Annotated in this window: 51 protein-coding genes and 1 tRNA gene (2 of these 52 running past the window's edge); 28 read left to right on the top strand and 24 right to left on the bottom strand. The window is 62.3% G+C overall.

Annotation, left to right across the window (positions count from 1 at the left end; translation table 11 throughout):
• Positions 1-1,489: the 3' portion of a zinc-dependent metalloprotease gene (locus LUA85_RS07730; RefSeq protein WP_231468461.1), read on the top strand. It extends 1,007 nt beyond the left edge of the window; 1,489 of the gene's 2,496 nt are visible here — the last part of the coding sequence; the start codon falls outside the window, past its left edge; the stop codon is at positions 1,487-1,489.
• 138 nt (positions 1,490-1,627) lie between these two features.
• Here the strand turns inward: LUA85_RS07730 and LUA85_RS07735 are convergent.
• Positions 1,628-1,704: transfer RNA gene (locus LUA85_RS07735), tRNA-Pro, on the bottom strand.
• A gap of 233 nt (positions 1,705-1,937) precedes the next feature.
• Between LUA85_RS07735 and yajC the strand changes: the two genes are divergently transcribed.
• From yajC to secF, 3 genes are read left to right on the top strand one after another with little or no spacing between them, the layout of a single operon-like run.
• The gene (gene yajC, locus LUA85_RS07740) at positions 1,938-2,267 is read left to right on the top strand and encodes a preprotein translocase subunit YajC (RefSeq protein ID WP_231468463.1); all 330 of its coding nucleotides are present in this window, start codon (positions 1,938-1,940) and stop codon (positions 2,265-2,267) included.
• A gap of 25 nt (positions 2,268-2,292) precedes the next feature.
• Positions 2,293-3,900: a protein translocase subunit SecD gene (gene secD / locus LUA85_RS07745; protein ID WP_231468465.1), complete on the top strand. Its 1,608-nt coding sequence runs from the start codon at positions 2,293-2,295 to the stop codon at positions 3,898-3,900.
• A 16-nt stretch (positions 3,901-3,916) separates the two neighbouring features.
• Entirely contained in the window at positions 3,917-4,894 is a 978-nt protein-coding gene (gene secF / locus LUA85_RS07750) for a protein translocase subunit SecF (protein ID WP_231468468.1), read from the top strand.
• A 39-nt stretch (positions 4,895-4,933) separates the two neighbouring features.
• Here the strand turns inward: secF and LUA85_RS07755 are convergent, their stop codons facing one another.
• Positions 4,934-6,121, bottom strand: a complete 1,188-nt coding sequence (locus LUA85_RS07755) for a glycosyltransferase (protein ID WP_231468470.1) — start codon at positions 6,119-6,121, stop codon at positions 4,934-4,936.
• Position 6,122: 1 nt separating this feature from the next.
• Complete coding sequence (locus LUA85_RS07760; RefSeq protein WP_231468472.1) at positions 6,123-6,695, bottom strand: helix-turn-helix domain-containing protein; 573 nt, start codon at positions 6,693-6,695, stop codon at positions 6,123-6,125.
• Between the two features lie 103 nt (positions 6,696-6,798).
• Here LUA85_RS07760 and LUA85_RS07765 point away from each other — a divergent pair, with 103 nt between their 5' ends.
• The gene (locus LUA85_RS07765; protein ID WP_231468474.1) at positions 6,799-7,272 is read left to right on the top strand and encodes a DUF6456 domain-containing protein; all 474 of its coding nucleotides are present in this window, start codon (positions 6,799-6,801) and stop codon (positions 7,270-7,272) included.
• A 48-nt stretch (positions 7,273-7,320) separates the two neighbouring features.
• On the opposite strand, the gene LUA85_RS07770 is transcribed toward LUA85_RS07765, so the two are convergent.
• Positions 7,321-9,108: an ABC-F family ATP-binding cassette domain-containing protein gene (locus LUA85_RS07770; RefSeq protein WP_231468476.1), complete on the bottom strand. Its 1,788-nt coding sequence runs from the start codon at positions 9,106-9,108 to the stop codon at positions 7,321-7,323.
• A 110-nt stretch (positions 9,109-9,218) separates the two neighbouring features.
• Here LUA85_RS07770 and LUA85_RS07775 point away from each other — a divergent pair, with 110 nt between their 5' ends.
• Together LUA85_RS07775 and LUA85_RS07780 are read left to right on the top strand one after the other, a co-directional pair.
• On the top strand, positions 9,219-9,518 hold the full coding sequence (locus tag LUA85_RS07775) for a PepSY domain-containing protein (RefSeq protein ID WP_231468478.1): 300 nt from the start codon (positions 9,219-9,221) through the stop codon (positions 9,516-9,518).
• 49 nt (positions 9,519-9,567) lie between these two features.
• The gene (locus tag LUA85_RS07780; protein ID WP_231468480.1) at positions 9,568-9,888 is read left to right on the top strand and encodes a hypothetical protein; all 321 of its coding nucleotides are present in this window, start codon (positions 9,568-9,570) and stop codon (positions 9,886-9,888) included.
• A gap of 15 nt (positions 9,889-9,903) precedes the next feature.
• Here the strand turns inward: LUA85_RS07780 and LUA85_RS07785 are convergent, their stop codons facing one another.
• Together LUA85_RS07785 and LUA85_RS07790 are read right to left on the bottom strand one after the other, a co-directional pair.
• On the bottom strand, positions 9,904-10,734 hold the full coding sequence (locus LUA85_RS07785; protein WP_231468482.1) for a 23S rRNA (adenine(2030)-N(6))-methyltransferase RlmJ: 831 nt from the start codon (positions 10,732-10,734) through the stop codon (positions 9,904-9,906).
• 154 nt (positions 10,735-10,888) lie between these two features.
• Positions 10,889-11,056, bottom strand: a complete 168-nt coding sequence (locus tag LUA85_RS07790; protein WP_231466483.1) for a hypothetical protein — start codon at positions 11,054-11,056, stop codon at positions 10,889-10,891.
• Between the two features lie 55 nt (positions 11,057-11,111).
• Here LUA85_RS07790 and LUA85_RS07795 point away from each other — a divergent pair.
• From LUA85_RS07795 to LUA85_RS07810, 4 genes are all read left to right on the top strand, one after another.
• A protein-coding gene (locus LUA85_RS07795; RefSeq protein ID WP_231466484.1) for an IS5 family transposase occupies positions 11,112-11,878 on the top strand; the annotation gives its coding sequence in 2 pieces (ribosomal slippage) (positions 11,112-11,424 and positions 11,424-11,878; 768 coding nt in all).
• 96 nt (positions 11,879-11,974) lie between these two features.
• On the top strand, positions 11,975-12,760 hold the full coding sequence (locus LUA85_RS07800) for a hypothetical protein (RefSeq protein WP_231468485.1): 786 nt from the start codon (positions 11,975-11,977) through the stop codon (positions 12,758-12,760).
• Positions 12,761-13,021: 261 nt separating this feature from the next.
• On the top strand, positions 13,022-13,699 hold the full coding sequence (locus tag LUA85_RS07805) for a response regulator transcription factor (protein ID WP_231468487.1): 678 nt from the start codon (positions 13,022-13,024) through the stop codon (positions 13,697-13,699).
• 102 nt (positions 13,700-13,801) lie between these two features.
• Entirely contained in the window at positions 13,802-15,130 is a 1,329-nt protein-coding gene (locus LUA85_RS07810) for a HAMP domain-containing sensor histidine kinase (RefSeq protein WP_231468489.1), read from the top strand.
• A 1-nt stretch (position 15,131) separates the two neighbouring features.
• Here the strand turns inward: LUA85_RS07810 and LUA85_RS07815 are convergent, their stop codons facing one another.
• The 4 genes from LUA85_RS07815 to rph all read right to left on the bottom strand — a co-directional run bounded on the left by LUA85_RS07815 (position 15,132) and on the right by rph (position 18,636).
• Complete coding sequence (locus LUA85_RS07815; protein WP_231468491.1) at positions 15,132-16,037, bottom strand: tyrosine recombinase XerC; 906 nt, start codon at positions 16,035-16,037, stop codon at positions 15,132-15,134.
• Entirely contained in the window at positions 16,034-17,188 is a 1,155-nt protein-coding gene (gene hemW, locus LUA85_RS07820) for a radical SAM family heme chaperone HemW (RefSeq protein ID WP_231468493.1), read from the bottom strand. Before hemW ends, LUA85_RS07815 begins: the two co-directional genes overlap by 4 nt.
• A gap of 108 nt (positions 17,189-17,296) precedes the next feature.
• Positions 17,297-17,923 carry an RdgB/HAM1 family non-canonical purine NTP pyrophosphatase gene (gene rdgB, locus LUA85_RS07825; RefSeq protein ID WP_231468495.1) on the bottom strand — a complete coding sequence of 209 codons (627 nt, stop codon included), beginning with the start codon at positions 17,921-17,923 and terminating at the stop codon, positions 17,297-17,299.
• A complete protein-coding gene (gene rph, locus LUA85_RS07830; protein WP_231468497.1) occupies positions 17,923-18,636 on the bottom strand; it encodes a ribonuclease PH in 714 nt (237 codons plus the stop codon). Before rph ends, rdgB begins: the two co-directional genes overlap by 1 nt.
• A 93-nt stretch (positions 18,637-18,729) precedes the next feature.
• Between rph and hrcA the strand changes: the two genes are divergently transcribed.
• The 3 genes from hrcA to LUA85_RS07845 all read left to right on the top strand — a co-directional run bounded on the left by hrcA (position 18,730) and on the right by LUA85_RS07845 (position 20,788).
• Entirely contained in the window at positions 18,730-19,794 is a 1,065-nt protein-coding gene (hrcA, locus tag LUA85_RS07835) for a heat-inducible transcriptional repressor HrcA (RefSeq protein ID WP_231468499.1), read from the top strand.
• Positions 19,791-20,351, top strand: a complete 561-nt coding sequence (locus tag LUA85_RS07840) for a nucleotide exchange factor GrpE (RefSeq protein ID WP_231468501.1) — start codon at positions 19,791-19,793, stop codon at positions 20,349-20,351. The genes hrcA and LUA85_RS07840 overlap by 4 nt, the downstream gene beginning before the upstream one ends.
• Before the next feature lie 176 nt (positions 20,352-20,527).
• On the top strand, positions 20,528-20,788 hold the full coding sequence (locus LUA85_RS07845) for a YMGG-like glycine zipper-containing protein (protein ID WP_231468503.1): 261 nt from the start codon (positions 20,528-20,530) through the stop codon (positions 20,786-20,788).
• 1 nt (position 20,789) lies between these two features.
• Here the strand turns inward: LUA85_RS07845 and LUA85_RS07850 are convergent, their stop codons facing one another.
• The 3 genes from LUA85_RS07850 to LUA85_RS07860 are packed head-to-tail and all read right to left on the bottom strand — an operon-like array spanning position 20,790 to position 22,278.
• The gene (locus LUA85_RS07850; RefSeq protein WP_231468506.1) at positions 20,790-21,215 is read right to left on the bottom strand and encodes a hypothetical protein; all 426 of its coding nucleotides are present in this window, start codon (positions 21,213-21,215) and stop codon (positions 20,790-20,792) included.
• Positions 21,216-21,238: 23 nt separating this feature from the next.
• Entirely contained in the window at positions 21,239-21,688 is a 450-nt protein-coding gene (locus tag LUA85_RS07855) for a vgr related protein (protein ID WP_231468509.1), read from the bottom strand.
• A 41-nt stretch (positions 21,689-21,729) separates the two neighbouring features.
• Entirely contained in the window at positions 21,730-22,278 is a 549-nt protein-coding gene (locus tag LUA85_RS07860; RefSeq protein WP_231468511.1) for a copper chaperone PCu(A)C, read from the bottom strand.
• A gap of 169 nt (positions 22,279-22,447) precedes the next feature.
• On the opposite strand from LUA85_RS07860, the gene dnaK reads away from it, so the two are divergent.
• Both dnaK and dnaJ read left to right on the top strand, forming a co-directional pair.
• On the top strand, positions 22,448-24,355 hold the full coding sequence (gene dnaK / locus LUA85_RS07865; protein ID WP_231468513.1) for a molecular chaperone DnaK: 1,908 nt from the start codon (positions 22,448-22,450) through the stop codon (positions 24,353-24,355).
• A 72-nt stretch (positions 24,356-24,427) separates the two neighbouring features.
• A complete protein-coding gene (gene dnaJ / locus LUA85_RS07870) occupies positions 24,428-25,564 on the top strand; it encodes a molecular chaperone DnaJ (RefSeq protein WP_231468515.1) in 1,137 nt (378 codons plus the stop codon).
• Positions 25,565-25,607: 43 nt separating this feature from the next.
• Here the strand turns inward: dnaJ and LUA85_RS07875 are convergent, their stop codons facing one another.
• Positions 25,608-27,920: a patatin-like protein gene (locus LUA85_RS07875; protein WP_231468517.1), complete on the bottom strand. Its 2,313-nt coding sequence runs from the start codon at positions 27,918-27,920 to the stop codon at positions 25,608-25,610.
• A gap of 237 nt (positions 27,921-28,157) precedes the next feature.
• Between LUA85_RS07875 and LUA85_RS07880 the strand changes: the two genes are divergently transcribed.
• From LUA85_RS07880 to LUA85_RS07895, 4 genes are read left to right on the top strand one after another with little or no spacing between them, the layout of a single operon-like run.
• Entirely contained in the window at positions 28,158-29,543 is a 1,386-nt protein-coding gene (locus tag LUA85_RS07880) for a TIGR03013 family XrtA/PEP-CTERM system glycosyltransferase (protein WP_231468519.1), read from the top strand.
• Between the two features lie 49 nt (positions 29,544-29,592).
• Positions 29,593-31,689 (top strand): XrtA/PEP-CTERM system histidine kinase PrsK, encoded by a 2,097-nt coding sequence (prsK, locus tag LUA85_RS07885; RefSeq protein ID WP_231468521.1) that lies wholly within the window; start codon positions 29,593-29,595, stop codon positions 31,687-31,689.
• Positions 31,689-33,077 carry a PEP-CTERM-box response regulator transcription factor gene (gene prsR / locus LUA85_RS07890; protein WP_231468523.1) on the top strand — a complete coding sequence of 463 codons (1,389 nt, stop codon included), beginning with the start codon at positions 31,689-31,691 and terminating at the stop codon, positions 33,075-33,077. Before prsK ends, prsR begins: the two co-directional genes overlap by 1 nt.
• Complete coding sequence (locus tag LUA85_RS07895) at positions 33,043-34,641, top strand: tetratricopeptide repeat protein (protein ID WP_231468525.1); 1,599 nt, start codon at positions 33,043-33,045, stop codon at positions 34,639-34,641. The genes prsR and LUA85_RS07895 overlap by 35 nt, the downstream gene beginning before the upstream one ends.
• Before the next feature lie 24 nt (positions 34,642-34,665).
• Here the strand turns inward: LUA85_RS07895 and LUA85_RS07900 are convergent, their stop codons facing one another.
• Positions 34,666-35,733, bottom strand: a complete 1,068-nt coding sequence (locus LUA85_RS07900) for a DUF475 domain-containing protein (RefSeq protein WP_231468527.1) — start codon at positions 35,731-35,733, stop codon at positions 34,666-34,668.
• Positions 35,734-35,766: 33 nt separating this feature from the next.
• Positions 35,767-36,636 (bottom strand): 3-methyl-2-oxobutanoate hydroxymethyltransferase, encoded by an 870-nt coding sequence (panB, locus tag LUA85_RS07905; protein WP_231468529.1) that lies wholly within the window; start codon positions 36,634-36,636, stop codon positions 35,767-35,769.
• 194 nt (positions 36,637-36,830) lie between these two features.
• Here panB and LUA85_RS07910 point away from each other — a divergent pair, with 194 nt between their 5' ends.
• Complete coding sequence (locus tag LUA85_RS07910) at positions 36,831-38,351, top strand: amino acid permease (RefSeq protein WP_231468531.1); 1,521 nt, start codon at positions 36,831-36,833, stop codon at positions 38,349-38,351.
• An 80-nt stretch (positions 38,352-38,431) separates the two neighbouring features.
• Here LUA85_RS07910 and LUA85_RS07915 read toward each other — a convergent pair whose 3' ends face one another.
• The gene (locus tag LUA85_RS07915; protein WP_231468532.1) at positions 38,432-38,914 is read right to left on the bottom strand and encodes a pyridoxamine 5'-phosphate oxidase family protein; all 483 of its coding nucleotides are present in this window, start codon (positions 38,912-38,914) and stop codon (positions 38,432-38,434) included.
• A gap of 88 nt (positions 38,915-39,002) precedes the next feature.
• Positions 39,003-39,899, bottom strand: coding sequence for an alpha/beta fold hydrolase (locus LUA85_RS07920; RefSeq protein ID WP_231468534.1), 897 nt, complete (start codon positions 39,897-39,899; stop codon positions 39,003-39,005).
• 120 nt (positions 39,900-40,019) lie between these two features.
• Here LUA85_RS07920 and LUA85_RS07925 point away from each other — a divergent pair, with 120 nt between their 5' ends.
• Both LUA85_RS07925 and LUA85_RS07930 read left to right on the top strand, forming a co-directional pair.
• Positions 40,020-41,285, top strand: coding sequence for a putative DNA modification/repair radical SAM protein (locus LUA85_RS07925; protein ID WP_231468536.1), 1,266 nt, complete (start codon positions 40,020-40,022; stop codon positions 41,283-41,285).
• Entirely contained in the window at positions 41,282-42,715 is a 1,434-nt protein-coding gene (locus LUA85_RS07930) for a UdgX family uracil-DNA binding protein (protein WP_231468538.1), read from the top strand. Before LUA85_RS07925 ends, LUA85_RS07930 begins: the two co-directional genes overlap by 4 nt.
• A gap of 12 nt (positions 42,716-42,727) precedes the next feature.
• On the opposite strand, the gene LUA85_RS07935 is transcribed toward LUA85_RS07930, so the two are convergent.
• Entirely contained in the window at positions 42,728-45,262 is a 2,535-nt protein-coding gene (locus tag LUA85_RS07935; RefSeq protein WP_231468540.1) for a hypothetical protein, read from the bottom strand.
• Between the two features lie 71 nt (positions 45,263-45,333).
• Here LUA85_RS07935 and LUA85_RS07940 point away from each other — a divergent pair, with 71 nt between their 5' ends.
• The 4 genes from LUA85_RS07940 to LUA85_RS07955 all read left to right on the top strand — a co-directional run bounded on the left by LUA85_RS07940 (position 45,334) and on the right by LUA85_RS07955 (position 49,349).
• Positions 45,334-45,639, top strand: a complete 306-nt coding sequence (locus LUA85_RS07940) for an Hpt domain-containing protein (protein ID WP_231468542.1) — start codon at positions 45,334-45,336, stop codon at positions 45,637-45,639.
• Positions 45,640-45,707: 68 nt separating this feature from the next.
• Positions 45,708-46,982, top strand: coding sequence for a hypothetical protein (locus LUA85_RS07945; RefSeq protein ID WP_231468544.1), 1,275 nt, complete (start codon positions 45,708-45,710; stop codon positions 46,980-46,982).
• 9 nt (positions 46,983-46,991) lie between these two features.
• Entirely contained in the window at positions 46,992-47,960 is a 969-nt protein-coding gene (locus LUA85_RS07950) for a hypothetical protein (RefSeq protein WP_231468546.1), read from the top strand.
• 18 nt (positions 47,961-47,978) lie between these two features.
• Entirely contained in the window at positions 47,979-49,349 is a 1,371-nt protein-coding gene (locus tag LUA85_RS07955) for a sensor histidine kinase KdpD (RefSeq protein ID WP_231468548.1), read from the top strand.
• Here LUA85_RS07955 and LUA85_RS07960 read toward each other — a convergent pair whose 3' ends face one another.
• Genes LUA85_RS07960 through gltX form a run of 3 tightly spaced genes read right to left on the bottom strand, consistent with a single transcriptional unit; the run spans position 49,350 to position 52,359 of the window.
• Entirely contained in the window at positions 49,350-49,541 is a 192-nt protein-coding gene (locus LUA85_RS07960; protein ID WP_231468550.1) for a hypothetical protein, read from the bottom strand. It abuts the gene before it with no gap.
• A gap of 21 nt (positions 49,542-49,562) precedes the next feature.
• Positions 49,563-50,849: a citrate synthase gene (locus LUA85_RS07965; RefSeq protein ID WP_231468552.1), complete on the bottom strand. Its 1,287-nt coding sequence runs from the start codon at positions 50,847-50,849 to the stop codon at positions 49,563-49,565.
• A 46-nt stretch (positions 50,850-50,895) separates the two neighbouring features.
• A complete protein-coding gene (gltX, locus tag LUA85_RS07970; protein WP_231468554.1) occupies positions 50,896-52,359 on the bottom strand; it encodes a glutamate--tRNA ligase in 1,464 nt (487 codons plus the stop codon).
• A gap of 29 nt (positions 52,360-52,388) precedes the next feature.
• Between gltX and LUA85_RS07975 the strand changes: the two genes are divergently transcribed.
• On the top strand, positions 52,389-54,737 hold the full coding sequence (locus LUA85_RS07975) for a ComEC/Rec2 family competence protein (protein WP_231468556.1): 2,349 nt from the start codon (positions 52,389-52,391) through the stop codon (positions 54,735-54,737).
• Positions 54,738-55,174: 437 nt separating this feature from the next.
• On the opposite strand, the gene lexA is transcribed toward LUA85_RS07975, so the two are convergent.
• Both lexA and LUA85_RS07985 read right to left on the bottom strand, forming a co-directional pair.
• A complete protein-coding gene (gene lexA, locus LUA85_RS07980) occupies positions 55,175-55,879 on the bottom strand; it encodes a transcriptional repressor LexA (protein ID WP_231468558.1) in 705 nt (234 codons plus the stop codon).
• Positions 55,880-55,936: 57 nt separating this feature from the next.
• On the bottom strand, positions 55,937-56,790 hold the 3' portion of the coding sequence (locus LUA85_RS07985) for a molybdopterin molybdotransferase MoeA (protein ID WP_231468560.1). It continues 352 nt past the right edge of the window; only the last 854 of its 1,206 coding nucleotides appear in the window; the start codon falls outside the window, past its right edge; the stop codon is at positions 55,937-55,939.

Raw genomic sequence — 56,790 nt, forward strand, 5'->3', positions numbered from 1 at the left:
CGCCGAAGATGCGCCTGCGGATATGGACCCGATGGACATCCGTTACGCCTACGTCCTGTGGATCAACCGTGACGAGCGCGGCTTTTCCAGCGGCGGGACATATCGCGATCCCCGCACCGGTGAGATCATCGGATCGAAGACGCGGATGGACACGCACCGCATCCGCACCATCGGCAATTACTGGGACGCCTACAGCGGCGGCTTGCCTGCGGATGGCAGCGGCGTGACCGTGGTCGATCCTGCCTTGCTGACGCCGGGCGCGTTTGCGGGAATGCCCGCCGGGCAGCGCGACATGGTGCTGCTGCGTCAGGCGTTGCTGACGGCGCACGAACTGGGCCATGCCATCGGTTTCCAGCACAACTTCTCGTCCAGTCTGGATGATCGGCAATCGGTGATGGAATATCCGACCCCCCGCGTGAAGGTGACCAACGGGCGCATCGACCTGTCGGAATCCTTCCAGAAGCAGATCGGCGCCTATGATGCCGCGATGGCGCGCTATGCCTATTCGGTGTTCGCGCCCGCGCAGGAAAAGGCCGGGCTGGAAGCGGTGATTGCCGACATGCGCGCCACGGGGCTGCATTACGTGCCCGAAACCGATCCGCGCTGGACCTGGTATGATGACCGGGCGACACCGGTTGAGTATCTGAAGGAGACGTATGCAGCACGCGCAATCCTGCTACAAACGTACGGGCAGGGCGCGTTGACACCGGGTGAGGCGGTAGGTTCGTTGCGCGATGCGCGGTTGTGGATGACGTATCTGCATCACCGCTATGCCATTGAAAGCGGGCTGAAATACGTCGGCGGGATGTACCAGAATTATGTGGTCAAGGGCGATAGCGTCCCCCCGACCGAATTTATCCCGGCAACATTGCAGCGCGAGGTGCTGGGACTGTTGCTGGATGCGGTGCAGCCTTCGGCACTGGCAATGCCCGAACCTTTGCTGGCACAACTGGTGCCATCGCCGGGCAACAATCTGGAGGATATGTCTGACGACGCCGTGTTCGATCAGTTGAAGGCGGCGCGTATCGCCGCCGCACTGGTGCTGGAACCGCTGATGGATGGTGCCCGCGCCAGCCGCATGGTGGCACTGGCCGCGCGCAAGGCCGATACACTGACGTTACCGCAAATGATCGACACCGTGGTCGCGCGGACATGGGAAGCACCGCGCGATGCCGATCCGGGCGCGCGGGCGCTGCGCCGCGTGGTGCAGGGCGTGACGCTGGATACGCTCAAGATGCTGGGCGCGGACGCCAGGACAGCGGCCGAAGCGCGAGCTTATGTGCTGGAGCGGCTGGCGCAATTGGCGGCGGGGTTGAAATCGCGCAGCGATGCCGACGCGCTGACGCAGGCGTTCCTGCGCCAAAGCGCCCGCGATATCGCGACGTATCTGGACGATCCCGAAGCCCATGCCCCCAAAGCCATCGCGCCAGAATGGGGCAAAGGCCCGCGTTCACGCTTCCCGATGCCACCCGGACCGCCACTGGGGTAAGGGCGCGTTGGCTTTGATCACGAATGACGAGGTTGCGGACGGCAGGCGTTGCCGCCGTGGATCGGGGATTGCTGTAAGCACCAGCGCTCAACGTCCGAAATTTCGAACGATGCCGACTGTCTTGCGATTTTCGAAAATTGGTCGGGACGAGAGGATTCGAACCTCCGACCCCCACACCCCCAGTGTGATGCGCTACCAGGCTGCGCTACGTCCCGACCGTGGAGCGGGCCTATAGGCACCGGCTCGGCGGTTGGCAAGCGCGGGATTTCGCAAAAGGTTCCGGTTGTGGCCAAAGCGCGCCGAGGGGAAAGCGCGCCGGGGCGTTCGATTGCTTTGCCGTTTCCAAGCTGCTAACCGCCCCGTCAAGACTTGCCGCTCGGCGTTTGCGCAGAAAAATGCGCGGGCGCCGCTGTTGCAATACCGGACACGCGATCCCAGAAACGGACACATGATGCTGACGATACTTGCCGTTGCCGCCGGAAATGCCGGTGAACCGCCCGCATGGATGAGCTTCCTGCCGCTTGTGGCGATGGGCTTCATCTTCTGGTTCCTGATCCTGCGCCCGCAAATGCGCCAGCAGAAGGAGCACAAGGCCAAGATCGCCGCGCTCAAGAAGAACGACATGGTCGTGACGGCTGGCGGGCTTATCGGCAAGGTCATCAAGATCGACGATCATTATGTCGAACTGGAGCTGGGGCCGAACGTGAAGGTCAAGGCCGTGCGCTCGACATTGGGTGACATCATTCCGCCCGCTGGCGCTGCACCCGCTAACGACTGATCTTCTTTCCGAAAGCTGACCGCCCATGCTCGAATTTCCGCGCTGGAAGGTGATCTGGCTCTGGCTGATAACGCTTGTTTGCGTGATCGCCGCGATCCCCTCGCTCACTTCCACCATGGGCCTGTCCTGGCCATCCGCTCTTCCCGAACCGAAGGTCAACCTTGGCCTCGATCTGGCAGGTGGCAGCCACATCCTGCTCGAAGCCGATCCCACGCAAGTGCGCCAGCAGCGCATCGAAGGCATGGAAGAATCGGTGCGAACCAAGCTGAAGCAGGACGGCAAGAACATCCGCATCAGCGACATTTCGAACCGTGACGGCGCGCTGACCTTCGTCGTCGCCGATCCGAGCCAGGTCGATGCCGTGCGTGAGGCGATCCTGCCGCTGACCAACGGTGCGGGGCTGACCGGGCAGCGCGATTGGGACATCAATGTCAGCGACGGCAATCGCTTTATCCTGAAGCCCACCGACGCGGGCATCGATCAGGCGGTGACGCAGGCGATGGACACGGCGGTCGAAGTGGTGCGCAAACGCATCGACGCACTGGGCACCAAGGAGCCGACGATCATTCGGTCCGGCCCGACGCGCATCGTTGTGCAGGTTCCCGGCTTGCAAGACCCTCAGGCGCTGAAGAACCTGCTGGGGCAGACGGCGAAGCTGGAGTTCAAGCTGGTCGATACCGCAGCGCTGCCGTCTGACGTGGCGCAGGGGATTGCACCTGCCGGTAGCGAGATCGTGCCCTTCGTCAGCGCCGAAGAAGGCGGCGGAGCGCCTGCCATCGCGGTCAAGCGGTTGGGCGGCATTCGCGGCGATCAGTTGACCAATGCCCAGCAGACCAACAACCAGCAGACCAACGAACCGGTCGTCAACATCACGTTCAACACGGAAGGCGGGGCGAAGTTCGCCAAGCTGACCACGCAGAACACCGGCAAACAGTTCGCCATCATCCTCGATGGCAAGGTATTGTCCGCGCCGACGATCAATGAGCCGATCCTTGGCGGCAGCGCTATCATTTCAGGACGGTTCACCGCAGAGAGCGCCAATGCATTGGCGATTTCACTGCGGTCGGGCGCGCTGCCGGTCGACCTGAAGGTTGTGGAAGAACGCACCGTCGGGCCTGATCTTGGTGCGGATTCGATCCGTCGCGGCATGATCGCGATGGGCGTTGGCACTCTGGCGCTGATGGTGTTCATCTTCATCACCTATGGCCGGTTCGGCATGTACGCCAATGTGGCGCTGGTGGTGAACGTGCTGATGATCCTGGGGATCATGGCGGTGATCAACACCACGCTGACGCTGCCGGGCATCGCGGGCTTCGTGCTGACGATCGGTGCGGCGGTTGATGCCAACGTGCTGATCAACGAGCGCATTCGCGAAGAACGTCATCGCGGGCGCAAGGTCGTGGCGGCGGTCGAGATGGGATACAAGGAAGCCAGCCGCGCGATCTTCGATGCCAATATCACCAACGTCATCGCGGCGGTACTGATGTTCGCGTTCGGATCGGGTCCGGTGAAGGGCTTTGCCATCGTTCTGATGATCGGCATCGTAACCTCGGTGTTTACCGCCGTGACGCTGACCCGCATGTGGGTGATGCAGTGGCTGCGCCGCGCGCGCCCTGCCGACCTGAACCTGTAAGGGGAGACAAGGACTCATGAAACTCCTCAAGCTCGTTCCCGACGATACCAACATCCACTTCCTCAAGTGGCGCGTGCCGTTCTACGTTATAAGCATGATCCTGATTGCAGCGTCGTGGGGGCTGGTGCTGACAAAGGGGCTGAATCTTGGCGTCGATTTCGTCGGCGGCCAGATGATCCGCGTGACGTTCGAGCGCAGCGCGGAAGCGCCTGTGGTCGAGTTGCGTGAACAGGTGGACCGGCTTGGCTATGGCGAGCCGATCATCCAGCGCTATGGCAAGCCAAACGAAATCTCGATCCGCATGAAGCTGCCGGAGGGTGCCGACAGCGATGCCGCGCTTTCCGACAAGATGGCGCGCACGATCACCGCCGACATCAAGAAGAACCATTCCGATGCACGGATCGACGGCGTTGATTCGGTTTCGGGCAAGGTTTCGAAGGAACTGGGCTGGGACGCGTTCAAGGCGCTGGGCTTTGCCGCTTTGGCGGTGGCCGCCTATATCTGGATCCGGTTTGAATGGCAGTTCGGGGTGGGCGCGCTGTTCGCGCTGTTCCACGACGTTTCGCTGACGCTGGGGCTGTTTGCGCTCACCGGGATGGAGTTTGACCTGAACATCGTGGCCGCGCTGCTGACGCTGATCGGCTATTCGCTGAACGATACCATCGTGGTTTATGACCGCATCCGCGAGAACATGAAGAAGTTTCGCAAGATGCCGATGCCGGAATTGCTGGACCTTTCGGTCAACGAAACGCTGGCGCGCACGATCGTCACCTCATTGTCGATCCTGATCACGCTGCTGGCGCTGCTGCTGCTGGGACCGGACGTGATCTTCGGGTTTACCGCCGCGATCACGCTGGGCATTTTCGTCGGCACATACAGTTCGATCTATATGGCCGCGCCGATCCTGATCTGGCTGAAGGTCAACCCGAACAGCTTCGTGCCGACCGAAACCGCGCTGGAAAAGCAGGAGCGGATGGCGCGCGAGGGCGTCTGAAACTTTGCATTCCCACGATTGAATTGGCGGCGGTAAGGCTCAGGGCCTCGCCGCCGCTTTTTCGTAGATCGCTGCAAGCGTGGCGGCGTTGGCCGCCCAACTGAAGCGTTCCGCATTGGTGGCTACGTCTGTCTGTGCGGGTGGGTTTTCCAGCAGGTCCATTACCGCGTCGGCGATGGCTTCGGGCGTACGGTCCACGATCCGGCCTGCGCTGGCATCCTGCACCACTTCGCGCGCACCGCCGATATCCGGGATGATTACGGGGGTGCCGCAGGCGATAGCCTCGATCCAGGCATTGGCGAGGCCCTCGCGTTCCGATGGCAGCACCATCGCATCGGCGGCGCAAAGGAGTTGCGGCAACAGGTCATGCTCGACCGCGCCAAGGAACTGAACGCGGGATTCGAGGCCGAGTTGCCGGGTCATCGCCTTGAGCGCGGATTCGTCGCCGCCTGTTCCCGCGATGGCAAGGCGCACATCTTCCGGCAGGTGAGTGAGCGCGCGGATGGCGATGGCCTGACCCTTGATCGGCACAAGTGCGCCGACACACAGCAGCAGGGGGCCAGTGGACCAGACTTGCAGCGCCGGAATGGCCGAGACGAGTTGCCGCGCGGCCTGACGCTCCAGCGGTCGAAAGCGTTCGCGGTCAAGGCCGGTGTAGTGGACGTGAATATGCTCCTCAAGCATGCCCATCGCGGCCATATCACGGGCCAAAGCGCGCGAGACGGAAAGCAGCGCACTGGCCTGCTTTGCGGCATCGAGCATCTGGCGGCGGGCCGATTCCCGATCACCCCACAGATGGATGTCCGACCCGCGCGCCTTGATGGCGAAAGGCAGGCCCAATTCCCGTGCGATTTTTGCCGCTGCGGGGCCATCCGGGTAGAAAAACTGGGCATCGACCAGATCGAACGGGTTTTCGGCGTGAAGCCTTCTGGCGAGAGGCAGCACGGCGCGGGCGATGAGCATCGGGTTGATCGGGCCGGACAGCCCCGGAAGCAGGATAAAACGCGGGTGGTGCACGGTTATTGCACCTTGGCGTTCCGCCGCCGGAATTGCCCGCAAGGCGGCGTAGCGCTTGAGCGGCAGAGGGGGCAAACCGATGGGATTGACGACGGTGACGTCCCAGTCGCCGCGCGCGGCAAGCGCTTCCATCTGGCGCGCGACGAAGCGGCCAAAGCCGGTGCGACCGGGGGCGGGGTAAAGCGTGGAAATCGAAAGCAGGCGCTTCATGTCACAGCTTCCGCACCAGCATTTCGGCAAGGCCCAGCCAGGCCGGACGGTCGATGATGACTTGCCGCTGCCCTGCGCCAGGGGGCAGCAAGGCAACGCGGCCATCGCGCTGATCGATCAGGCGACCGAAGGCGAAGCGCCCGCCGGGGCGGGGGGCAAGGACATCGCGGTTGAAGGCGCGGGCAAAGTCATCGGGATCGATCTGGCGAATCCACACCTGATCGCCTGCGCGGTATTCGCCTGCGCTGGCATCAACGGCCATGGCCATGAGCCGCGCCGACCCGTCCAGCGCCACCGGCAGGATGGCGTCCATCGGCTTTGCCAGGGCTTCGGCCCCTTGCGCGCCGAACCGGGCGACCAGTCTTGCCGGCGATTCTTCGTCAGCCTTGACCAGCAGTTGCGGTTCCACGCCCAGCGCGGCGCCAATGCGGTTCATCCATACCAGGGACAAGCTGCGCATGCCGGTTTCAAGGCGGCCGATGGTTTGCGCGGTGGTTGGCGGATCGCAGCGCGCGGCCACATCGGCCAGTGTCATGCCCTTCTGACGGCGAATGTCGCGGATTCGATTGATCATGTGATGCCCATTAACCGGAGCGGTGTTTTTTTGCTTTCCTACAAAGCGTCAGGAGAGGCAAGGGCTTTGCTTGTTCCTGAATTGTTCAAGGGGAGAGTGCGAAATGGCCCGGATGCTGGCAACCCGTGAATTGACGCCGGAAGGCCCGCGGCGTGGGCCACAAGTCGATCCGCACACTCGCACGGTCACGGTCAATCTTGCCGAATCGCCGCTATCATGGCTGCGCGCGCGGGGGCACCTGACCGATCGCCAGCATGAAGCCGGTGAGCGGTTGCGCGCCGATTACGAGCGGGCGCAGCTGTCTCCGTCGATTACGATGCGGTGGGACGCGGTGCGGATCGCGGCAACCGGAGATCGCGGATTGACGCCGGGCGAACGGCAGACTGCGGCGCGTCAGCGGTTTGACGCCGCAATCGCTCATGCAGGACGGGGTTTGTCCGACATTCTTTGGCGCGTTGCCTGCGCAGGCGAAGGGTTGCCGGCCGCGGAGAAAGCGCTCGACTGGCCCGCGCGCAGCGGAAAGCTGGTACTGCGGATAGCCCTTGACCGCATTGCCGACTTCTATCGGATAGGGTGACAAGCCCATTGCGCCCGCGTCTGCGCGGGGGCGCAATGGGATCGCGGGTTAGCCTTCGACCATTTCAGCCAGTTCCAGCCAGCGTTCCTCGGCGGCATCCTTTTCTGCGCGGGCCTTGGCAATGGCGGCCATCAGAGCGTCGAACTTCTTGGGGTCTTTGGAATAGAGATCCGGGTCGGCCAACTGGGCTTCGCCGCGCGCGATGGCGGCATCAAGCTCCTCGATACGGGCAGGCAGTATCTCGAAATCGCGCTGGTCCTTGTAGGACAACTTGCCCTTCTTCGCTGGCGGCGGAGGGGCGTTGGGTGAGGGTGCCTGCTTCACGGTGGCCTTCACGCTTACCGCATTGCGGCTTTTGCGCATCTTTTCCCAGTCGGCATAGCCGCCCGCGACAATGTCTACCCGGCCCGAACCGTCCATGCCGAGCGTGATCGTCACCGTGCGATCCAGGAAATCGCGGTCATGGCTGACGATCAGCACGGTGCCGTCATAATCGGAAATCACTTCCTGCAGCAGATCGAGCGTTTCCAGATCGAGATCGTTGGTCGGTTCATCGAGCACGAGCAGGTTGGAGAACCGCGCAAATTCGCGGGCCAGCAGCAGCCGTGAGCGTTCGCCGCCCGACAGCGTACCGATGCGCGCTTCGACAAGGCCGGGGTCGAACAGGAAGTCCTTGAGATAGCCGTGGATATGCTTGCGGACGCCGCGCACGTCGATCCAGTCGCTGCCATCGGCCAGCACATCGCGCACACGCTTTTCCGGTGCCATCAGGCTGCGTTGCTGGTCGATCATCACGCCTTGCAGCGTTTTTGCCAGCGTGATCGTGCCGCTGTCGGGCGCAAGTTCTCCGGTGAGCAGCTTGAGCAGCGTAGTCTTGCCAGCGCCGTTCGATCCGACCACGCCGATGCGGTCCTTGCGCGTGATGCGCAAGGTGAAATCCTTGACGATCGGGCGATCCCCGAACGATTTTGTGACATGATCGGCGACGATCACCGCCTTGCTCTTGGCATCGTCGCTGGAGAGCGCCAGCTTTGCCGTGCCTTGCGGGGTGAGCATCGCGGCACGCTGGGCGCGCATCTCCCACAGCTTTTCAAGGCGGCCCTGGTTACGCTTTCGCCGCGCGGTGACGCCGCGTTCAAGCCAGTGGGCTTCGATCTTCAGCTTGGCGTCAAGCTTGTCAGCCGCGCGGGCTTCTTCGGCATAGACGGTTTCCATCCACGCTTCGTAGCTGCCGAAGCCGATGTCCTTGCGCCGCAGGCTGCCGCGATCAAGCCACAGCGTGGCGCGGGTGAGGCGCTCAAGGAACGTGCGATCGTGGCTGATGACCACGAAGGCGCCCTTGTAGCGCTGCAACCAGTCTTCCAGCCAATCGATGGCGGCAAGATCGAGGTGGTTGGTCGGTTCATCGAGCAGGAGCAGGTCGGGCTCGCTGGCCAGCGCACGGGCGAGCGCGGCCCGGCGGCGTTCGCCACCGCTGGCGCTGTCGGCCTTGCGCGAAAGATCGATGCCGAGTTGCCCGGCGATGGCTTCCACTTCGTGCCGGGGCGGGGCGTCCTTGCCCGAAAGCGCGAAGTCCATCAGCGTATCGTATCCGGTGAAGAACGGGTCCTGTTCCAGCGTGACGATACGGGTGCCGGGCTGGATGGAACGGGTGCCCTTGTCGGCTTCCACCTGCCCGCCGATCAGCTTGAGCAGCGTGGTCTTGCCCGCGCCATTGCGGCCGATCAGGGCCAGCCGGTCACGCGGGCCGATATTGATGTCAAGGTCGCTGAAAAGCCAGCCATTGCCCTGGATAAGGCCAAGGCCTTCCCAGCTTAGGATCGGTGCTGCTGCCATGGGCCGCGCTTAGCTGTGCTGTCGCCTTCGTGCAACGCTATAGCCTGAATGAATTGGTTGGCGCGTATTCACGGCTTGTTCAATGCCTTGGGGTTAGGCATGCCGACATCATGCGTTTTGCCATTGCTCTTGTTGCCGTATCCCTTGCTGCCATCGCTCCTGTGACGTCCCATGCGCAACAGCGCCCGGACGAGCAGAACGAGGCGCGGCGCGATCTGCGTTCGGGCCAGGTGCGTTCGCTGCGGGATATCGAGCGGCGCGTGTTGCCGACCAAGCCGGGGATGCAATACCTTGGGCCGGAGTATGATCCCACGGCACTCGTCTATCGCCTCAAGTTCATTCGGGACGGGCGTGTCGTGTTCGTCGATGTCGATGCCAGGACGGGGCAGGTGCTGGGCGAAAGCCGCTAGTGCAAACTGCCGGTGGTGTGTGGCCGCAGACCTGCTAGTGGTCCGCGCCATGACCAGCATCCACAGGCTTTCCGGAATCGTCGACGTCGGCGGGTTTCAATACGAATGGGAACTGCGCAGCGAACCGCAGTGGAGCGAGTTCGACGGCTGGAGAGGCATGACCGTGTCACTGCTGCGCAAGAACACCCAGCGCGGCGCCATGCTGGAATTCCCCCCGCCCAAACGCCTGCTCAAAGGCATGCAGCGTGGCCGCCTGCAAGTCAGCGACGCGATTGTGATGCGCGGTATTCAGGCCGCACTGGACGCCGGGTGGGACCCTGAATCCCGCGGAAAGCCCATGGTTTTCATGGTCGATGCTGACGGCAATTAGCCAGAGGCCGCCCCTCTAACCGCTCAACCACTCCGCCGAAATCACACCCCGATGCCCCTCCGGCGCCAGCGCCGCGCGCAGGGCCTCCAGCAGCGGCGGCAACCCTTGCGTAAAGGCATAGGGTGGGTTCACGAAAAACAGCCCCGCGCCGTTATAGATACCGGGCTGATCGGCATCATACAGCCAATGCTCCACATTCAGCATCTTCGGAATGCCCAGCCGGCCTAGCTGCTCCTTCCACCGCACATGCGTGTGCCGGTCCTTCAGCGGATACCAGATCACCGTCACCCCATGCGACCACTTGCGGTGCGCGGCGGCAAGCGTGGCCGTGATCCGCGCGCGTTCGTCGGTCTGCTCATAGGGCGGATCGACCACCACCACACCGCGCGGCGTCCGGGTCGGCAACATCGCCAGCCATAACTCATAGGCATCGCGCTCATGCACCGCAGCAGACGTACCCCGCATCGCCCCGCGCAGGGCATAGGCGTCATCGGGATGCTTTTCGTTGAGGATCAGCAAGTCCTGCGCGCGCAGCAATTGCGCCAGAAACCGTGGCGATCCGGGATAAAGCTGCGGCTCAACTCCCGCATTCACCGCCCGCACCGCAGCGCGATAATCGTCCAGCAAGGGGTTCGTATCGGCAAAAGCCCGCAGCACGCCATGCGCAGCCTCACCCGTGCGCCCGGCCTCCTCGCCATGCAGGTCGTAAAGTCCGCAACCGGCATGCGTATCGATCAGCGTCAGCGCGCTGTCCTTGATCTGCAAGGCCCGCACGAGCGCGATCAGCAGACTGTGCTTCACGACATCGGCGCTGTTGCCCGCGTGGAAGGAATGGCGGTAGTTCATTGCGATTCAGATGTCCTGACGACTTGCCTTTACTTAAATTGCCATGCGGACGAGCTAGGCACGAATCGCGTGGCAAGACCAGAGAGGTGCTGGTAGAGAGTCGAGCGAACACCTTCAAACCACTTCTGAAAGGGTGTTCTAGGCCGTGAACCCATTAACGCGACGGTGTCTGAGCCTTCTTGATCTGTCGCACCGCCCAGATGACAATCGGAATTGTCAGAATCAGGAACACGATAAGTCGGGTGTTCCACTGCTCACCGCTGAAGAATGCGATCAAGGCAGCGGCAAAGAAGAATAGCGTCCAAGACATCCAGGGCTTCATAGGGTTCATCGTAACACGCCTTTCCTTGTTGAGCGAAAGCTGATTCAGGGACTGGATGAGCCGATATGACCTGACCGATTTCGAGTGGCGTGTGATCGAACCAATGTTGCCCAACAAGCCTAGAGGCGTGCCACGTGTCGATGACCGGCGTGTGCTGAATGGCATCTTCTGGGTGCTGCGGTCAGGGGCGCCGTGGCGAGACTTGCCGGAACGCTATGGCCCGCGCACAACCTGCTACAATCGCTTCGTGCGATGGCGAAAAGCCGGTGTGTGGGATCGAATGATGGACGCCATCACCGCCGCCCATGATGGCGATATCCAGATGATCGACAGCACTTCCATCCGGGCGCACCAACAGGCTGCGACGGCAAAAAGGGGGATCGAGATCATTGTCTCGGTCGCTCCCGAGGCGGGCTCACCACCAAAATCCACGCGGTCGTCGATGGGCAAGGCCTCCCGATCCGGCTCAGCCTGACTGCCGGGCAAAGCCACGACGGGCAAGCGGCTGACGATCTACTCAATCACGTTGGCGCCGGAACAATCGTGCTGGCAGACAAGGCGTATGACGCCGATCGTATCCGAGCGTCTCTCCGCGAAAAGGGATCGTTTGCCAACATTCCGCCCAAGGCAAACCGGAAGTCGAAACCGTACTTCAGCACATGGCTGTACCGCGAGCGGAACCTGATCGAACGCTATTTCTCCAAATTGAAGCACTTCCGCAGAGTAGCTACCCGCTACGACAAGTTGGCCGAAAACTTTCTGGCCATGGTCCAACTCGCCTCAATGCGCCTGTGGCTGCGCGTTTATGAGTCTACGGCCTAGACTACGTTCATGGATGCGTGGAGCGCGTGAATGTATCTGTATGGTCACCACAGGGCATAGTTTAGGGCTGGTAATGAACTGGCAATACCCGGTCGTATGATCGGGGACGAGGTGCTGGTCTCACTAAACGAGGTTTTGATGGAAGTAGGCACAAAAAAGGCACTTGCGATCGCTGGAGGATTTGCTGGTTCATATTTCGCCTTGGTTGAACTTATCCTGCTGTGGCCATTGGGATCAGGTGCCACGATTACCATGCTTTCTGCAGCGGACACGATCGCTCTCGCTAGCGGCGTGCTGACGGCGGCAGGCTTGTCGGCCTTGTGGCTTCAGCTTGTCGCAGCAAGTCAAGCGACAAGAGAGGTCGTTAGGCTTGAGGCAGATCGTGCAGCCGCTGCTGCGCTCCGCTTCGACGAACTGCACATGGAGTTCAACTCACAAGAGTTTCGCGTCATGCGTGATCTTGGATGGCATTATCTGAAATATGTGGTCCAAGACGAGGAGCGTCTTAAAAGCTTTGCAAATTGGTGGGTCTGCAGCGAAGGCGCAGCCCCGTCGCCGCCCGATAACCTGCTTAACGACGCCAATCTTGGGCATTTGGGCGAAAAACATTTGTCTGACTACACTTGGGCAATATCTGTAATGGTCGCGTTTTTTGTACGCATCGAGAATCGGTTAAATGCGCACTATGGATCGGCATCGATCGATCCCGAAGTTCTCCGAGTTGCCGTTGGCCCATTCTTTTGGAAATACTGGGAGACTGATCTGTTGAAACTTATCAAGGCATGCGACGAATCGTTCGCATCTTGGCCATCTGACAAAAAAGAACAGCCTTATTTTTCCGCCGCTCTCAAAAACCTGAAGAGCCGTTTCCCTTCTGACTGATCGCTGTTTGAACACGGCCGGTTATGACATCTACCAAGCAAAATGCGGAGAGGCGAGTTGGTGTGAAAGCGGTCGTCAATGTTTGAGGGAAAAGCGGTTGAGGGTAGGTCGTTCCCAACCAGAAGCTCATATTTAGAATTCTCCTTCCCGCCACACCCTGAACACCCCCCAACACCCCTATTCCTTGACCGTTCAGGTTTCCCGCCCCATCTACCCTTCCAACTGACCGCGCCGCATGAGGCGCGCTGCAAGGGGCAAGTGATGCGCATTCTGATCGTCGAGGACGAACCCACTCTCGGCAAGCAGCTCAAGTCCACGCTTGAACAGACCGGCTATGCGGTCGACCTTTCGACCGATGGCGAAGACGGGCACTTCATGGGCTCGACCGAGGAGTATGACGCGGTCGTGCTTGATCTTGGTCTGCCGGAGATCGACGGGCTGACCGTGCTCGGCATGTGGCGCAAGGAAGGCCGCAAGTTTCCCGTGCTGGTGCTGACAGCGCGCGATTCGTGGTCGGACAAGGTGGCGGGGCTTGATGCAGGCGCAGACGATTACCTGGCCAAGCCATTCCAGACCGAGGAACTGATCGCCCGGCTGCGCGCGCTCATCCGCCGCGCTTCGGGCAATTCGTCATCGGAACTGACGGCGGGCGATGTGCGGCTGGATACGCGGTCCGGCCGGGTCACGCTGGACGGTGAGCCGGTGAAACTGACCGCACAGGAATACAAGCTGCTGTCCTACCTGCTGCACCACAAGGGCAAGGTCGTCAGCCGCACCGAATTGATCGAGCACATTTACGATCAGGATTTCGATCGCGATTCGAACACCATCGAAGTGTTCGTAACGCGCATTCGCAAGAAGCTGGGGCCGGACGTGATCACGACGATCCGCGGGCTTGGCTACAGCCTTGACGATCCCGCCGGTCCCGGCCGGGGTTAAGCTGCGACGTGGCGCGTGGCTGAAAGCAGGCCTGCCAGAGATGCGCCTTCGCAGCGTGCGGTAGATACGCCGGCGCCGCACACCGGTTCATTGACGCGACGCATGCTGCTGATCGCTTCGGCGTGGATTTCCGTGCTGTTGCTGGGCGGCGGGCTGGCGCTGGACCAGACGCTGACCGGGCTGGTAACGCGCAATTTCGACGAACAGCTTGGCTACATGCTGACCGCGATGGTCGCTTCGGCGGAAATCGGGCCGGACGGAGAAGTATTCTTCAACCGGCCGTTGGGCGACCAGCGCTTTCTTGAACCGAACAGCGGGCTGTACTGGCAGATTTCGGGGCAGGGGCACGAGGATTTCCCCTCGCGCTCGCTGTGGGACAGGTCGCTCCAGACCAATCTCGACCAGAACCATGTCGACCCGAAAATTGACGACAGCGACCAGTTCGAGGGCGAGCCGCTGCGGATCATCAAGCGGTCGGTGATCCTGCCGGGCACCAATACGCTGTGGGAATTCCAGGTTGCCGCCAGCCGGGGCGAATTGAACGCACAGATCACGCGCATCCGTTCGATTCTGATCTGGTCGTTCCTTGTGCTGGGCCTCGGCCTGTTCGTGATGGCGGGGCTACAGACCTATTACGGGCTGGGACCGTTGCGCCGGGTGCGGCGCGCGATCGCGCGCATGCGTGAAGGCGGGGCGAGCCGGGTTACCGATCCGCTGCCGCTGGAAGTTCAGCCGATGGTTCAGGAATTGAACGCACTGCTCGAACATTCGGAACGGCAGGCCGAAGAGGCGCGAACGCATGCGGGCAATCTTGCCCACGCTCTCAAAACCCCGCTGACTGTGGTGATGAACGCCGCCACCGCCAAGGCGCCCGACCTTGCCGATACCGTGATCCGCGAGGCTGCGGTCATGCGGCGACAGGTGGATCACCATCTGGCGCGAGCGCGGGCGGTGGGTCGCCGCGCCGTGGGCCTTTCGCGCGCGCAAGTGTGGGAAAGCGCGCAGGCGGTGGAGCGCGCGGTGACAAGGCTTTATCCGCAAGTCCGGCTCGACATGGATGGCAACCGTGCTGCTGAAGTTTCCATCGAACGGCAGGATCTGGATGAAATCCTTGGCAACCTGATCGAGAATGCGGCGAAATATGGCGGCGGGTCGGTGTTCATCACCATCGATGCCGCGCCCGCCGATGCGAAGTTCTGCGAAATCTGGGTCGAGGATGACGGAATGGGAATCCCGGAGGAAGCGCGTGAGCGGATATTCGACCGTGGCGCGCGGCTGGATACCGGCAAGCCCGGCACGGGGCTTGGCCTTGCCATCGTGCGCGACGTGGCGGAAATCTATGGCGGCGACGTGGAACTGCGCGAGAGCGAGGATCTGGGCGGTCTGATGTCGGTGCTGCGGTTGCCGAGGCCCGTGGTGGCGGGAAAATAGCTCAGGCGCGTGGGTGTGCGTTGCGATAGACATCCAGCAGCGTGGCCGCATCGACCTTGGTGTAGATCTGGGTCGAGGAAAGGCTGGCGTGGCCGAGCAATTCCTGAAGGGAGCGCAAGTCCGCTCCGGCGCTGAGAAGGTGTGTGGCGAAGGAATGACGCAGGGCGTGGGGCGTCGCCGTGGCGGGCAAGCCAAGATAGGTGCGGGCGCGGGCAACGGCGCGCTGGACCATGCCTTGCGCAAGCGGGCCGCCCTTTGCACCGCGAAACAAGGGCTGATCCTTGGCGAGGGGCCAGGGGCAGAGGCGGGCGTATTCGTCCACCCCGGCGCGGACGATGGGCAGCAGCGGAATCACACGCTGGCGGCCGCCCTTGCCGGTGATAACCACCGTTTCCCCCAAGGGCAGGACCAATGCGGGCAGGGCCAGCGCCTCGGCAATGCGCATGCCCGCGCCGTAGAGCAGCAGCAGTACGGCGCGGTCGCGCGCGGCGATCCATGGCAGGGACGCATCGTCGGCCACGGTTTCCGCAAGGTTCACTGCCTCGTCCGGTGTGACCGGGCGCGGCAGGCCCTTCTTGACGCGGGGACCGCGCAGGCGCGGGCGGCTGGCCTCGCTGCGCCCATGATGATCGCCAGCCTGTTCACGGGCAAAAGCGATGAAGCTCTTGAGTGCCGACAACTCGCGCGCGGCAGAAACATTGCCGAGGCCGTCGGCGCGGCGCTCGGCCAGAAATGTGCGCAGGATCGGAGCATCCAGTCGCGCGAGGGTGGCCCAGGTCTGGCCCTCCGGCAAAGTGTGGAGCAGCCGCGCGGCAGTGGCGGCATAGGCCCGGACGGTGTGTGGCGAGCGACGCCGCGACAGCGTGAGGTGCGCGTTCCATGCTGCAAGGATTTCGGCGACGATCATGCGTTGACGAGCGTGTCAGGCACCAGTTCAGCGAGCAGTGCTTCCAGCAGCGGTGCGCCCTGTTCGGTAACGCGCAAAGTGCCGTTGGCGTCTGCCAGATGACCGATGGCGGTGTAGAACCGGCGCTTGGCCGGATCGATCAGTCCAGCCTCGGCAAAACCGAAGCGGGCGGCAAGTTTGGCGGGGGCAATCCCTTCGGTAAGACGCAGCCCCATGAGCACCGCTTCCATGGCCTGATCGGAAGGTGTGAGCTTGCGTTCCTCGGCGATACCGTGGCTCTGCCCGGTGCAGGCGCGCAAGAAGTTCTCCGGCTTCTTGTGGCGCATGGTGGCCATTCCAAGGCGTCGGCCATGTGCGCCGGGGCCGATGCCGATATAGTCCTGATAGCGCCAGTAGGTGAGGTTGTGACGGCTTTCCTCGCCGGGGCGGGCGTGGTTGCTCGTTTCGTAAGCAGGCATGCCAGCGGCGGCGGTCAGTTCGCGGGTGAGCGAGAACAGGTCGGCGGCTTCGTCATCATCCAGCGGCGCCAACTTGCCTTCGCGGACCAGCGTGGCGAAGCGGGTGCCGGGTTCGATGGTCAACTGGTAAAGCGAAAGGTGATCGGTTCCGAATGCCAGTGCGCGCTGGAGTTCTGCCTCCCATGCTTTTGGCGTGTGGCCGGGGCGGGCATAGATCAGATCGAAGCTGACACGGCCGAACAGCCGCTGCGCAAGATCCAGCGCGGCAAGGCTTTCGCGAACGTCATGCAATCGGCCCAGGAATTTCAACGTAGCATTGTCAAGCGCCTGAAGGCCGAGCGAGACCCGGTTGATGCCTGCGGTGGCGAGCGCGGAGAAATTGGCGGCTTCTACCGAACTGGGATTGGCTTCGAGCGTGATTTCAATGCCGGGCGCAAAACCCCACAAGCGTTCGGCTTCTGCCAGCAGCGTTTCGACCAGCGCTGGCGGCATCAGCGATGGGGTGCCGCCGCCGAAGAAGATCGAGGTGAGCGGACGGCCCTGCGTCACGGCCGCTTCATGGCGCATGTCGGCCAGCAGCGCGGTCGTCCATTCGGCAATATCCGTGCGCTCGCGGACATGGCTGTTGAAATCGCAATAGGGGCACTTTGCGAGGCAGAATGGCCAGTGAATATAGAGGGCAAGGGGCTGCATTGCCCGCTCCCTAGCATTGTTCTGCGCCCCCGCGAAGGCGGGGGCCTCAGGAGGTTGTGCGTGGAGGCCTGAGGTCCCCGCCTTCGCGGGGGCGCGGCAACGTCGGGGTCAGGAAAATTGCGCGGCGACCAGCTTTGCGAAGGCATCGGCGCGGTGGCTGATTTCGTGCTTTTCGGCGGGATCAAGCTCGGCGAAAGTGCGATCGTAACCCGCCGGTACGAACACCGGATCGTAACCGAAGCCCAAAGTTCCGCGTGGGGGCCATGTCAGCGTACCGGGGGCGCGGCCTTCGTAAACCGCATGTTCACCGTCGGGCCAGGCGATGGCGAGGACGCAGGCGAAATGGCCATCGCGTGGGGTGTCAGGGCCGAGTTCGGCGAGCTTGCCCTCGACCTTGCCCATCGCCATGTACCAGTCACGGCGCGGGCCGCCTTCGAACACGTCTGCCTCGGCCCAATCGGCGGTGTAGACGCCCGGTGCGCCGCCCAGTGCATCTACGCAGAGGCCGGAATCATCGGCGAGCGAAGGCAGTTGTGATGCCTGCGCCGCCGCTTGCGCCTTGATCAAGGCGTTTTCGATGAAGGTCGTGCCCGTCTCGGCCGGTTCGGGCAGGCCCAGCGCGCCCGCCGACAGGCATTCCATGCCATAGGGGGCGAGCAGGGCCTGGATTTCCTTGAGCTTGCCCGCGTTATGCGTGGCGATGACAAGCTTTCCGGGACCAAGGCGGCGCGACATCACCGAACCGCCTTTTCCTGCGCGGCGAAGATCTGGTCACAGCCCATGCGCGACAGGCGCAGGAGACGCAGCAGGGCTTCCTCGTCATAGGTCGCGCCTTCGGCAGTGGCCTGCACTTCGGCGATGTGGCCGCCTTCGATCAAAACGAAGTTGGCGTCGGCATCGGCGCCGGAATCTTCGATGTAATCAAGGTCGAGTACCGGCGTGCCCTTGTAGATCCCGCAGGAAATGGCGGCGACCTTGCGGGTCAGCGGATCGTCCTTGATCGCGCCGCTGGCCATCAGGCCTTGTACGGCAAGGCGCAGGGCGATCCATGCGCCCGAAATCGAGGCGGTGCGGGTGCCGCCATCGGCCTGGATTACATCGCAATCGAGCGTGATCTGGCGTTCGCCCAGCTTCTTCATGTCGGTGACGGCACGCAAGCTACGGCCGATCAGGCGCTGGATTTCCTGGGTGCGACCTGATTGCTTGCCCTTGGCCGCTTCACGGCTGCCGCGCGTGTGCGTGGCGCGGGGGAGCATCGAGTATTCGGCTGTGACCCAGCCTTCGCCCTTGCCGCGCAGGAACGGCGGTACGCGTTCTTCGACCGAAGCGGTGACCAGCACCTTGGTATCGCCAAATCCGATCAGGACGGACCCTTCGGCATGCTTGGTAAAGGCGGTTTCTACGGTGATGGCGCGCATTTCATCGGGCGCGCGTCCTGACGGTCGCATGGGTTTTCCCTCAAAAGTTCGGCAAAGCCTCTGGCGCATTGCCCTTGCGCCTGCAAGTGCGGTAACCAGATTACCGATGATGACCCAATCTTTATGAACGGCCCGACGCTTTCCGACCTGACCGACCGCGCCCGCGAGATTTTCCGTCTCGTGGTGGAGGGCTATATCGCCAGCGGCAACCCGATGGGGTCGAAGGCGCTGGCAGGGTCCGGGGGCGTGAATCTTTCCCCAGCCTCCATCCGATCGGTGCTGCAGGAATTGCAGGACGCCGGCCTGCTGGCCGCACCCCACACCAGCGCGGGCCGGATGCCGACGGAGGTAGGATTGCGGCTGTTCGTGGACGGTATCATGCAGGTGGCCGAGCCGACCGCGATCGAACGCGCGCAGATCGAACGCGGGCTGACGGCGGGCGGGTCCATCGAAACCGCACTGGTGGCGGCGAGTTCGGCGCTTTCGGAACTGTCGGCGGGGGCGGCGGTGGTGATGGTGCCGCGGCGGGAACCGCGCCTGACGCACATTTCCTTCGTGCCGCTTTCCGCAGTCCGCGCCCTGGTGGTGCTGGTGGGCGAAGATGGCGGGATCGAGAATCGGGTAATAGATTTGCCCGCGCCGGTAAGCGCATCGGCGCTGGAACAGGCGGGCAATTACCTGACCAGCCGGTTGACGGGGCGGACGCTGGCCGATGCTGTGGCAGTGGTCCGGGCCGAGATCGCAGGCGGAAAGTCCGCGCTGGATGCGGTCAGTGCGGGGCTGGTCGAACGCGGCCTTGCGGTATGGAGCTTCGATGCGGCCCAGCGCCCGGTGCTGGTGGTGCGGGGCCAGGCCAACCTGCTGGACGATGCTGCGCTGCATGACATCGAACGTGTGCGGCAATTGCTGGACGAACTGGAAAGCACCGAAGCCATCGCAGCCGTGCTGGATGCCGCGCGCGAGGCGCAGGCGACGCGCATTTTCATCGGTAGCGAGAACCGGCTGTTCTCGCTTTCCGGCTCGTCGGTCATCGCATCGCCGTGGCGTGATGGCGATGGGCGGGTGGTCGGGGTGGTCGGCGTGATCGGACCAACGCGGTTGAATTATGCGCGGGTCGTCCCCATGGTGGATTTCACGGCCCAGACCCTGGGCAAATTTATCGGACAAGACGGGTTTTCAAGAAAATGAGCGATAGCGATACACGCCCCACGGATGCGGAAATCGAGGCGGAACTGAAGGGTGTGCCCGAAGACATGATCGACCAGCCTTCGAAGGACGATGAACTTGCCCGGTTGCGGGAAGACCTTGAGGCGGCAAAGCAGGACGTGCTTTACGCCAAGGCCGAAACGCAGAACGTGCGCCGCCGCATGGAAAAGGACATTGCCGATGCGCGCGCCTATGCCGCAACCGGCTTTGCTCGCGATGTGCTTTCAGTGGCTGACAATCTGGCCCGCGCCCTTGAAACGATCCCTGCCGATCTGCGCGAGGACGACAAGTTCAAGAATCTTGTCGCCGGGCTTGAGGCGACGGGGCGCGAGGTGGAAAAGGTGTTTGCAGCACACGGCATCGTCCGCATTGCCGCAATGGGCCTGCCGCTGGATCCGCACCAGCATCAGGCGATGATCGAAATGCCGTCTGCCGATGCAGAACCGGGCACGGTTATTTCGGAATTGCAGGCAGGCTACATGATCAAGGACCGCCTGCTGCGGCCCGCGATGGTGGCAGTGGCGAAGAAGCCGGACTGAAGTTCCCTTCATCGCGCGACCCCGCGCAGGCCGAGACTTCAGGCCTTTGCTTGTGCTTGCCGCCGCCTGAGGGATGTGCCCCGCGCGGGTTCGGATGAGGAATGCATCACTTCGCCGCACTGGCCGGAACCCTCGGCGTGATCGCGCGTCTTCTCCGTAAATAACGGAGACAGACAATGCGCAAGATGATCATTGCCACGCTTATCATGGGTTCCGCCGTCACGCTGGGCGGCTGCGCGCGCAATTATACCGGCGAAGGCGCTGCGCTCGGCGCGGCTGTTGGCGCGGGCATCGGTGCTGCTACCGGTGGTGATATTGCGACAGGTGCCGCCATTGGCGGCGCGGTCGGTGCAGCGGGCGGGTCCCAGATCCGCAAGCGCGATGATCGCTGCTATCGCGTGGATCGCAACGGGCGGGAATACGAAGTGCGTTGCTGATTCAGCACTTCTCAAGACTTTCAGCGACTTGGGTAACCTTGGCGGCCAAAGCCTGAAGCTGGTTTGCCGGAATTACGCGCTTGAAAGTGGAAAAACTGCATTTCAGGTTAGGATTGGCGAACGTAGCAAAGGCATGTTCGCCAACCTTTTCTATAATCATTGGGGAATGAACAAGATCATTTCTTAACGGAACAACGCCGGAAAGTTTGGAAAGAAGTTGATCGATCTTCTTCTTCTTATCCTCGTTCACGGCGGTGTTAGGCTGGGCTTTTCGTACTGCTTCAATCTTTGCGCCAAGCATATCTACCTTGGTTGACACATTTAGCTTCTGCGACAAAGCATCGACAACGGCCTCTGCTCTTGCAAAAGCGTCAATTGTTCTACTGCGCCATAGATGAAGCGCATTGTCGGAAGCTGAGGTAGCCATTTCCAAAAAATGGCAACAAAATCTCAAGTATTCGTAAACGGAACAACCGAGTTGAGATCAGAAAGCGACGGGGCGGCCGGATACGGCTGGCCCCGTTTTGCCATGAACCAGTGACGTACGATTTCCGCCTGCTGTTCGATGCCGTAGCGATCGAACGGCTGCCCTTTCCGGTAGGTATAATCGTACCGGCTGAATGGATGGCGCATGAACGGCAACCACCAGCGGCCCCGCTGCTGGGCTTGCCAGACATGGACCATCTCGTGGATGAAAAGTCCTTGCGCCGGAAGTGCGGCGCAGGAGAAATCGTCGCAATAGCGTGTGCAGGCGGGCGCGAAATGGATATGACCCATCGGCGCCATCACCGTGCCGGTCGGCTGGAACGGGAACCAGCGGCGGCGGCGGATGCGGACTTGATCAGCATCTATCGCCCTGCCGAAAACTTCGGAAACAAGCGCCCGTTCGCCGCGTGTCAACGGACGTTCCCCGCCCGGTGGGCAGAGCGCGCCGTTAGCCTTCACATCCGGCTCATGTCGTGGTCCATGTCGGACTCGTCATGGGCTTGGCCCGTATCCTTTCCACCGATGGCTTCGATTGTCGCTGGAACGCTGGCCTTGTCGCCATTGTCCAGTGTGATGGTGATTTCGGTTGTCCCGCCGGCCACCAGCGTGTCATCAAGATTGAACAGCATCACATGCAGGCCGCCGGGTTTGAATGCGGTCGCCTTGCCGGTTTCCAGCGCTACTTCGTCTATCGGGCGCATCGAGGAAATGCCGTCTTCGGTCACCGTCTCATGCATTTCCGATCGTTCTACGCCTTCGACATAGACGCCTGCGATCTTGCGCGCCGGACCGCTGCCCTGGGATACGGTGAAGTAGGCTGCTCCCGGTGATCCGGGAAGGGCGGGCAGGCGCACGACCGCATCGGTGAGTGTGACGCCGGGCGCATTTTCGGGCGTGGCGTCGGCGGATTGGCTAGCGGCAGCGGTCGGACCATCCGAATTCTGGCCGCAACCTGAAAGGATCAGGGCCATGGCGGACAGTCCCGCGAACATCACCTTGCGCATAGCTATCGACTCCTCATGCAATATTGCATCACCCGGTAAGCGCACGGGGGCCTTGTGCCAAGCGGAACCACACCTATATCGCCGTCAATCGAGCCGCGTTCGGCGGTCTGCCCGGCAGGGGGACTTGCCTCACCTCGCGGTGTCCTGAATGGAAGGAATTGGGGAAACCATGGCTAAAGTTATCGGTATCGATCTGGGTACGACCAACAGCTGCGTTGCAGTGATGGATGGCGGTACGCCCAAGGTCATTGAAAATTCGGAAGGTGCGCGCACCACGCCGTCGATCGTCGCCTTCACCAAGGATGGTGAACGCCTGATCGGCCAGCCTGCCAAGCGCCAGGCTGTCACCAACCCGGACAACACGATTTTCGCGGTAAAGCGCCTGATCGGCCGCCGCTTTGACGATCCGATTACGCACAAGGATACGGAACTCGTCCCCTACACCATCACCAAGGGCAAGAATGGCGATGCCTGGGTCAAGGCCGGTGGCCAGGACTACAGCCCTTCGCAGATCAGCGCGTTCACGCTGCAGAAGATGAAGGAAACCGCCGAGGCTTATCTTGGCGAGACCGTCACGCAGGCCGTGATCACGGTTCCGGCCTACTTCAACGACGCGCAGCGCCAGGCGACCAAGGACGCCGGGCAGATCGCAGGTCTTGAAGTGCTGCGCATCATCAACGAACCGACGGCGGCCGCGCTGGCCTATGGTCTCGACAAGCAGGACGGTAAGACCATCGCGGTCTATGACCTTGGCGGCGGCACCTTCGATATCTCCGTGCTGGAAATCGGCGACGGCGTGTTCGAAGTGAAGAGCACCAACGGCGATACGTTCCTGGGCGGTGAAGACTTTGATACGGTCGTGGTCGAATACCTCGCCGACAAGTTCAAGGCGAAGGAAAACATGGACCTGCGCGGCGACAAGCTCGCCCTGCAGCGCCTGAAGGAAGCGGCTGAAAAGGCGAAGATCGAGCTGTCTTCGGCCCAGACCACCGAGATCAACCTGCCGTTCATTACCGCCCGCATGGAAGGTGGATCGACCACCCCGCTCCATCTGGTGGAAACGATCACGCGTTCGGATCTTGAAAAGCTGGTCGCAGGCCTGATCCAGCGCACGCTTGCTCCGTGCAAGAAGGCGCTCGAAGATGCCGGCGTCACCGCCAAGGATATCGACGAAGTCGTCCTTGTGGGCGGCATGACCCGTATGCCCAAGGTGCGCGAAGCGGTGAAGGAGTTCTTCGGCAAGGAACCGCACACCGGCGTTAACCCCGACGAAGTCGTTGCCATGGGCGCGGCCATTCAGGCCGGCGTTCTTCAGGGTGACGTCAAGGACGTGCTGCTGCTGGACGTGACCCCGCTTTCGCTGGGCATCGAGACGCTGGGCGGCATCATGACGCGCATGATCGATCGCAACACCACGATCCCGACCAAGAAGAGCCAGGTCTATTCGACCGCCGAGGACAATCAGCAGGCGGTGACGATCCGGGTGTTCCAGGGCGAGCGCGAAATGGCGCAGGACAACAAGCTGCTTGGCCAGTTCGACCTTGTCGGCATTCCGCCCGCACGGCGCGGTGTGCCGCAGATCGAGGTGACGTTCGACATCGACGCGAACGGCATCGTCAACGTCAGCGCCAAGGACAAGGGCACCGGCAAGGAACAGCAGATCCGCATCCAGGCTTCGGGCGGGCTTTCGGACGCAGACATCGACCAGATGGTCCGCGATGCCGAGAAGTTTGCCGACGAAGACAAGAAGCGGCGCGCAGAAGCCGAGGCGAAGAACAACGCCGAAAGCCTGATCCATGCCACCGAACGCCAGCTTGAAGAGAATGGCGACAAGATCGATGCTTCGCTGAAGGCTGAGATCGAAGCGGCCATTGCCGAAGCCAAGACGGCGGTCGAAGGTGGCAATGCCGATGAGATGACTGCCAAGACGCAAGCGTTGACCGACAAGGCCATGAAGATGGGCCAGGCGATCTATGAGAAGGAGCAGGCTGCCGCTTCGTCTCCGGGTGCTGAAGCACCGAAGGCCGACGACGATGTGGTCGACGCCGAGTTTTCGGAAGTCGACGACACCAAGTGATGTTGCGATGAACCAGACCCGTCGCCTGCGCAAAGGTGCTGGCGGCGGGTCGTTATTTGTCAGGGAAACGCAATGTCGACCGAGATCGACTTTTACGAATTGCTCCAGGTAGATCGCACCGCCGACGACAAGGTGCTGAAGTCTGCCTATCGCAAGCTGGCGATGGTCCACCACCCGGACAAGAATCCCGGTTGCGCGGAATCCGAAGCGAAATTCAAGCAGATCAACGAGGCTTATGCCTGCCTGTCCGATCCGCAGAAGCGGGCGGCCTATGATCGCTATGGCCATGCCGCGTTCCAGCAGGGTGGCGGAGGCAATCCCGGCGGCTTTGGTGGCGGCGGCGATTTCGGTGACATCGGCGATATATTCGAAACGATTTTTGGCGGCGCATTCAGCGGCGGTGGCGGGCGCCAGCAGGCGCGGCGCGGCGCGGATTTGCGCTATGACATGGAAATCAGCCTCGAAGACGCCTTCCACGGCAAGGATGCCGAGATCGCGGTCGAGGTTTCGCAGACCTGCGAGCCTTGCGCCGGATCGGGCGCGACGCCCGGCACTTCGGCACGACGCTGCAACTTGTGCAAGGGCCACGGCAAGGTCCGGGCGCAACAGGGCTTTTTCATGGTCGAAAGGCCATGCCCTACCTGCCATGGCCGGGGCGAGGTCATCGAAAGTCCATGCAAGCATTGCCGGGGCGAAGGCCGCGTCGATGCCGAGCAGAAGTTGCAGGTCAATATTCCCGCAGGTGTCGACAACGGCACGCGCATCCGGCTGGCGGGCAAGGGCGAGGCCGGGCCGTTCGGCGCGCCGGCAGGCGATCTTTACATATTCCTGCACGTCCAGCGGCATCGCGTGTTCGAGCGCGATGGCACCACGCTGCTGACGCGCTGCCCGATCAGCTTCACCAAGGCGGCGCTGGGCGGCGAAGTCGAAATTCCGGGCATGGACGGCAGAGTCCACACCATCGAGATTCCGGCAGGCATCCAGTCCGGCAAGCAATTGCGCAAGCGCGGTGCGGGCATGCCTGTGTTGCAAGGGCGCGGCGTGGGTGATCTGGTCGTGGAAATCCAGGTGGAAACGCCAAGCAAGCTGTCTGCCCGCCAGAAGGAATTGCTGCGCGAATTCCAGGCCACCGAAACCGGCGAGGAATGCCCGCAGTCCAAGGGGTTCTTCGAACGGATCAAGAGCGTCTGGACCGATCTTACGGAGTAGGGAATTTGCTGCGCTCCCCCGATCGCGGGAGCGCAGCAATCGGTCAATCCGGCAGTGCCGCAACCACCTCCGCCCTGATCCGGGCGATCAGTTCAGGTTCCGCAACAAGGCGGCCTTCCTCCTCTTCCAGAATGGCAAGGAAGGCGTCGCGCTTGAACGCGCGTATCACGGGGTCGGGGAGGGGTACTTCCACCGTCGAAGCGATCAGGTCGATCATGCGTTCCGCCCCGTGCAGGCGGCCCCACAGATAATCGTTCTCGCGATAGGCCCTGCTGAAGAACGCGCCGAAATTGAAGAATTCGACACCGCGCAAGCAGGCAAATGTTCCGCCCTTGCGGATCGACGTGGCATCGTCAGGCGATATGCGATCGACCTTGATCGAATCAAACTCGTTCATGCCTTCGCCCTGCAGCAAGGGCAGGGTGGCGATGTCATAGAACGGAAAGCCGAGGTAGGCGTGGAGGAAGCGGCGGCGCAACGGTTTGTCCATGCTGTCGAGCGCGGCGACGAGTATCGAATCCACCTGCAGGTCCAGCCCGACAAGATCGCGCCGCGTGGCGATGGCGGCGAGCACCGCTCCCGGATCGACCATGGCCACGCTTGCTGTTTCGGCAAAACCCGGTCCCAGACCTTCAGCGGTTTCGCGCCCCTGATAGAGCGCCTGGGCGCGGTAGACCGCATCGCGGGCAGCCTCGCGGGCGGCAACAGATATATCTTCGCCCAGTTCCCATTCGTGTGTCAGGCGCCGGGCCAGCAGCTTCAGCCTGCGGATCCGAAACGCAATGTCGTGTGTGCGAAAAAATTCTATCGCCTGATCGGTTGCGCCGCCGTGAGTGCCGGAAAGGTCGCCAAGTCCGGCTTGGGTCAGATGTCCCCATAACACCCGTTCGATGGCGGCGGCGGGGGCCGATTGGGGTGCGGCTTCATGGATCAGTTCTGCCAGACTTGCGATGATGCCGGCCAGTTTGGTCTGCGCATAGCTGTGATAGGCAAAGCCTGAACGCTCTGCCGCGGCTTGTTGCGCCTTGTTGCGCCATGACGTCAGGCGGCGGGCTGAAGGCCTGTCGAAGAACAGTGTGCGGCCAAACAGACCTTCGACGGTTTCCTCGATTTCGGGACGCAGTGCTTCGACGATGGTGCGCAGGCGCGCGCGCTGGCGTGACTGGCGTTCGAGCATTTCCAGATTGTCGCGGATCGGCTGTTCGCGCGGGATCGATGACAGCGAGCCGAAAATCGCCGAGAAGAAGCCTACCGTCCGCCCGCCCCTGGGGGCGATGCGCATGTGATCGGGGCTGGGGTCAATATAGACGAAGCGGCGGTCCACTTCGCGCCGCGCCGGGCGATCGCGCAGCACGCCGATGGCCTGCGCGAAGGGACGGTTGACCAGCACTGCGCCGTCAACCAGCGCGACATTGCCGATGTCGCCGCGCTTCCAGTGGCTTGGCATGATGCGCTGAAGAAAGCGATCTCTGCCCGGCCAAGCTGCCTGGCGTTCCTGCACCAATCCGTCGATCTCCTCAACCAGCAGTGGCGGGAACGCGCCGGGAAAGCTGGCGGTGGAACGCGCTGCCAGAACCAGTTCGGGGAAAGGCGCCAGATCGCGCGGTCCGCTGCGGCTGGCGGTGTGGCGGAAGGCGATGGACAGGCGGTGTTCGCTTTCCACCACTGTCGCCGGACTGTTGAGCCGGATCTCTTCAAGGTGGCCGTTGAAATCGGTTGCGGTTACCAGCAGATCGATCGGGTGTCCGTCGGGCAGCAGCGGATCCCCCTCTGGCGCGGCCTTCATCGCATCGAGCGCATCGGCGATCATTCGTGAAAATCCGATGCCGCTGAATGGCGGGGCGAACCACCGCGCGCGGATCAAACGTGAAACCTTGCGCCGCACTTCCGAACGGGTTTGCGGCGCGACCGTGCTGCTGACGACGTTGCCGGGGCGCTTGAGCACGAACCACACCAGCGGCTGCGCCCAGAACTTCGCGAAGCGTCCCCACGGCTTGGCGTCTGGATCGAGCAACACATCGATGTCGGCGCGTTCCAGCCACATCGCGGTGAGCGGTTCGAGGCTTTGTCCGGTGGCGACGGCTTGCGCAAGGAATACGCCGTTGATGCCGCCCGCGCTGGCGCCGGAGATGATGTCGGGCAGAAGCCGCAGGCGCAAGTCGCGGGTGAGGGCGATTTCTTCGAACAGGCGGAGATATACACCCGCAACCCCGCCCACATTGTCGCTTTGCGGGCAATGGAACGCGCGACTGGCGCGGGTTGCATGCCACAGTTCCTTCGTCACGCCGTGCATGTACACCGCGAGGCTGATGCCGCCGTAGCAGACGAGCGCTATGCGCAATTCTTTCTGCCGCATGTGTGCAGCATGGCAGGGATAAGCGTTGCGTTCCAGTACGATATTGTACCACGTTGCTGTAAAATCAGCCGACAGACGATTTAGGCAGTGTAAGATAAATATCTGAAATATTGAAATAAATAAGAAATTTTGGCGAAGTGGGCGGTTGTCAGATTTACCGACGCTTTACTCTTTCGCCCTAAGGCTCTCAGCCAGGGCCTGCTTCCGGGCCTGCCAAGGGTATCGAGCGCCGGTGCGATGATCCGACTGTTCAAGCATTACATCCCGCATTCGGTCCTGTTGCTGGGCCTGCTGGACTTCATCCTGCTGATCGGCGCGGGCGAGGTGGGCTGGCAATTGCGCGCGCACCAGATCGGCATCGATCCGGGGTTGGTGCCGATGCGCGTTACGCCGCTGCTGCTGTTTGCGGGGCTGGTGCAGACGGCGATGATCGCAGTCGGCGTCTATGGATCGGATGCATTGCGATCGATGCGTTATGCCACGGCGCGGTTGCTGGTGGCGGTCAGCCTTGGCATCATCGCACTGTCGGTCGTCTATTTCATGCTGCCGGGGCGCACATTGTGGCGCTCGAACCTGCTTTACGCGATGTTCCTGGCCATGGGATCGCTGGTGCTGATCCGTCTTCTTCTGGGCGGCCTGCTGGGCACGGCGGCGTTCCGCCGTCGCGTACTGGTGCTGGGAGCTGGTGCGCGGGCTGAACGCCTGCGCAAGCTGGGTGACAGGCCGGAGGCGGGCTTCGCCATCGTCGGCTATGTGGGCATGAGCAGTGCAGCGCCGGTCGTCGTCGAGGCGATCCACCGCGATGCGATCAACAATCTGACGCGCTATGTGGAGAACCTTGGCGTCAGCGAAGTGGTGCTGGCGCTGGAAGAAAGGCGCAATGCCTTGCCGCTGAAGGACCTGTTGCGGATCAAGACGACAGGTGTCCACGTCAACGATTTTTCCACGTTTATGGAGCGCGAGACGGGCCGCGTCGATCTCGATACGGTCAACCCCAGTTGGCTCATCTTCTCGGATGGCTTCTCATCCGGGCGGGCCATTTCCAGCGCGGCAAAGCGGCTGTTCGATATAGCGGCGAGCCTGCTGTTGCTGACCTTGACGCTGCCGGTGATCGTGCTGTTCGCGCTGATCGTGAAGATCGACAGCAAGGGACCGGCGTTTTTCCGCCAGACCCGCGTCGGGCTTTATGGCCAGCCGTTCAACCTGATCAAGCTGCGTTCGATGCGCACAGATGCCGAAGTGAACGGCGCGCAATTTGCGCAGGAAAACGATCCGCGCGTCACCCGCGTCGGGCGCCTGATCCGCAAGCTGCGGATCGACGAACTGCCGCAGACCTGGACGGTGCTCAAGGGCCAGATGAGTTTTGTCGGCCCGCGCCCGGAACGCCCCGAATTCGTGGCCGATCTGGAAGAGCAGCTTCCCTATTATGCAGAGCGGCACATGGTGAAGCCGGGGATCACCGGCTGGGCGCAGATCAATTATCCTTATGGCGCCTCGATCGAAGATTCGCGCCACAAGCTGGAGTACGATCTGTATTACGCCAAGAACTACACCCCCTTCCTCGATCTGCTGATCCTTTTGCAAACCCTGCGCGTCGTGCTGTGGCACGAAGGCGCGCGCTGAGGCCGGCGGGGTGCTCAGTCCCTTCACCTGGCAAGGTTTCGGGCAGTGGATGTTCCTGGCATCCGCTTTCGCGTTCCTGCTGCTGGTCGGCTGGCGCTGGGATCGTCGCAGGCGGGGAAGTGTCACCGCTGGGCGCACCGAGATCATCGCCTTTGCGCTCACCGCAGCATGGTCGCTGGTGGTGGCGGGCACCGGCCATGAAACATTGGTTGGCCAGTTCTTCGAAACCCTGCGCAGCCTGGCGCTGCTTGGCCTGACGCTCGCACTGTTCACGCGCGATGGACGCCACGCCAGCGTCGGTCCCATTCGCCCGGTGCTTGCTGCACTGGTCTTTGTCGAGCTGCTGCAATTGCTGCTGATGATGATGCAGTTGCGCTATGCCGACAATCAGGTTGCGCAGGCGATGATCTTCCAGATCTCGGTGATGTTCCGGTTGCTGGTGGCAACGGGCGCGCTGGTGCTGGTGCACAATCTTTATGCAGGCGCGATGGCGCAGCAGCGGGTTGCCTTACGCTGGACCTGCGCGGCGCTCGGCATGATCTGGGGTTACGACCTCAACCTTTACACCATCGCCTACCTTTCGCGCACGATGCCGCTGGAACTCGCCGCATTGCGCGGGCTGGCCCAGGTTGCGGCGGCGGGGCTGCTGGTGATCGGCGCTGTCCGCGGACGTTCGGCGCTGCGCTTCTCGCCCTCGCGCGCGGTGGCGTTCCAGTCGCTCTCGCTGATGGTGATTGGCGGGTACATGATCGTGATGGTGGGCGCGGCGCAATCGCTGGCGTGGCTGGGTGGCAACGCCAGCCAACTGGCGCAGCTGGGCTTCATATTCGTGTCCAGCGTGCTGATCGTCGCGATCCTCCCTTCGGGACGAGTGCGGGGCTGGCTCAAGGTCATGCTTGCCAAGCACTTTTTCCAGCACCGTTATGATTATCGCGCGGAATGGCTGCGGTTCACCCGCACCATCGGCAGGGCCGGGTCGCAAGCGCCGCCCTTGCACGAACGCGTGGTGCAGGCTGTGGCAGATATTACCGACAGTTCTGCCGGGCTGCTGCTGGTTCCGGCAGAAAGCGGCGAACTTGTGCTTGCTTCGCGCTGGCAATGGCCGACAGCCGATGTGCCTGCCGAAGCACTGGCGGCCGCCGACGTGACGTTCTTCGAAAAGCGCGGGTTCATCGTTGATCTGGATGAAGTGCGGGCAGGCATTGACCATCAGGGTGAACCGCAGGCTGTCCCGGCGTGGATGCTGGAGGAAGTTTCGGCGTGGGCGCTGGTGCCGTTGCTGCATTTCGACAGGCTGGTAGGACTGGTCGTGCTGGGACGACCGCAAGTGGCGCGCAAGCTGGATTGGGAAGACTTCGACCTGTTGCGCGTGGTGGGCATGCAATTGGCAAGCTATCTGGCCGAACATGCGGGCCAGTCGGCCCTGCTCGAAGCCAGCCGCTTCGATGAGTTCAACCGACGTATCGCTTTTGTGATGCACGACATCAAGAACCTGGCGAGCCAGATCAGCCTGCTTGCCCGCAATGCCGAGCGGCATTCGGACAACCCCGAATTTCGCGCCGATATGCTGATTACCCTGCGCAATGCTGCGGACAAGCTCAATGCATTGCTGGCGCGCCTCTCGCGCTATGGCGGCAACGGTACGGAGCGGGTCGAGGATATCAATGCGAGCGAAGTGATCCGTGCGATTGCCGCGCGATACAATGCGCCGGGCATGCCGCAGGTTCACGTCACGCACAATGCGCCGTGCCATGTTCTGGCCAATCGCGAGGCGTTGGAGCAAGTCATTCTCCATCTGGTACAGAATGCCATCGATGCGAGCGCCGAGGGCATGGCCGTGTTTTTGCAGGCCAATGTGGATGGTTTGCACGGGGCAATCGAGGTGATCGATACCGGCAGCGGAATGAGCGCCGAGTTCATGCGCAATCGCCTCTTCAAGCCGTTTGTCTCAACCAAGCCGGGCGGCTTCGGGATCGGCGCTTTCGAAGCGCGCGAATTGGTCAAGGCCATGCGCGGGCGGCTTGAAGTGGAAAGCCGCGAGGGGTTGGGCAGCCGGTTCACCGTGCGCCTGCCGCTGACGTCCGCCCAGCCATTGATAGATTCCATCGCGGGGAGCGCAAGCTCGCCCGACAAGAAGGTAGCATGATGAGCGAACCCCAGCCCCACAAGCGGACGGGACAGCGGCCTGTGCTGCTGATCGTTGAGGACGATCCCGGTCTACAGGCACAGTTGAAGTGGGCGTACGAGGATTTCGACGTCGTGATCGCTGGCGACCGTGCCAGTGCACTGACGCTGCTGCGCGCGGAAGAACCCGCGGTAGTGACGCTCGACCTCGGACTGCCCCCGGACCCTGACGGTACGACCGAGGGCTTTGCCGTGCTGGACGAAATCATGGCGCTGCGCCCCGAAACCAAGGTTATCGTGGCCTCCGGTCATGAAGCCCGCGAAAGCGCGCTCAAGGCCATCGAGAAAGGCGCTTACGACTTTTACCAGAAGCCGGTCGATATCGATGCGCTCGGTTTGATCGTGCGCCGGGCGCTGCATCTTTCGCGGATCGAATCCGAGAACCGGAACTTGGCGACGCGGGCATCTTCGGACAACAAGGTGCTGGGCCGGATGATCACTGCCGCACCGGAAATGATCAAGGTCGCGCGTACGATCGAGCGCGTGGCGAACACGAATGTGTCGGTCATGCTGCTGGGGGCAAGCGGCACCGGCAAGGAACTGCTGGCGCGTGGCCTGCACGATGCTTCGAACCGCGCGAACGGATCGTTCATTGCGATCAATTGCGCGGCAATCCCGGAAAACCTGCTCGAAAGCGAATTGTTCGGGCACGAGAAGGGCGCTTTCACGGGCGCGGTGAAAACCACCGAGGGCAAGATCGAGCTGGCCAGCGGAGGTACGCTGTTCCTTGATGAAGTGGGCGACATTCCCCTTCAATTGCAGGTCAAGCTGTTGCGCTTCCTGCAGGAGCGCACGATCGAACGCATCGGCGGACGGCGTTCGATCGAGGTGGACACGCGCATCGTTTGCGCCACGCACCAGAACCTTGAAGCGATGATCGCCGACAACCGTTTTCGCGAGGATTTGTACTATCGCCTTGCTGAAATCGTTGTGCGCATTCCCAGTCTTGCCGAACGTCCCGGTGATGCCACGCTGCTCGCCAAGACCTTCCTGATGCGCTTTGCGGGCGAGATGAACCCGCATGTCAAAGGCTTTGCACCCGATGCGTTGGCTGCCATCGATGGCTGGAACTGGCCGGGCAACGTCCGCGAACTGGAAAACCGGGTGAAGCGCGCCGTGATCATGGCCGATGGCAAGCTGGTGACTGCCGCCGACCTTGATCTGCCTGGTGCGGCGCAGGACCAGGCATCGCCGCTGAACCTGAAAACCGCGCGCGAGGCGACCGATCGCAAGGTGATCCGCCATGCCCTGGCGCGCAGCGAAGGCAATATTTCGAGCACGGCGCGCTTGCTTGGGATCAGTCGGCCGACATTGTATGACCTGCTCAAGCAGTACGATCTCCAGAACTAGGTTCATCTGCGCGACGCTCGCGTTGCTGGTGCTGGCGCCCGCGCCGGTGCGCGGCGACGCGCCCGCTGATGGTCTTGCAAAGGCGCGTACGGCGCTGGCGAAGGGGGATGGCATCGCGGCCGAGGCGCCTTTGCGCGCGGCCATTCGCAACGGGGCGAAACCCGATAGCGTGCGGGCGGAACTGGGCGAAGCGCTGCTGCTGCAGGGTGATCGCCGCGCGGCGCGCGAAGTCTTGTACGGCGGTGATTTTGTGCCGGGCAGCGCCGCCCATGGCTGGCATGTGCGCGGGCGGCTGGAACTGGCCGAACGCCGCCTGCCCGAAGCGGGGCAGGCGTTTGACCGGGCATTGCGGCTGGATGGCACCGACGCGGCATTGTGGATCGATATTGCCCGGCTGCGCTTTGCCGGGGGGGAGCAGGCACAGGCCATCGAAGCGGCCGACCGCGCGGTGAAGCTCAGTCCGAAAGATCCGCGCGCGCTGGAACTGCGCGGGTTGCTGGTGCGCGAACAATTCGGCCTTTACGCTGCCCTGGCATGGTTCGAAGCCGGGCTGAGGGTGGCGCCGGACGATCCCCGTCTGCTTGGCGAATATGCGGCAACGCTGGGTGACATGGGGCAGTACAAGGCCATGCTGGTCGTATGCCGCAAGCTGGCCGAGATCGATCCCGGCAATGTGCGCGCGCTCTATCTTCAGGCGGTTCTGGCCGCGCGGGCCGGGCAGACCACGCTGGCGCGCCAGATACTGCTCAAAACCGGAAAGGCGCTACAGGATGTGCCGGCGGCGGTCTTGCTCAACGGCGTGCTGGAATATCGCGCAGGCAACACCAATCTCGCGGTCGGTCACTTCGACCGGTTGGTGCGGATGCAGCCTGACAACCTTCAGGCGCGAACGCTGCTGGTGCGCGCGCTGAAGCGACAGGGGCTTGATGCAGAAGCCGTCGATGCCGCCGGATTGTGGGTCAGTCAGCCGTCGGCGCGGCCCTATCTTCTGGCCGTTACCGCGCAAGCCCATGCCGCTATCGGAAGGAAACAGGAGGCCGCAGCCATGCTGGCGCGCTCCGAAGAACTGGGCGAACAGGATGCGGACCCCATATTTTCCGCGCAACCGCTGGGCGCGCTCGCTCTCACCTACGCCGATGCGCCGAACTTTGCCGGCAACGCGGTGCCCTATATCCGCGCTCTGATCGGGGACGGGGATGGGCAACGCGCCATCGCCGTGGCCGACCGCCTGCGGATGGCCAATCCGGGTGCGGCGGATGCGTGGCTGCTGTCAGGCGATTCGCGCATGGCGGCGGGCGATGAATTAGGCGCGCTGGACATGTACGGGCGGGCAGCGCTGATCCGGTTCAACCTGCCCACCCTGCTGCGGATCGATCACGCCATGCGCGCACTTGGCCGCCCCACGGATGCAAACGCCATGGTTGCGCGTTATCTGCGCCAGAATCCTGGCAATCCCCAGGCGTTGAAACTGTTGTCGTTCGGACGGGCCTCTGTCGGAGATGGCATCGGGGCAGGGCGGATCGAGGCGGTGCTTCGGGCAAGGGGCCTGCGCAACCCGTCCTGACGCTGACCCTGCGCCATCGAAAGATCAGTCTGCGCGCAGCGCCGCGTCAATTTCGGTATCGGGGTACTTGCGCTTGTGGCGGATCGACCACCACAGCGACAGGCCGATCATCGCCGCGCCAATCAGGCCGGTGATCGTTTCGGGGATGTGATATTTCGCCGAAAGCAGCATGATCGCACCCAGCGCGATGATCGCCCAGAACGCGCCATGTTCAAGAAAGCGGTATTCCGAAAGCGTTCCTTTCTTGACCAGCATGATCGTCATCGAACGTACGAACATCGCCCCGATCGACAGGCCGAGCGCGATGATCACCATGTTGTTGGACAGGGCAAATGCGCCGATCACGCCATCGAAGCTGAACGATGCGTCTAGCACGTTAAGGTAGAGGAACCCGCCAAGACCGGATCGTACGACCAGACCTGCCGCCTTCTGGGCTTCGTCGCGCATTTCGAGAATCGTGCCCAAGGCCTCCACTGCGATGAAGGTGACGAGGCCGAGAACGCCCGATACCATGAACGTCAGCGCGTCTTCGGCAGGCAGAAGCAGTGAAATTCCGTAGATCGTCAGCAGGAGCAGCGCGATTTCTGCTGCCTTGATGTTGGAGACGACCGCAAGCTTTTCTTCTACCCACTTGATCCAGTGGACTTCCTTTTCACCATCGAAAAAGAACGACAGGCCGACCATGGCAAGGAACGCGCCGCCAAATCCGGCGATGCCGACATGGGCGCTGCTGACGATCTCTTCGTAGCGCTTCGGATCGTTCAGCGACAGGGTGAGCGCCTCGACCGGACCGAGACCGGCCGCAATCGCCACGATCGCCAGCGGAAAGACGATCCGCATGCCGAATACCGCGATGATCATGCCCCAGGTCAGGAAGCGCTTCTGCCAGACCTCGTCCATGTCTTCGAGCACGGCGGCATTGACCACCGCGTTATCGAACGACAGCGAGATTTCGAGTACGGACAGGACGACCACGATCCACAGCAGCGACATCGTGCCGCCGACCGTTCCGGTCTGCATCCAGCCATAGGCGACAGCAAGCGCCAGGCAGACCAGCGTGAAAAGGATCGAACCCTTGTAGAAGCGGAGCAATCTGAATTCCCTGAATGTAAGGTATGAAGCCGGTTACTTCGGCTGGTAGGTCTGTTCAATACCCGGAAAAGTCCGCGCGCGAACTTCCTCGGCATATAGCGCGGCTGCGCCCGAAATGGTTCCGGCAATGTTTTCGTAGATTTTCACGAAGCGCGGCACGCGGTCGAACATGCCGAGCATGTCATCGGTGACCAGCACTTGCCCATCACACTGCGCCGAAGCGCCGATGCCGATGGTCGGGCAGGGCACCGCCTGAGTGATAGCGATGGCAAGCGGTTCGATCACGCCTTCGATCACGATCGCGAACGCTCCGGCGTCAGCCAGCGCCCTGGCATCGCCGACGATCTTGGCGGCTTCCGCTTCGCTGCGCCCACGCGCGTTGTAGCCCCCCAGCACATTGACCGCCTGAGGCGTCAGCCCGACGTGCCCCATCACCGGAATCCCGCGCGCGGTAAGGAATGCCACGGTCTCGGCCATGGCCTCACCGCCCTCCAGCTTTACTGCCGCGCAGCCGGTTTCCTTCAACAGCCGGGCGGCGCTTTCGAACGCCTGTTGCGGCGAAGCCTCATAGCTGCCGAACGGCATGTCGACCACAACGGCGGCGTGATAAGACCCGCGCACAACCGCCGCGCCATGGGCCGCCATCATGTCCAGCGTTACCGGCACACTCGATGGCAGGCCGTAGATTACCTGTCCCAGCGAATCCCCGACCAGCAGAAGGTCGCAATGCTCGTCAAGCAACTGTGCCTGCCTGGCGGTGTAGGCGGTCAGCATCACCACGGGCTGCGCGGTCACGCCATCCTTCTTGCGCTGGCGGATCGCGGGGATCGTCAGGCGCTTCATGGGGGCAGGGGTGGGGTTGGCGCGGCTGGTCGCGGTATCGAGCTGGAAGGTCGTGGACATGAATGCGCATCCTGTCAGGCGGGCCAATGCTTCTACTGCCTTGGCAAAAACCCGCAAGGCCGCGCACCTTATGCAGTTGTTGGGGAAAAATGGCTTGCGCGAAAGCCGGTTCCCGCTAGCTTCCCGGCCATTACCTGGTTTCCGAAGCAACCGCATCGGCGGTTTGGCGCTTCGGTCCAAGGCGGGAGAATTTCATGTTCGGTCGCGTCAAACCGCTCGACGCCATTCTAGCTACTGCAGAAAAGAAATCGCTGCACCGCTCGCTGGGCGCATTCCAGCTTACCATGCTCGGCGTTGGTGCCGTCATCGGCACCGGCATCTTCGTGCTTACGGCCGAAGCGGCGCAAAAGGCCGGGCCAGGCATGATGATCAGCTTCATCATTGCCGGGTTCGTCTGTGCGGTAGCTGCGTTATGTTACGCTGAAATGGCTTCGATGGTCCCGGTATCGGGATCGGCTTATACCTACAGCTACGCCGTTATGGGCGAATTGATCGCCTGGATGGTCGGCTGGGCACTTATCCTCGAATACGCGGTGGCCGCAGGCGCGGTCAGTGTGGGCTGGTCCGGCTATGTCGTCGGCCTCGTCGAAAATGCGTTCAGTATCGACATACCCGATCTGCTGGTGCGGGGCCCCTACGATGGCGGCCTCGTCAACCTTCCCGCCATGCTGATCGCAGGGCTTGTCACCTGGCTGCTGGTCATCGGCACCAAGGAAAGCGCTTCGGTCAACGCGGTGCTGGTGGCGATCAAGGTAGCTGCCCTTACCCTGTTCTGCATCCTGGCGCTGCCGGTTATGAAGATGGAAAACTTCGAACCGTTCTCCCCTCTGGGCTTCGGCGGCATCGGGGCCGCAGCAGCATCGATCTTTTTTGCCTACGTCGGGTTCGACGCGGTTTCGACCGCGGCAGAGGAAACGAAGAACCCGCAGCGCAATATGCCGATCGGGCTGATCGGCAGCCTTGCAATCTGCACCGTGTTCTATCTGCTCGTGGCCGCAGGCGTGATCGGTTCGGTCGGGGCGCAGCCGGTGCTCGATGCCAGCGGCCTCGGCATGGAGCCGGGAAGCCGCGAACTGGCCGCGCAGTGTGCCGCCATTGGCGATCAGGCGGTGGTCTGCTCGAAGGAAGCGCTGGCGTGGACGCTGCGTGAAATCGGCTGGCCCCAGATTGGCAACCTGATCGGCCTCGCGGCGGGCCTTGCCCTGCCATCGGTCATTCTGATGATGATGTTCGGGCAAACCCGCATCTTCTTCGTGATGAGCCGTGACGGGCTGCTGCCGGCATCGTTTTCGAAGATCCATCCGCGCTACAACACGCCGCACGTCATCACGATCATCACCGGCGTTTTCGTCGCGCTGTTCGCCGCATTCTTCCCGGTGGGGCTGCTCGCCAACATCTCCAATTCGGGTACGCTGTTCGCTTTTGCGGCCGTCTCGATCGCGGTGCTGGTGATCCGCCGACGCGAACCGGGGCGTCATCGTCCGTTCCGTACCCCGGCAATCTACGTCACGTCACCGCTGGCATTCTTCGGCTGTCTTTACCTGTTCTACAAACTGGATGCCAAGAGTCAGATGCTCTTCGTAATCTGGGCTGTGATCGGTCTTGTGGTCTACTATGCCTACAGCCGCAGCCGCAGTCATGTCGGCCGCGGATCGGTCGAAGTGCATGAAATGGATACCGACGTGCCGCCAACCTCGGTTCCCCCGATCGAGTGATCGGGCAGAATCCTCAAAAGCAGAGGGCCGCTCCGGAAGGAGCGGCCCTTTTTGTATGCCTGCCTATCAACGCTTGCAGGTCACAGCGTGGTTTCGGCAAACCCGCCCTTGACGTCGTCGGTGATGTCCATGCCCAGCGCCATTTTTGCTGTAGCCACGATACCGAGTTCGCCTGCCCAGATCGAGGCATCGCCCAGATTCATGCGCATGAACAGCAGGTTCGGCGCATCTTTTCCGCCCGGAAACCAGGCCGCGACAAAGTTGTTCCACTGCTTGTCCAGCCGCGCCCGATCGGTCTCTTCCACCAGAACGCCATGAAAGCGCGCAAAGACATCGTGGCCTTTGCTTGAGAACGTGGCGGTGGCCCCGCCCATCTTGGCAAAGCGGTTGTCGCGGGTGGTAAAGAACCAGATCGCGCTATCGGCGTCCTTGTCGAGTTGCGCCGTCATCGGCGCAGCGGAATCCGGGTCATCATCAAGCTGCAGCATGACATAGGGCGATGCCACCATCGCCTTCCAGAACTTGTCGCGCAGTTCCACGGGATTTCCTTGATCGTACTTCATGGGAAATTGCCTTTCCTGTCAGGGGATTTCTGCATGAACGGAACCGGGCACGGGATGTTCCCCACCAGCGCCATTCTGACGAACCGGCTCAGAATGGCGGTGTGATCAGCGCTTGCGCCGTCAGCCTGTCCACCACCTCTTGCGGCACTTCATCGGCGGGCCGGCCGCTGACGAAATCGATCAGATCCCGGATCAGCCGATCGGTCTGCGTGGCGAACACACCATGTGGCTCGCCGTCATATTCGAGGAGGGTCGCGTGTGGTACGGATCGTGCCACTGCGCGCGCCGTGGCATCGATCGGGACTGTCTTGTCTGATGTTCCGTGAATGATCAGAGTCGGAACGCGGAACGACGCCAGATCGGGGCGGAAGTCGGTCGTCGCAAAGGCCTTGGCCGCTGCCAGGGTTGGTCGCAGACCGGCCTGCATCGCCGTTATCCACGCCAGATGCAGCACTTCGTCGCTCACGGCCTGGCTCAAAAAGCCAACACCGAAAAAGTCCTTGAAGAACCCGGTGAAGAACTTTGCCCGATCGGCAAGCATGCCCTCGGTCATGTCGTCGAAGGTCGCCTGGGGCACACCTTCCGGGTTGTCGTCGGTCTTGAGCATGTAAGGCACGACGGAGGAAACCAGCGCCACGCGTGAAACCCCGGCGCCACCGTGATTTGACAGGTATCGGGCGACTTCACCCCCGCCCATCGAGAAGCCGACGAGCGTGACATCCTGCCTCGCGTCCATGGCTGTCATGACGTCGGCCAGGTCGTTTGCAAAAGTGTTGTAATCGTATCCGGTCGAAGGTTGATCCGATCGTCCGAAACCGCGACGGTCATAGGCGATCGCACGAAAGCCTGCATCGGCAAGTGCGTTGCTGACCGGGTCCCAACTGTCACCCGATAGCGGCCAACCGTGAATCAGTACGACAGGTGGCCCATCGCCCCAGCTTTTCGCGTAGAGCTGCGTTCCGTCGCGCGTTTCGATCATGGGCATGAAACTGTCTCCTTCAGCCGTCCTTCCTGACCCAACCGTCCGGCGCGGTTCATGTTCCGCTGGCTACCTGCCTGATAGTTCGGGCTGGCGCATTGGTGAAATGGAACATAAAAGGAACGCATGCCCCAAATTGCCTTGCCTGCGCGAAAGTCGATTCTCGAACGTCTTGAAATACTTGCTGATGCGGCAAAGTATGATGCGTCCTGCGCATCCTCAGGCACGGCAAAGCGGAACAGCGTGGGGGCCAAAGGTATCGGTTCGACCGAAGGCATGGGCATTTGCCACGCTTATGCCCCGGATGGGCGCTGTATCTCGCTGCTCAAGATACTGCTGACCAACCACTGCATTTTCGATTGCCACTATTGCATCAATCGCAAGAGTTCGAACACGCCACGCGCCCGCTTCACGCCGCAGGAAGTGGTGGATTTGACGCTGTCGTTCTATCGCCGCAACTATATCGAGGGGCTGTTCCTTTCCTCCGGGATCGTGAAAAGCTCCAGCCATACCATGGAGCAGATGATAGAAGTTGCTCGTATCCTGCGGGAAGAGCACGATTTTCGAGGGTATATTCACCTCAAGACGATCCCCGAAGCCGATCCTGAATTGGTCGCCCGCGCCGGGCTTCATGCCGATCGTGTCTCGATCAATGTCGAACTGCCCACCGTAGCGGGGCTGACGCGCCTCGCACCGGACAAGTCCGCCACGCAGATTGAAGGTGCGATGGCTTCGCTGACGGATGCGATTGACGAAGCCAGGGATGCCCGCAAACGATTCCGTCACGCCCCCCGGTTTGCCCCCGCTGGACAATCGACGCAGATGATCGTCGGTGCGGATGCGGCAACCGATGCCGATATCGTCGGCCGGGCGAGCAAACTCTACGGCAGTTTCGGCCTGCGCCGCGTCTACTATTCGGCGTTCAGCCCGATACCGGATGCCAGCGCGGTCCTTCCGCTCAAGCGCCCGCCCTTGATGCGCGAACATCGGCTCTACCAGTCGGACTGGCTCATGCGCTTTTATGGATATGCCCCGCACGAGGTCCAGCAGGCCGCAGGCGCGGATGGAATGCTCCCGTTGGATATGGACCCGAAGCTGGCGTGGGCACTGCAATTCCGCGCGGAATTTCCGATCGACGTAAACCGCGCGCCCCGCGAACGGCTGCTGCGCGTACCCGGCCTGGGGGTACGCGCGGTGAATGCGATCATTGCAGCGCGGCGCCAGCGTCGCCTTCGGCTTGAGGATGTCGGCAAACTGACTGTCTCGGTCGCCAAGGTGCGCCCGTTCATTGTCGCAGACGACTGGCGGCCGGTGATATTGGCCGACCGGGCCGATCTTCAGAGCCAGATTGCGCCGCCCCGTTCCGAGCAACTCGAACTGTTCGCGTCATGACGCCTGCACGCGCTGCCGGGCAGGCCACGACGTTTCGCGTTGCACTGGCTGCGCCCGATGATTTCGACGAATGGCGTGAAGTCGCACGCAGGCTGGTGCAGGCCGCTATTCCGCCTGAGCGAGTGGAATGGAAATCTTCTGAGGATCAGGCTGGTGATCTATTTGCGCAAGGCGACTGCCCCTTGCCGGAACCGCCTGCCGATGCACCGCTTCCCAGGGCCTCGCGCGAGTTCGTGTTACTTGCCAGGAGCGTCATCCTTCATTCTGATGGAAAACGCTTTTCCCTGCTCTATGAAGTGCTCTGGCGACTTCAGGTGAACACGCAATTGATGGGCGATAAGGCCGATCCCCATGTGCGCCGGATCAATGACCTTGCCCGACAGGTCCGGCGCGATATCCACAAGATGCGCACCTTCCTCCGATTTCGAGTGATCGATGAGCCAGACGGCGAGCGCTACGTTGCGTGGTTCGAACCGGACCATCACATCCTGCGGGCCAATGCCGCGTTCTTCGTGCGCCGGTTCACGACCATGCACTGGTCGATTCTCACACCGCGCGGCAGTCTCCATTGGGACAAAGAGACATTGCGCGAAGGGCCGCCCGCGACACGTGCCGATGCGCCAACGGGCGATCCGGTCGAGGCATTGTGGCGGGGGTACTATGCATCCATCTTCAACCCGGCGCGTCTGAAGATCGGGGCAATGCTCAAGGAAATGCCCCGCAAGTATTGGAAAAACATGCCTGAGGCGACTCTGATTCCCGAACTGATTGCCGGGGCGCAAGCGCGGGAGGCACGGATGGTGAAGGCGGGCCAACAGGACGCGGGTGGGCGGCCCGATTCACTGGAGGGAATCGCGCAGGCCATTCAGGAATGCCGACGCTGCCAGATCGGCTGCAATGGTACGCGCGCGGTCATGGGTGAAGGGCCAGGCGATCCGCAATTGATGATTGTGGGAGAACAGCCGGGCGATCAGGAAGAGCGGCAGGGGCATCCCTTCGTCGGGCCTGCGGGGCAGGTGTTGCGATCCCATCTGGAGCATGTCGGTATTTCCAAAGACCGGACATACGTGACCAATGCCGTCAAGCATTTCAAATTCACCCTTAGCGGCAAGCATCGGCTGCACCAGTCACCCACCGCCGGGGAAATCGATACCTGCCGCTGGTGGCTGGAAGGCGAACGCGCACAGGTGCGTCCGCGAATTGTGCTGGCGCTGGGCGCCAGTGCAGCCCGCAGCCTGCTCGGCAGGACCGTCAGCGTCCAGAAGGAACGCTCGCGCGCCTTCCCGCTGGAGGATGGCAGCGAACTGTGGATCACGACGCATCCCAGCTATTTGCTGCGCCTTTCCGACGCTGCTCGTGCTGATGAGGAGCACAAGTTTATCAATGACTTGCACAGGGTTCATCGACGATTGTCGCAACTCCGGTCGTAAGCGGCCGGCAGGTCAGGTACGCAGGCGCTCGATCCCCTGCGCCAGCGCCACGTAAAGCTTGCCCATGTCCGAAGAAAGCAGCGTAACGCCCAGCGCATTGCCATCGCGCGTTGAAAGCAATTGCCGCAACATCGTCTCGAAATCGTGGATGTAGCGATTGACGTGATCGCGGAACTCGCTCTCAGCTTCATAGTGCGCCTGCACCGCCTTGGCCTCGGCAGCTTCAAGCAGCGATACGGCCCGCCGGGTGAAAATCCCCCGGTCGCCACGAAGGTATGATGCCCACGCTGTTTCCGAAACATCGGCCGAGAGTGCCTTGGCAATGTCGATCGACGAGGAATTGAGGGATTCGGTGATCAGTGCGGCGCGGCGGGCGAAGTCATTGTCGACATGTTCCTCGGCCCGTTCGCGTGCCCGTGATACCCGTGCTTCAAGATTGCCGGCAAGCTCATCTACCAGTGTCAAGTGATCGCGCATCTGGACCGCGGTTTCGCGGCTTGCCGATGCGGCCGCGTCGATCGCTTGTTCCAGTCGCCCGACCAGTTCGGCGGCGCGGCCCTGCAGAACGCGGGCAACGGCAGCACTGCTTTCCTCGCCCAGCCGGGCCGCCAATGCCTCGATCTCGGCTGCGGTGCTGGTGCGCAAGGTTTGACCGGTCTCGCCCGCCGCTTCGGAAAGGCTCGCAATCGCGCCGGTCAGACGCGTTTCGATCTGTGCAGACAGCACTTCGCTATCGCGCTTGGCGTCGGACAGGACCTCACGCAAGCCTGCAATCAGGCCTTCGCGCTCGGCCATCTGTTCGGCCAGCATCTTTTGCGCCTTGGTCAGTTCCTTGAGCGTTGCGGCAATTTCGCCGCGGGCCAGTCCGACGTTTTCCGACAGTATCCGGCCACCATCGCCTGCTTCGCGCAGTGTATCGCGCAGGGTAAACACCCGGTCTTCCAGTCCTTTCAGCCCGGCTTCGGTGCTGCGAAGCGCTTCGGGAATTTGCGTTCGCGAATGATCGCCGCCTGCCTGGATCAGTTCGAGCAAGCGGACCGCCGAATCGGTAAGGTCACCGATCTGCAGATCGGTGCCTGCCAGCGCATGGCGCATTTCCGCCAGCCGCGTGTTCAATTGGCTCATGGCAGTATCGACCGTGGCGGCCGTTTCGGCACCTTGCTCACCCGATTTGCGAACGACATCGGAGAACGCATTGACCTTGCTCCCTATTTCCTCGCAGGTTTGCGCAAGACGGGCGGCCTCGGCCACTTGCACCTTGCGCTGGGCATCGATGGCATGATCGAGCTCGGCGAGCTTTCGCGCGAGCGCTTCGGCAGCATCAGCGGCTGCACGTTCCATGGCGATGCGCCGTTCGGCAATCGCACCATCGATCTCGTCCAATCGGCTTTCGAGAAACTGTCGCTGTTGCGCGGCGGCCGCTTCGGCGGAGGCGCGTCGTTGCGCAAGCTGCTCGTCAAGGCTTCTGGACTGCTCCCCCAGAAGCCCCGTTAAGGACCGTGCCGATTCTTCAAATCGCGCGAGCCGTTCTGCAGACGCGGTCAGCAGAATCTCATGCTCTTTCGCCATCTGGGCCAGCGCCTCGCGCAAGCTTGCCATGTGCTGGTCCGACCGTTCGTGCCATGCGGCCAACGCTACCTGTTCGTTCCGCGCGGCAGCAGATGTGAAATCTGCGCTGCGAATCGATAGGGCATCGAAGCGGCTTTCGGCCAGTCCCGCCAGTTCCTCACCCGATCGCGCGAACTGTCCCAGTGCCGTGTCCACGCGCTCGCGCAGGGAAAGCACCTGCCGTTCGCTGGCAAGGCCGAATTCGTTCAGGCGCTGGAAGCCTGAAACCATTTCTTCCAACTGGAGGTGCGCGGTGCGCCCGGCATTGCCGATGTTGTTGGTCACGTCCTTTGCGGAATTGGCGATGACGGGCAATTGGCTGCGCAGCTTGTCCATGTTGTCGAGAGCGCTGGTCGAAACTTCTGCGATCAGATCGATGCGCTGACGATTTTGTGAGACAAGGTCTTCCAGCTGTGCCGCACTTCCAGAAAGACGGTCGACCGCCACCCTGCCAAGCGATTCCAGATCGCGTCCCTGGGCAGCGATAAAATCGCGCGCTAGCGAAAGTTCGGTGTTGAGACCGGCCAGTCGCTTTTCCAGCCGCGCCGATTCGCGCGCCAGCGAAAGTGAAACGTCGGAAAACCGTGCAGCTTCACGCTTGCTGGTGCGCAAGGCCGCCAGCCACAGCACTACAACCAGCAGAACCGGAGTCGACCATTGGGCTACCCACCATGCCCACTGCTGCGGTTCGGCCACATAATCGGATCTGGCAACGACGGCCCACGTAAAGAATGCCGTCCATATCGCGATTACCGCGACGGCGCAGGCGGGACCGATCCAGCTGCGATCGGGAACGGCGTCATCGACAGGCTCATCGTCAGCCCAGTCGGCAGCCGAAAGCGGGGATGCGCCTTGGTGCGCGTCAACGCCCGAAAGCTCGCCTTGGCCGGCGTCCTGTTCGACGCTATCGATCGGAATTATCCGTGTTCCCCCGTTCATTGGCATAGCCTACCACGATTTTGGCCAAGTCATAAACCCCGCCTTAACGGTTTGGCGCATAGCGCTTTCACATGGCCTACGAAGGCGGTTCTCTTGACGCAAACCTTGCTGCTGCTGCGGGATATGACCCGGAGCTGGTCCGCGAACTGCGCGCGGCGTTCATCGAAAGTGCGGAACGACAGATCGATCTGCTCGGTCGTTCGCGTTGCGATGGCAACTGGCAGGTTGCGGCAATGCGCCTGAAAGGTCTTGCCGCCAGTTTCCACGCCGATGGTCTGCTCGCCCTTGCCGAAGAAGCGCTCGAAACCGTTCCGGGCGATCCTGCTATCCTGCGCCGATTGCAGCGGATGATGGCCGACTTCGCGGTTGCTCCCTGACACTTGATCGACGCGCTGCTTGGCAGCAGCCGTCGCAGTCCCTACCATGTCCGTCAGGAGGCAGGCTCTTGCGGGTCGCAGTTTTATCGTTGATCGAGGCCGCCGGACCGGATCCGGGTGCTTTACGCGGATACCTGCCAATTGGCGGGCGTTCGATCCTGCGCCATCAGATCGGGTTCGCCCTGTCGCTTGGCTGCAAACGGATCGTCGTCATGGCGGAAGGCATCAGCGGCGAACTCGTGGCGCTCCAGCATGTGGTGGAGCGCGGCGGCGCGCAGTTCCACGTCGTGGCAACCGCTCGTGCACTCGTTCCGCTGTTGCAGCCAGAGGACGATGTCTTCGTGCTTGGCGACGGGCTTCTCGCCATGCCCGATGCCTTGCGCGATCTGCTCGAAGCAGGACCCGTGCTGCTGACATTGCCGGTGGAAACCGCATTGCCGCTGGGATTCGAACGTATCGATATCAACAGCGCCTTTGCCTTTGCCATGCGCTTTCCCGGACGCGTTGCCGCTGCCCTTGCCGATCTGCCACCTGAATGGAATGCCCAGTCTGCGCTTCTGCGGCTTGCGATACAGGCACGAATCAGCCAGCGGGGAGTGCCCGCTGCCCTGCTGGATGACGGCCGGTGGGCCATTGTCCGAAATGAGGAAGACGCACATCGGGCCGAACGGCGATGGCTGCGGTTGCATACCGATGTGGCAGGTGCGGGCGCGCGGGCGCCGGGCGGGGCGATGGCGATTGCCATTGTCAGGCGCTTTGGTCCGGCGATGCTTCACGCCGGAACCCGGCCCGCGCTGGTCGGACTGGCGGCGGGGCTGGTTGGCCTGCTGGGTGGAGGAATGGGTTGGCTGGGCAATTTCGCTACCGGCTTTGTCCTGCTCGGTATTGCCTGGCTGATCGAACGGGTGGCCAGCCTGCTTGGCCAGGTCGAACGGGATTCGCTGCTGGCCTCCGGCCTTGCGCGCAGAAGCGTGGCGGCATTTCACGGACTGATCGATGTAGGCTTCGTGGTGGTCGCCACATGGCGCAGCGAATTGCCCAACGGGCCGGGCCTGGCTTGGGGGCTTTCCGCCTTTGCTCCGCTGTTGCTGGTTCTTGCCGCGCGCCTTGTGCCGCTGGCCTTGCCCGGCAACCGCTGGGCGCATTTCCTGCAAGACCGCCTGCTGATGGGCCTGTTTCTGGCCCTGGCGAGCGTGTTCCTGCCGTTCGATGCCATGGTCGGTCTTTGTGTCATCGCCATGATCGCGCTTTGCCTCTTCCTGCTCCAGACCGGCGCAGATATTGGTGCCACAAGGGACCCGGCGAAGCCTCCGCCTAACCCGCAGTTAACCAGTCGGCAGTAAGAGTTGCGTATGGCATTGACCGCAACCACCGGCGTCGACACCGGATCTATCGATACGTTACTGAAGGACGACCTGTTCCATGCGGATCAGGCGATGCTCCACATGGGACCTATCCTGCGGCATCTCCTGCGCAATGACGACAGCTCGATCTTCAGTGATGAAGTAATCGCGCGGGTGCGCGGCATGCTGGCCGACATTTCCCGGCAGCTTGTCCAGGCGCTGGGTGAGGCGGCAGGCCATGCCGACGCCGCCGCATGGGCACGCAAGGCAGGTCCCGGTCTGGTTGACATGCTGGCAGGTGATCAGGCTCTCCTCAATCACCTGCACATGCTGGCGGTGGAATGGCAGATGGCCGACAGGCTGCAAGGGCGCCTTGGCATCGATCCGGTACTGACCCCGCTGCTGCAGGATATCATCGCCGCGCACGATCATGATCTGGCGGCGCGCGGGATGAACCTTCTGGCCGCGCAGGCCCGGTTCGGACAGGCTATCCGGCGCATGCAAATTCCATTGGTCGAATTGCCCGCCGACCTTCATCAGGTAACGCTTACGACGATGCAGGCCTATGTCGCGCAGGATCCGTCAGGCGTTGCTGCTGCCGATCTGGCAGAAACGGTCCTGCGCAAGGCGCGGGCGCAAACGGCATCGCGGATCGATCTGCTGGCCTACGCCATTTCAGCCACCGCTGCGCAGCCATCGGCAACGCTTTCATTGCAGAACGCGGGGGTCGCCCTTTTCCTGACGGCGTTGAGCCTGGGAACCGGGCTGTCGCGCGAAACGGCCATCATGTGCAGCACCGAAAGCCAGATGCCGCGGCTTGCCCTGTCGCTGGCGGCTGCGGGTGTCGGCAGGGAAGGCATTGTCGAAACCTTTGCCGCGCTCCATCCCGATATCGCTCTGCCGGAATCGCTGACGCAATTGCATCCTGATCGTGCCGCGGCCTTGCTTGCTTCGGCGCAAGCGGAACTGCGCGCCTGAGATGGCGGGCCGATCGCGATGACCGCTGCCGGACCGATCCGTGCCCGCTGCGATGGCGCCGACCGCCTGATAGAGGCCGATGAAACGCTTGCTGCGCTTCAGGTGCGGCTTGGTGGCAGCTTTCCCGGCGTGATCGCGCTTCCCGGCCTGATGGCGCTTGTTTGCAAGGCGCGGCATTCGGGCGTCGCGCTGTCGGGTTTGCTGGTCGTGCAGGATGAACGCCAGCCGGTATCCTTTCGCGCCCTGGCTGTTCCCGACGCCGACGGCACGTCCATCGAAATCACGGACTGGAAGCTTGCGGCAGAGGCCTGGACGACTGAAACCGCAGTTGCGGCCGCGGGCGAGGCACTGCTGCGCCAACTGGCCGAAGCCCACGTGGTTCTCGATGCCGAACAACGGGTGATTTCCGGCGTTGTCGATGCTGCGGACCTTGCCGACTTCGGCAGGGGCTTGCGCCAGGCTTTCGGGCGCTATTGGACTGATCTGGTAGAGCTACGCGAAACCGCTCATCGGCAGCCGCTTCATTGGCGCCTGCTCGATGATGCCGCTCTTGCCGTTCCGGGATCGTCGAGGCGGTGGAAAGCGCGACTGCTGCCGTTGCGGGCTGGCGGTTTCGAACTGCTGCTTGTGGCCGATACGGTGCTGCCCCGGATCGCGGCTGACGATGGTCCGCCGCCACAAACGCCGGATTTCAGAGGATTGCTTGGGCGGAACCTCGCGCCTGCGCTGCGTCAACCCATCAACCGCATCGTCGCCAATGCCGAAACGATCCGTACGCGCCTTGCCGGGCCATTGGCGGATCAGTATGCCGGCTATGCGGGCGACATTGCCGAGGCGGGCCGCCATCTGCTGGGGCTGGTCGAAGATCTTGCCGATCTTGAAACGGTGGAGGATGCGGGCTTCGATCCGGCACCGGACGAAATCGACCTTGCCGATTGCGCAAGGCGAGCGGCGGGAATTCTTAGCGTTCGGGCGCAGGAGCGGTCCATCGTGCTTGCTACACCGACGGCGAACGATCCTGCGCCTGCGATTGGCGAATTTCGCCGTGTGCTGCAGATTCTCTTCAACCTGATCGGCAACGCCATCCGCTATACGCCCGGTCACACCACGGTTACGATCGAAACGGGTGTGGATGGCCAGACGGCCTGGCTTTCGGTGACCGACGAGGGTGAGGGACTGTCAGAGGAAGATGCGGCCAAAGTCTTCGAGAAGTTCGAAAGGCTTGGGCGCAGCGGTGATGGGGGCAGTGGGCTGGGTCTGTACATATCGCGCAAGCTGGCGCGCGCGATGAATGGTGACCTCTCGGTTCAATCCGCGCCCGGTCGCGGTGCCCGCTTCGTGCTCAGCCTTCCGGCAGACCGCGCGGCAAAAGCCAGCGCGGCGGGCTGATCACGGGCGTTTGGCGCCTCGCCACAATGCGAGCACGCCGACCAGCATAAGCCCGGCGCCGATCACAGCCCACTGTCCTTGTGCCAGCATGAAACTGGACGAAGGCCACAGGATCACGCCCGTACCCTGACCTACCCACAACCCGCCCATCAGGATGGCGGCGATACCGAAAATCTTCAGAAGCATCGCCATCGCCGCCTGTCCCTGTTGCTATCAGCGTTCGCTGAGCGGAATGTAATCGCGCTGCGTCGGTCCGGTGTAAAGCTGGCGCGGACGGCCGATCTTCTGGCCTGGATCGGAAATCATTTCGTTCCACTGTGCCACCCATCCCACGGTGCGGGCAAGTGCGAACAGCACGGTGAACATCGTGGTCGGGAAACCGATCGCCGAAAGGATGATGCCCGAATAGAAATCGACGTTCGGGAACAGCTTCTTTTCAGCGAAGTAGGGATCGCTCAGCGCGATCTCTTCCAAGCGAAGCGCGGTTTCGAACAGCGGGTCCTGCACGTTCAGCGCCGCGAACACTTCGCGGACGGTGGTCTGCATCACGGTCGCGCGCGGATCGTAGTTCTTGTAGACGCGATGACCGAAGCCCATCAGGCGGAACGGATCGTTCTTGTCCTTGGCGCGATCGATATAGTGCTGGATCTTGTCCGGCGTACCGATTTCCTTGAGCATGTTGAGCGCAGCTTCATTCGCGCCGCCATGCGCCGGTCCCCACAGGCAGGCAATGCCTGCTGCGATGCATGCGAACGGGTTCGCACCCGAAGAGCCAGCAAGGCGGACGGTGGATGTCGATGCGTTCTGTTCATGGTCGGCATGCAGCGTGAAGATGCGATCCATCGCCTTTTCGACAGCGGGAACGACTTCATATTCCTCAGCCGGAACGCCGAAGGTCATCTTCAGGAAGTTGCCGGTGTAGGACAGCTTGTTGTCAGGATAGACGAAGGGCTGGCCGACAGAATACTTGTAGGCCATCGCCGCGATCGTAGGCATCTTGGCAATCAGGCGGTGCGAACTGATCTTGCGGTGGGTAGGGTCCGCGATATCGGTGGAATCATGGTAGAATGCCGAAAGAGCACCAACCACACCACACATGATCGCCATGGGATGCGCATCGCGGCGGAAACCGCGATAGAACGTGGCAAGCTGTTCGTGCAGCATGGTGTGCCGCGTGATCGTGCGGCTGAATTCGGCCAGTTCACCTGAGCTTGGCAATTCGCCATTGAGCAGGAGATAGCTCACTTCCATGAACGACGAATGTTCAGCCAGCTGGCCGATCGGATAACCGCGATGGAGCAGGACGCCTTCGTCACCATCGATGTAAGTGATCGCCGAATCGCAGCTTGCCGTTGAGGTGAAGCCGGGATCGTAAGTGAACATGCCCGTCTGCGCATAGAGCTTGCGGATGTCGATGACATCGGGGCCGATGGTCCCGCTGTTTACGGGCATATCGATTGTCTTGCCGCCAGCGGTCAAAGAAGCCTGGTTATCGCTCACGCTTTAGCCCTCCTGTTCCATGTCATTAGTTCAATACTGCCCCGACTTATGCCGCATGGTCGCGAATGCGCGCCAGCGACTCGTCCCTGCCGAGCAGCGCCAATACGTCGAAAATGCCCGGTGAGGTAGCCTGTCCCGTCAAGCTTGCGCGCAGCGGTTGGGCTATCTTGCCCAAGCCAATCCCTAGCCCCTCAGCCATTTGTTTTACCGTGGCCTCGAGGTCTTCGGTTGTCCAGCCGTTTTCGCCTTCCAGGACGGTTGCAACCTGCGACAGGATCGCGCGAGCATCGTCATTCAGGATTACCGCCGCTTTTTCGGCCAGCGGAAGCGGGCGTCGGGCGAACAGGAACACAGCGCCCTGCGCCAGTTCGTTCAGGTCTGCCGCGCGCACCTTCAGAACGGGCATTGCGCGCGTCAGCAGGTCGAGTCCGCTTTCAGCCGAAAAGCCCGGCGCGAGAGCTTCCAGCCGCTTGGCCACCAGTGCCGCCAGCCTCGTATCGTCGGCCTCGCGGATATACTGACCGTTCAGATTGAGCAGTTTCTTGAGATCGAATCGCGACGCGCCCTTGTTCACATCGATGATGTCGAACCATTCCACCGCCTGATCGCGACTGATGATTTCCTCGTCGCCATGGCCCCAGCCCAGCCGCAGCAGGTAATTGAACACCGCTTCGGGCAACAGGCCCATCTCGTCGCGATAGGCATCGACGCCCAGTGCGCCATGGCGCTTGGAAAGCTTCGCCCCGTCCGCTCCGTGGATCAGCGGGATATGGGCATAGACAGGGTCCGGCCATGTCCCCTCGATGTCCTGCATCGCGCGGATCACCACCAGTTGGCGGAAGGCGTTGTTGATATGGTCGTCGCCCCGGATTACGTGAGTGACGCCCATGTCATGATCGTCCACGACGACCGCCAGCATGTAGGTCGGCGTACCATCGGAACGCAGGATCACGAAATCGTCAAGTTCGCCGTTCTGAACCGTGATCGATCCCTGAACCTGATCGGCTATCACTGTTTCGCCCTCGCGCGGGGATTTCATCCGCACAACGTAAGGCGCGCCTTGCGGCCACTGGTCCGGCGTGGCTTCGCGCCATTCACTGTCGATACGGAACGGGCGGCGCTCTGCCAGCGCCTGTTCGCGTCGGGCGGCGAGTTCTTCCTGTGTCAGGTAGCAGCGATAGGCGTGGCCGGCGTCGAGCATCTGGTGCGCGACCTGGGCATGGCGATCCGACCGGGCAAACTGGAACACCGGCGGTTCATCGCCGCCAAGACCAAGCCATTCTAGCCCGTCGAAAATCGCGTCGATGGCCGCATCGGTTGACCGCGCGCGGTCGGTATCCTCGATGCGCAGCAGGTACGTTCCACCGTGGTGACGGGCATAAAGCCAGTTGAACAGCGCGGTGCGCGCGCCGCCGATGTGCAGAAACCCCGTGGGCGATGGTGCAAAACGCGTAACCACCCCGCCTACGGGGCGCGATCCTGCAGAAACGGTATCAGTGGCGCTTGCCATTGGCCGCGCTTTCCTTCCCTTTGAAATCCATGGCGTCCGCGTTACCCGAAGCTCCGGCATCTGATAGCCAGGCAGCAGGTTTCCCTGCCGCCGGGCCAGACGGAGCACCAAGCGGACGCGGGCGGCATTGGGACATCGCGGCGCGATTGTCCAGCATCCTCGATCATGCCGAAGCCTTCCTTGAAGCCCACCCGTTTGAACGGGGATTGTGGCTGGTCGTCGCCTTTGCCTCAGGCATCGTTGCCTGGATCGCATTGCCCGGCCCGGAGCACTGGATCGCCATGCTGCTGGGCATGTCCGGGCTGGCGCTGCTTTCATCCGTCCTGCTTGATGAGATACGGTGCGGGCATCTGCGGCTTGCCATATTGGGCCTTGGCGCCATGGCTTGCGCCGGGATGACGACGATCTGGGTCAAGTCCGAACTGGTCGGCCAACCTGGCATCGCCAGTCCGCGCGTGGCTTGGCTGCAAGGGAGGGTGATAGAGCGGCGGGAAGAACCCGCAAAAGCGCGGGCAAGGCTGGTCCTGCGTGTTCCGCTGGATGGGTACCCTTCGCCCGTGATGGTCCGGGTCAATCTGCCGAGGGAAAAGGATAACCCCGCCGCGCCGCAAGGCGCCGAGGTCCGCTTGCGCGCAAGGCTTATGCCCCCTGCGCCGCCGATGCTGCCGGGCGGATACGACTTTGCCCGAACCGCATGGTTTGGCGGTATTGCCGCCACCGGCTCGGTCCTCAGCAAGGTTCAGGTCCTGCGCGAATCGGATCGCAGCACCACCTTGCGCGGGGTGCAGGCATCTCTGGCCGCGCATATCCGTTCGATGCTGGCGGGGTCCCCCGGCAATATCGCCGCGGCACTCGCCAGCGGGGATCGGGGCGCGATTTCGACGTTTGATGAAGATGCGATGCGCGATGCAGGGCTGACGCACCTGCTCTCGATCAGCGGCCTGCACGTCAGCGCGCTGGTCGGCTTCGTCTATTGGCTGTTCGCCCGCGCGCTTGCACTGCTGCCCTGGATCGCGCTGCGCATTCGCGTGCCCATCGCCGCCGCGCTGGCAGGTGCCTTGGCCGGAATTGCCTATACCCTACTCACCGGCGCGGAAGTTCCGACCGTGCGATCGTGTATCGGCGCGCTGCTGGTACTGGTGGCGCTCGCCCTGGGGCGTGATCCGCTGTCGCTCAGGCTTGTGGCGGTCGGCGGGCTGCTGGTCGTGCTGTTCTGGCCCGAAGCGGTCGTCGGTCCCAGCTTTCAGATGAGTTTTGCCGCGGTCATCGCCATCATTGCATTTCATTCCGCCGCCCCGGTGCGGGGATTTCTGACCGCCGAACATCACGGACCGCTTGTACGCATGGGCCGCAGCCTGATCCTGCTGCTGGCCACCGGCGTGGTCATCGAAATGGCGTTGATGCCCATCGGTCTGTTCCACTTTCACCGCGCAGGCGTCTACGGCGCGCTGGCAAACGTGATCGCCATTCCGCTGACCACATTCGTCACCATGCCGCTGATGGGTATCGCGCTGATACTCGACCTTGCAGGCCTTGGCGCGCCGGTATGGTGGCTCGTCGGCAAGTCGCTGGAACTTTTGCTGGCCATAGCGCACTTCGTTGCCGCGCGTCCGGGCGCAGTCACGATGCTGCCGCCGGGCGCGCCATGGAGCTTTGCGCTGTTCATCGCCGGAATGCTGTGGCTCGCGCTGTGGACCGGGCGCGTTCGCCTGTGGGGCATTGTCCCGGCAGGCATCGCAATCTGCGCCATGATAGCAGCGCCCACGCCCGACATTCTGGTCACGGGCGACGGGCACCACGTTGGCATTACCGGGCAAGGCCGCGACCTCCTTTTCCTGCGGGCGGGGCGAGGGGACTACATGCGCGACAGCCTGCTCGAACTCGCCGGAATGGAAGGCGATCTACGCACCATCGAGGACTGGCCCGCCGCCCGGTGCAGCGCCGATTTCTGCACACTGGCCATTGTCAGGGGCGGCAGGCGTTTCGTCCTGCTGATGGCCCGGACCCGTGAATATGTCGACGATATGGACCTTGCCGCGGCCTGCGAACGCGCAGACATCGTCATAGCCGACCGGCGGCTGCCTTTCTCATGCCGCCCCCGGATGCTGAAGGCGGACCGCATATTCCTCGCGCAAACGGGCGGTATCACCATCAATCTTGCATCCGGGCGCATTCGCACAGTTGCCGAAGGGCAGGGACGGCAGGGCTGGTATCGCTGGCCGATCCCACCCTTGCCCGCAAAGTTCGATAAGCGCGCTGCAACTCGTGGACAGGTGACAGCGAGTTCCGCCGCCACTCTGCCCGCGCACCACGAACGATCGACCAGAGTTGAAAGACCTGTTGCCGAACACGTCAGGTCGGCACAACCGAACAGGTAGGCGCATTTTCAGGGATTCGTCGTTCCATCGATGCGGGAACTATCCACCGCAGACCCTGCCAAATTTCGCTTGCGGCAATCGGCGAAGCATTATGGCGATCGATGACGACCGTCATCGCATTGGCATATGCTTTTCCCCATTCGGTTGGCGATTATACCCTTTGCAAACATTATTTCGTCATTGCGAGGAGGCGAAGCCGACGAAGCAATCCAGCGCCGTTATACACTGCTCTGGATTGCTTCTCCCCGCTTCGCGGCGCTCGCAATGACGAAGCTGAAACTTGTGTTTGCAAAAGACATTATCGCCATTCGGTTAGCGTCAACTCGTTTCCAATCCCATCTCTCATCACGAACTGCCGTGCCAGTGCAGGGATGGTCCCCGGATCAAGTCCGGGGAGACGAGGAGGGTAAGACCATATGCAAAAGCGATAATCGCGATCAATGATAGCGGCGCAGCAATCCGGCGAGTTTGCCTTGCACGGCCACTTCATCGGGCCGGTAGAACTGGGGATCGTAGGCGGCATTGGCGGGATCGAGCCGGATCATGCCCTTTTCACGGTGGAGATACTTGAGCGTTGCTTCCTCTCCGCGTACCAGTGCAACGACGATTTCGCCATCGCGCGCGGCGTCGGTCTTGCGCACGAGCGCATAGTCACCATCGAAAATGCCAGCTTCGATCATGGAATCGCCCGACACTTCCAGTGCGTAATGCTCGCCCGCGCCAAGCAGTGCGGCAGGCACGGGCAAGGTTGCAGCCGTTTCAAGCGCCTCGATCGGCATGCCAGCGGCGATTTTGCCGTGTAGCGGCAATTCGATGACGTCATTCGCCGGCGCGGGTGTGGCCTTTGGCGCGGCGCGCGGCGGGGCGGCCACTGAAGCGATGTTGGCAGCCGGTTGCAACGGCGCCGAGGCAGGTTTGCTTACTGCGCTTTCAGGCTGGCGGATGACTTCCAGCGCGCGGGCGCGATTGGCCAGGCGGCGAATGAAGCCGCGCTCTTCCAGTGCCGAGATCAGGCGATGCACCCCCGACTTCGACTTGAGATCAAGCGCTTCCTTCATTTCCTCAAAACTGGGGGAAATGCCGGATTCTTCCAGACGGATCTGGATGAAGGTGAGCAGTTCATGCTGCTTGCGCGTCAACATTGGCGGTTCTCCGCGAGTGAACGAATGCGGAACGGATAAGCAACCAATTGCAACCCGTCAAGCAATACCGCCATTTTCGAGCAGGTAAACCGGAACATGCGCTCCTGTCGGCCTGGCATCGGCTCCGGCATCGCGCACGATCAGGGCGTTCGCGCGGGAAAGTGGGGATAGCGCCCCTGAATCCTGCAAGGGATCGAGCGCCACCGTGGCTCCATCCCACTGCGCCCGCAGGAATTCCATGCGACTTCCCCCCTTGCCCATCGGACCGGCGAGGCGGGCTGGAATCGTTCGCGGCAAAGGCTGCGCTGCGCCAAGCATGGCGCGCAGCAGCGGCATCAGGAACAGGAAGGCGGTGACATAGGCCGAAGCCGGATTTCCCGGCAGGCCGATGATGATCTGCGTGTTCCGCCTGGCAATGAGCAACGGTTTGCCCGGCTTTATCCCGACGCGCCAGAAATCGATGGTGGCGCCAATGGCTTCGAGCGCGGGGCGGACAAGATCATGGTCACCGACCGAAGCGCCGCCGCTGGTCACTATCACATCCGCATCGCGGGCGGCGTCCAGAGTGGCGGCAAGGTCTGCAAGGCTGTCTGCCACAGGGCCGCGGTGTGTGATTCGGGTGGGAAGCGCGGCGGCCATCGCGCACAGCATCGGTCCGTTGCTTGCCGGGAGCTGATGCAAATCCGGCAATTGGCCGGGCAGAACAAGTTCATCGCCGCTGTCGATGACGGTCAGCGAGATCGGGCGATGGACCGGGAGGTGGCTGTAGCCGCCTGCAATGGCGAGCGCGATCTGCGCGGGGCCGATGCGGCTGCCCGCCGCAATCAGCACGGAATGTTCGGCAAAGTCCATTCCGGCGGGACGGATATGCCGCTGGAGCGGCGCGGGCGCCTCGCCGGTCAGGCGCACCG

This window comes from Novosphingobium sp. CECT 9465, from assembly GCF_920987055.1.
Lineage (GTDB): Bacteria > Pseudomonadota > Alphaproteobacteria > Sphingomonadales > Sphingomonadaceae > Novosphingobium.

Coding starts and splice junctions, on each gene's coding strand:
- yajC (WP_231468463.1), top strand. CDS start 1,938: ATGATGCTGACGATACTTGCCGTTGCCGCCGGAAATGCCGGTGAACCG.
- secD (WP_231468465.1), top strand. CDS start 2,293: ATGCTCGAATTTCCGCGCTGGAAGGTGATCTGGCTCTGGCTGATAACG.
- secF (WP_231468468.1), top strand. CDS start 3,917: ATGAAACTCCTCAAGCTCGTTCCCGACGATACCAACATCCACTTCCTC.
- LUA85_RS07755 (WP_231468470.1), bottom strand. CDS start 6,121: ATGAAGCGCCTGCTTTCGATTTCCACGCTTTACCCCGCCCCCGGTCGC.
- LUA85_RS07760 (WP_231468472.1), bottom strand. CDS start 6,695: ATGATCAATCGAATCCGCGACATTCGCCGTCAGAAGGGCATGACACTG.
- LUA85_RS07765 (WP_231468474.1), top strand. CDS start 6,799: ATGGCCCGGATGCTGGCAACCCGTGAATTGACGCCGGAAGGCCCGCGG.
- LUA85_RS07770 (WP_231468476.1), bottom strand. CDS start 9,108: ATGGCAGCAGCACCGATCCTAAGCTGGGAAGGCCTTGGCCTTATCCAG.
- LUA85_RS07775 (WP_231468478.1), top strand. CDS start 9,219: ATGCGTTTTGCCATTGCTCTTGTTGCCGTATCCCTTGCTGCCATCGCT.
- LUA85_RS07780 (WP_231468480.1), top strand. CDS start 9,568: ATGACCAGCATCCACAGGCTTTCCGGAATCGTCGACGTCGGCGGGTTT.
- LUA85_RS07785 (WP_231468482.1), bottom strand. CDS start 10,734: ATGAACTACCGCCATTCCTTCCACGCGGGCAACAGCGCCGATGTCGTG.
- LUA85_RS07790 (WP_231466483.1), bottom strand. CDS start 11,056: ATGAAGCCCTGGATGTCTTGGACGCTATTCTTCTTTGCCGCTGCCTTG.
- LUA85_RS07800 (WP_231468485.1), top strand. CDS start 11,975: ATGATCGGGGACGAGGTGCTGGTCTCACTAAACGAGGTTTTGATGGAA.
- LUA85_RS07805 (WP_231468487.1), top strand. CDS start 13,022: ATGCGCATTCTGATCGTCGAGGACGAACCCACTCTCGGCAAGCAGCTC.
- LUA85_RS07810 (WP_231468489.1), top strand. CDS start 13,802: ATGCTGCTGATCGCTTCGGCGTGGATTTCCGTGCTGTTGCTGGGCGGC.
- LUA85_RS07815 (WP_231468491.1), bottom strand. CDS start 16,037: ATGATCGTCGCCGAAATCCTTGCAGCATGGAACGCGCACCTCACGCTG.
- hemW (WP_231468493.1), bottom strand. CDS start 17,188: ATGCAGCCCCTTGCCCTCTATATTCACTGGCCATTCTGCCTCGCAAAG.
- rdgB (WP_231468495.1), bottom strand. CDS start 17,923: ATGTCGCGCCGCCTTGGTCCCGGAAAGCTTGTCATCGCCACGCATAAC.
- rph (WP_231468497.1), bottom strand. CDS start 18,636: ATGCGACCGTCAGGACGCGCGCCCGATGAAATGCGCGCCATCACCGTA.
- hrcA (WP_231468499.1), top strand. CDS start 18,730: ATGAACGGCCCGACGCTTTCCGACCTGACCGACCGCGCCCGCGAGATT.
- LUA85_RS07840 (WP_231468501.1), top strand. CDS start 19,791: ATGAGCGATAGCGATACACGCCCCACGGATGCGGAAATCGAGGCGGAA.
- LUA85_RS07845 (WP_231468503.1), top strand. CDS start 20,528: ATGCGCAAGATGATCATTGCCACGCTTATCATGGGTTCCGCCGTCACG.
- LUA85_RS07850 (WP_231468506.1), bottom strand. CDS start 21,215: ATGGCTACCTCAGCTTCCGACAATGCGCTTCATCTATGGCGCAGTAGA.
- LUA85_RS07860 (WP_231468511.1), bottom strand. CDS start 22,278: ATGCGCAAGGTGATGTTCGCGGGACTGTCCGCCATGGCCCTGATCCTT.
- dnaK (WP_231468513.1), top strand. CDS start 22,448: ATGGCTAAAGTTATCGGTATCGATCTGGGTACGACCAACAGCTGCGTT.
- dnaJ (WP_231468515.1), top strand. CDS start 24,428: ATGTCGACCGAGATCGACTTTTACGAATTGCTCCAGGTAGATCGCACC.
- LUA85_RS07875 (WP_231468517.1), bottom strand. CDS start 27,920: ATGCGGCAGAAAGAATTGCGCATAGCGCTCGTCTGCTACGGCGGCATC.
- LUA85_RS07880 (WP_231468519.1), top strand. CDS start 28,158: ATGATCCGACTGTTCAAGCATTACATCCCGCATTCGGTCCTGTTGCTG.
- prsK (WP_231468521.1), top strand. CDS start 29,593: ATGTTCCTGGCATCCGCTTTCGCGTTCCTGCTGCTGGTCGGCTGGCGC.
- prsR (WP_231468523.1), top strand. CDS start 31,689: ATGAGCGAACCCCAGCCCCACAAGCGGACGGGACAGCGGCCTGTGCTG.
- LUA85_RS07895 (WP_231468525.1), top strand. CDS start 33,043: ATGACCTGCTCAAGCAGTACGATCTCCAGAACTAGGTTCATCTGCGCG.
- panB (WP_231468529.1), bottom strand. CDS start 36,636: ATGTCCACGACCTTCCAGCTCGATACCGCGACCAGCCGCGCCAACCCC.
- LUA85_RS07910 (WP_231468531.1), top strand. CDS start 36,831: ATGTTCGGTCGCGTCAAACCGCTCGACGCCATTCTAGCTACTGCAGAA.
- LUA85_RS07915 (WP_231468532.1), bottom strand. CDS start 38,914: ATGAAGTACGATCAAGGAAATCCCGTGGAACTGCGCGACAAGTTCTGG.
- LUA85_RS07920 (WP_231468534.1), bottom strand. CDS start 39,899: ATGCCCATGATCGAAACGCGCGACGGAACGCAGCTCTACGCGAAAAGC.
- LUA85_RS07925 (WP_231468536.1), top strand. CDS start 40,020: ATGCCCCAAATTGCCTTGCCTGCGCGAAAGTCGATTCTCGAACGTCTT.
- LUA85_RS07930 (WP_231468538.1), top strand. CDS start 41,282: ATGACGCCTGCACGCGCTGCCGGGCAGGCCACGACGTTTCGCGTTGCA.
- LUA85_RS07935 (WP_231468540.1), bottom strand. CDS start 45,262: ATGAACGGGGGAACACGGATAATTCCGATCGATAGCGTCGAACAGGAC.
- LUA85_RS07940 (WP_231468542.1), top strand. CDS start 45,334: ATGGCCTACGAAGGCGGTTCTCTTGACGCAAACCTTGCTGCTGCTGCG.
- LUA85_RS07950 (WP_231468546.1), top strand. CDS start 46,992: ATGGCATTGACCGCAACCACCGGCGTCGACACCGGATCTATCGATACG.
- LUA85_RS07955 (WP_231468548.1), top strand. CDS start 47,979: ATGACCGCTGCCGGACCGATCCGTGCCCGCTGCGATGGCGCCGACCGC.
- LUA85_RS07960 (WP_231468550.1), bottom strand. CDS start 49,541: ATGGCGATGCTTCTGAAGATTTTCGGTATCGCCGCCATCCTGATGGGC.
- gltX (WP_231468554.1), bottom strand. CDS start 52,359: ATGGCAAGCGCCACTGATACCGTTTCTGCAGGATCGCGCCCCGTAGGC.
- LUA85_RS07975 (WP_231468556.1), top strand. CDS start 52,389: ATGGCGTCCGCGTTACCCGAAGCTCCGGCATCTGATAGCCAGGCAGCA.
- lexA (WP_231468558.1), bottom strand. CDS start 55,879: ATGTTGACGCGCAAGCAGCATGAACTGCTCACCTTCATCCAGATCCGT.